The sequence below is a fragment of the Kitasatospora sp. HPM-01-4 genome, assembly GCF_051374625.1.
GTDB lineage: Bacteria > Actinomycetota > Actinomycetes > Streptomycetales > Streptomycetaceae > Kitasatospora.
On the sequence record NZ_JBPQGP010000005.1, the window covers coordinates 2,581,372 to 2,637,583 of the forward strand.

The window sequence follows — 56,212 nt, forward strand, 5'->3', positions numbered from 1 at the left end:
GCTGCTGATGGACGCCTACCAGCGCCGCGACAAGATCGGCATGATCACCTTCCGGGGTGCGGCCGCCGAACTGGCACTGCCGCCCACCTCCTCGGTGGAGGTCGGCGCGGCCCGGCTGGAGCAGCTGCCGACCGGCGGCCGCACCCCGCTCGCGGCCGGACTGCTGCGCGCCCACGAGGTGCTGCGGGTGGAGCGGATGCGCGATCCGCACCGCCGGCCGCTGCTGGTGGTGGTCACCGACGGCCGGGCCACCGGCGGACGGGACGCGCTGGCCCAGGCCGGACGGGCGGCCGGGCTGCTGGCCGGCCAGGGCGTGGCGAGCGTGGTGCTGGACTGCGAGTCCGGTCCGGTACGGCTGGGGCTCGCCCGTACGCTGGCCGCTCAACTGGGCGGCCCCGCAGTGACCCTGGACGAACTGCGGGCCGAGGGCGTCACCGCACTGGTCCACGCACACCGCAACGCCACCCACCACCGAAAGGCGGCCTGAGCCATGCCGAAGGGCATCCCCGAGTCCGTTCCCGACGACGGCCTGACGACCCGTCAGCGCCGCACCCTGCCGATCACCGCCGTGCACACCGGCCCCGGAAAGGGCAAGTCCACCGCCGCCTTCGGGATGGCGCTGCGGGCCTGGAACCAGGGCTGGTCGATCGGGGTGTTCCAGTTCGTGAAGTCCGCCAAGTGGAAGGTGGGCGAGGAGAACGCGCTGCGCGTGCTCGGCGCCTCCGGTGAGGGCGGCACGGTGGACTGGCACAAGATGGGCGAGGGCTGGTCCTGGCTGCAGCGGTCCTCCGAGATGGCCATGTCCAGCGAGGAGGCGGCCAAGGAGGGCTGGGAGCAGGTCAAGCGCGACCTGGCCGCCGAGCGCTACCGCTTCTACGTGCTGGACGAGTTCACCTACCCCATGCACTGGGGCTGGATCGACGTGGACGAGGTGGTCTCGGTGCTGAAGGACCGCCCCGGCAGCCAGCATGTGGTGATCACCGGCCGCTACGCGTCCGAGGCGCTGATGGAGGCCGCCGACCTGGTCACCGAGATGACCAAGGTGAAGCACCCCATGGACGCGGGCCGCAAGGGCCAGCGCGGGATCGAGTGGTAGTCGTACGCACGTGAACATCCCCCGTCTCGTCATCGCCGCGCCGTCCTCGGGCGCGGGCAAGACCACCGTCGCCACCGGGCTGATGGCCGCGCTCCGTGCCCGGGGCCTCGCGGTCTCCCCGCACAAGGTCGGCCCGGACTACATCGACCCCGGCTACCACTCGCTGGCCGCCGGGCGGCCCGGGCGCAACCTGGACGCCTTCCTGTGCGGCCCCGAGCGGATCGCGCCGCTGTTCCTGCACGGCGCGGCCGGGGCGGACATCGCGGTGGTCGAGGGCGTGATGGGGCTGTTCGACGGGGCGGCCGGGCGCGGGGAGCTGGCGTCCACCGCGCATGTGGCGAAGCTGCTGCGGGCGCCGGTGGTGCTGGTGGTGGACGCCTCCTCGCAGTCACGGTCGGTGGCCGCGCTGGTGCACGGCTTCGCCTCCTGGGATCCCGAGGTCCGGCTCGCCGGGGTGATCCTCAACCGGGTCGCCTCCGACCGGCACGAGCAGTTGCTGCGCGAGGCCCTGGAGGAGGGGTCGGGCGTCCCGGTGCTCGGTGCGGTGCGGCGGACGGCCGGCGTGGCGACACCTTCACGGCACCTGGGCCTGGTCCCGGCGGTCGAGCGCTCCGCACAGGCCGTGCAGGCCGTCCGCGACATGGGTGAACTGGTCGCCGCCTCGGTCGACCTGGACGCGCTGGTGGCGCTCGCCCGCACCGCGCCGCCGCTGGACGCCGAGCCGTGGTCGGCCTCCGAGGAGGTCTCCCAGGTCGCCGGGCGGCCGAGGATCGCGCTGGCCTCGGGGGCGGCGTTCTCCTTCTCGTACGCGGAGAACGCGGAGCTGCTGACGGCCGCCGGAGCCGAGGTCGTCCCGTTCGACCCGCTGCACGACGCCGGGCTCCCCGACGGCACGGCCGGACTGGTGATCGGCGGCGGCTTCCCGGAGATGTACGTCGCCGAGCTGAGCGAGAACGCCTCACTGCGCGGCTCGATCTCCGCGCTGGCCGCCTCCGGCGCCCCGGTGGCCGCCGAGTGCGCCGGACTGCTGTACCTGGGGCGGGAGTTGGACGGCAGGCCGATGTGCGGCGTACTCGACACCGACGCCCGGATGACCGAGCGGCTCACCCTCGGCTACCGCGAGGCGGTGGCCATCGGCGAGAGCGCGCTCGCCCCGGCCGGTGCCCGGGTCCGCGGCCACGAGTTCCACCGCACCGTCTGCGAACCCGGTTCGGGCCCGCAGCCCGCCTGGGGCTGGCGCGCGCCGGACGGACCGCGGACGGAGGGCTTCGTACAGGGCTCGGTGCACGCCTCGTACCTGCATCTGCACTGGGCCGGCGCACCGGAGCTGGCCGAACGGCTGGTCCGCGCGGCGGCCGGGCACGGCTGGGCCTGACCAGGCCTAACCGGCGCCCTCGCGCCACGGCGGCCCACCGCCGTGGCGCGGCGTCGGCTTCAGTCCTCGGCCCCGTCCGCCACCGCGCCGCCGTGGATGTTGCGCTCGATCGCCTCGGCGGGCAGCGCGGTGTGCAGCGCCCAGTAGTAGACGGCCAGCGAGAGGAGGACCACCGCCAGGATGTCCCACCACAGCGGCAGGTTGCCCTCGGCGCCCCTGCCGAAGGTGCCCTGCCAGGAGATCAGGCCCAGCCCGACCAGGTAGACCGGCAGCCAGCAGCCCGCCGCGAAGTCCATCCGCGGGGCGTCCGGCAGGCCCCTGGCGTTGGCGTACCAGGCGTACGAGCCCATCAGCAGGTAGCCGATCAGGATCGCCACACCGAGCCGCCACAGGGTGTCCCAGCCGGACCAGTAGATCACCAGACCGGCGATCGCGAAGGAGAGCGGTGAGACCAGGGCGCCGCCCGGCAGCCGGTACGGGCGCTCGAGTCCCGGCAGCCGCCTGCGCAGTACGCCGAAGGCCAGCGGTGCGCCCGCGTACATCAGCACGACCGCCGAGGTGATGAAGGTGACCAGCCGCTGCCAGCTCGGGAAGGGCAGGAGGCAGAGCACGCCCGCCACGAAGGCGACGATCAGGCCGACCCAGGGCACCGACCGCCGGTCCGTCCACTGGAACGCCCTCGGGGCGTAGCCGTTGCGGCTCAGCCCGTACGAGACCCGGGAGCAGGAGGTGATGTAGATCAGGCCGGTCCCGCCCGGGGAGATGATCGCGTCGGTGTAGAGCAGGACGGCCAGCCAGCCGAGGCCGATCAGGGCGGCCAGCCCCGCGAACGGACCGGCGATACCGGGGTAGTCGAGCCTGGCCCAGCCGCCGGCGAAGGTCCCGGGCGGCAGCGAGGTGATGAAGACCGTCTGGAGCAGGATGTAGATCAGGGTCCCGAGGGTGACCGAGCCGATCACGGCGCGCGGGATGTCGCGCCGGGGGTTCAGGCTCTCCCCCGCCCACTGGATCGCCTGCTCGAAGCCGAGCAGGGCGAAGATCACCCCACTGGTACTGATCGCCGCGAGTACGCCCTTGGCCCCGTACGGGGCGAAACCGTGCGCGGTGAAGTTGCCGCCGTGGAACTCCGCCAGCGCGAGCACCACGATGCTGAACAGCGGGATCGCCACCTTCCACCAGGTGGCCACGCTGTTGGTGTGGGCGAGGATCCTGACGCCGAGGAAGTTGACCACCACGAAGACGGCCAGCAGGCCCGCCGCGACCGCGATGCCCGAACCGGTGAGGGTGTGGTCGGGGTGCAGCAGGCCGCGGGCCCAGGACCAGTGCCCGGCATAGTTGATCACGGCCTGCACCTCGATCGGCGCGATCGTCGCGGCCTGCAGCCAGGAGAACCAGCCGAAGGACATCCCGGCGAACCCGCCGAAGGCGTAGTGCGGGTAGCGGGCGGTGCCGCCCGCCACCGGGAACATCGCGCCGAGTTCGGCGTGGACCAGGGCGAGCAGCACGATGGCCACCGCGCCGATGCCCCAGGAGAGCAGCGCGGCCGGCCCGGCGATCACCACGGCGTTCTTCGCCCCGAACAGCCAGCCCGAGCCGATGATCGCGCCGGCCGAGGCCCACAGCAGCCCGATCAGGCCCACCTCGCGGCGGAGCCTGCCGTTCCCCTGCGCGCCGGACGGGGCGGTCTCGTCGGTCGATGCCATGCGTTCGGCCTCCCGGAATCGTGCGGGCGGGGCGCGGGTGCGCTGACGCCGACGGTGCCGCAGATCCGGTACGGAGGCCTTCCGGCAACGCGGACACGCACGGGTACAGCCGCCCCTCGGCCGAGTTGTCGGATGGTATGCGCCGCTCGGTGCGGTGTCCCGGGCCGCTTCCCCGTGTCCGGCGGGCCGTTCCGGTGTCCGGCGGGCGCGCTCCCCGGGTGGCCACGGAACTCTGCTTCCCGTTACGAGCGCGGCTCCCCGTTACGAGCGCGGCTCCCCGAGCAGCACGGCGAGATAGCGGGCGGCCTCGGCGCGCAGCTCGGCCGGGGTGGGGATGTGCCCGTGGCCCGCACCGGCCGCCGAGTCGAAGATGACGCCCTCGCACCAGCGGACGAAGCCGCGGGCGTCGCGCTCCGGCTCGGCGGAACCCGCCCGGGCCAGCAGCCGGGCGGCGAGCGCGCGGAAGCCCGCGCCCAACCGGTCGTAGACGGTGCGGAGTTCGGGCCTGCGAGTGGCTTCCAGGGCGAGTTCGAGGCGGGCCAGGGTCAGCGGCAGGCCGTCGGTCAGCGCCTGGTGGACGCCGGTCGCGGTGACCTCCAGCAGCAGTTCCAGCGGAGGGTTCTCCTCCTGGAGGGGCCGGAAGTCCGCGTGTTCGCGTTCCGCGATCCGGGTGAGCGCCGCCGCCAGCAGGGCGGCCCGGGTGCGGGCGTGGTTGGAGGTCGAGCCGGTCGGCAGCCCGGCGGCCTCGTCGACGGCCCGGTGGGTCAGCCCGCGCAGACCGCGTTCGGCGATCAGCGCGATCGCGGTGTCGGCGATCAGGGCGGCCCGGGGGCTGGCCGGCGCGGCGAGGGCGGGCGGGACGGGCGGTGCGGGCGGCGTGCTCATGGGGTCGATCATCGCGCCTCGGACGCCGCCGGCCCCAACCACCGGCCCCGTACGCGGCCCGGCGGTGTCGTACCCGGTCGTTAGCGTCGGCGATATGACGGTCATCCGCGTGCCGCACGCCCGCCGAACCGCCGCCCGCCGAACCGCCGCGCGCCGTGCCGACCGTCGCGGCGGAGGTTCCGGCCGGCTCCGCCTTCCCGCCCCGCCCGGGTCGTCCGGTGCCGTCGGCCGCTCACCGGGCCTACGGCCGCCGGTCCGCTCAGCCGTCGGTCAGCGACTTGAAGAAGTGCACGTCCTCGTGCCCGCCGGGGATGCCCAGGGTCCGGCCGGTCTCGGTGTAGCCGTGGCGCCGGTAGAAGCCGGGGGCCTGGAAGGTGAAGGAGGACACGGCCACCCGGTCGCAGCCGCGCCGCCGGGCCTCCTCCTCGGCGGCCCGCAGGATCCTGCCGCCCCAGCCGTCCTTGCGGGCGTCCTCGCGCACCCACAGCATCCCGATCCCGCACAGGCCGCCCCAGGTCCACGCGGCCAGCCCGCCGATCAGCTCGCCCGCCTCGTCGGTGACCTTGACCGACAGCGTGCCCTGCTCGGCCACGCCGGTGGCCGCCGCGTTGAAGGCGGTGAGCCCCTCGTCCAGGCGCCGGTTGAGCTCGGCGTCGCGTTCGCCGACGGTCAGGACCGGGCCGGTTGCATGATCACTCGTCATGGCGCGGAGTATGCCAGCCGCCGCATCCGCCCGACGCGCGGTTTTCGGCTCCGGTCCGACCGCGAATCGGGGCACCGCCGGGCCCGTGGATGAGGGCTCTCCTCGATATCCCGGGGTCACTCCAGGTCGGATAGCCTTTTGACCGACTGTCAGCCTGTACGAAGACTTCATGGGGGAACGGCTGTGGGACTGTGGGACGACGTCAAGGATCTGGGCAGCTCGGCGGTGCATGTCGCCGAGGACGTCTTCTGGGCTCCGACCAAGATCGCTCATTGGGTACTCACCAAGATGTTCGGCGGCGACCCCGACGCCGAGCTGAAGAAGTACGCCGCCGAGCTCGAGGAGATGAGCAAGGAGGCGGAGGCGCTCGGCAAGGAGATCGGCACCGCGCTGGGCCAGCTCACCTGGCACGGAGGGGCGGCCGACGCCTTCGTCGCACACGCCCAGGGCCGGGTGAAGGAGCTGAACACCGTCGCCGACCAGCTCGGTGACCTCGGCAAGGACATCAAGGGCCTCGCCGACGCGTTCTGATCCCGCCTCGCGTCCACAATCCACACCGCACTAAGGAGTACCGCCCCGTGGGCGACCAGTTCGGATACCAGCTGCAGGAGCTGGCCAAGATCCAGAGCGACTTCCAGAAGATCACCCAGCGCATGGGCGAGATGAGCCAGAAGGTCGGAGCCATCAAGGCGGCCGTCGAGTCCGCGGCCTCGATGGACGTCATGGCCGGCGCACCGTTGGGCATCGGGAACTTCCTCGCGGTCGCGGCCGACGTCGCCCACCGCGTCAAGGCCATCAGCGAGAAGGCCCAGCAGGTGGAGGCGACCAAGCAGCAGCTCACCGCGGATCTCGCCGAGGACGAGCAGAAGATCAAGCAGGTGATCAGCCAGTACCAGGAAGCCGAACGCAAGATCGCGGAAGACCTGAAGAAGAAGCAGGAGGAGCACGAGAAGCCGAAGTCCCCGAGCACCGGGATCGACGGAGTCGGTGGTGGCGGGGGCGGTGGCGGCCACACCGGCGGGAGCGGTGGTGGCGGTGGCACCGGCGGCGGCGGTCACACCGGCGGCGGCGGTCACACCGGCGGGGGCGGTGGCGGCGGGGGCGGTCACACCGGCGGCGGCGGTGGCGGCGGCTACACCGGCGGCGGTGGCGGTGGCGGTGGCACCGGCGACGCGGGCGGTCCCGGCGGCCTGCACGACGGCGGTCCGATCAAGGACCACAGCCGCGGCGACTGGAGCACCCACTTCATCAACGGCTCCAGCAGCTGGGAGGACTGGCCCGCGAACAGCCACTCGCACCTGCACCCGAAGAACGGCGAGGGCGCCGGCATCATCGACCGGCCCAACCTCAACGGTCTCTCCGACGTCCGCCAGGGCATCGTGGAGCGCGCTCTGGAGCGCGCCGACCACAAGCTCGGCTACAGCCAGGGCGCCGAGACCAACGGCTACCGGGTGGACTGCTCCGGCCTGGTCTCCTGCGCCTGGGGCCTGCCCGGGCCCGGCCTGGACACCTACGGCCTGATGTCGCCCGACGTGTCGCACCGCATCAGCAAGGACGACCTGCAGCCGGGCGACGCGATGATCATGGGCGACCACACCGTCATCTTCGGCGGCTGGGCCGACGCGTCCCACACCCAGTACATCGCGATCGAGGACAGCGGCAGCCAGGGCTGCGTCTCGCACGTGATCCCGTACCCCTACTACCACAACGACCAGCGGTACCTGCCCTACCGCCGCAACGGCGTCTCCTAGCGGAGCACAGGGCCCCTCGCGGTACGCCGCGAGGGGCCCTCCCCCATCACGGGAGCAGCGGTCCCGGCGGGCCGACCCTCGCGCATATTCGCTGGCAGGAGGCCACTCCGGCCGCATACCGTGTGCCGGTCGGCGGCTGACCTGGCGTCAGCACACCGGCGTGAACGGACGAGATGCGCACCCAGGGGGAACAGGACAGTGGAGCACGGCGGTTGGGCTGACGAGCGATTCGGGGCGGTCGCGGACGCATTCGCCCGGAACTTCACCGAGCACGGCGAACTCGGCGCGGCCGTAACGGTGTTCGTCGACGGACGCAAGGTCGTGGACCTGTGGGGCGGGACCGCGGACGAGCGCAGCGGCCGGCCCTGGGAGCAGGACACGGTCGTCCCGGTCTTCTCCTGCGCCAAGGGCATCGTCACCGTCTGTGCCCATCTGCTCGCACAGCAGGGGCGGTTGGACCTCGACGCGCCGGTTGCCCGCTACTGGCCGGAGTTCGCACGGAACGGCAAGCAGGCGATCACGCCGCGCATGGTGCTCGGACACCGCGCCGGAGTCCCCGTCCTGGACCGCGTGCTGAGCTTCGAGGAGATCACCGAGTGGACTCCGGTGGTGCGCGCGATCGAGGAGCAGGCGCCGCTGTGGGTGCCGGGCGAGGCCCACGAGTACCACGGACACGTCTTCGGCTTCCTGATCGGTGAGCTGATCCGGCGGATCACCGGGCTCACCCCGGGCGCCTACTTCCGCGAGGCCGTCGGCGACGAACTGGGCCTGCGCACCTGGATCGGCCTGCCGCAGGAGGAGGTCGGACGGCTGGCCCGGCTCGTCGAGGCCGAGGGCCGGCCCAAGATGCCCGACCCGGAGTGGCTGCCGGTACGCATCGTGACGATGAACGGCGCACTCGTCTTCCCCGGTCTCGACCAGCCCCACGGCTGGAACGACCCCGCGCTGCTCACCGCCGAGTTTCCCGGGGCGGGCGCGGTCTCCTCGGCGGCCGGCCTGGCCGCGCTGTACGCCGCGGCGGCGACCGGGATCGACGGCTCGGCCCGGCTGCTCGCACCGGAGACCGTCACGGACGCGCTGCGGGAGCTGACGGCCGGAGCCTCCTGGTCGGGCTTCCCCGACCTGGGTGCCCGCTGGGGCTCGGGCTTCCTGCTCGACGCTCCCCGGTTCCGCCCCATGCTCGGCCCGCGCAGCTTCGGCAACGACGGAGCGGGCGGCCAGTTCGCCTTCGGCGACGACGAGTTCGGGGTGGGCTTCGGCTACGTCGCCAACCGGATGATCGGCCACGGCGACCCCCGGGCGGGCCGGCTCATCACCGCGCTGAAGGAGTGCCTGGCCTGATCCGTACGCGGCGCCCGCGAGGTGCTCGGCAGGCGCGGACCGCGGATCGCGCCTGCCCACGCCGCTATCCCGGTCGCTCCGCCGTGACGAGGTAGTAGTCGAGGATTCCCCGCTCGTAGGCCCGCAGGAAGTTCCGCGGCCAGGTTTCCGGGGCCCACGACCGGCCGAGCCAGCGGTCCCACCCGGGCCAGACATGGGGTCCGATCGACTCTACGCGCACCCTCGTGAGTCCGGCCGCCGTGATCGCACCCGTGAGCGCCGTCACCGGCCGGGCGATGTCCAGGCCGGTGGTGAACGTGTCCAGCAGCCCTGCGAGCTCCTCGGGCCGGCCGGGGGCGTCGTCGACGGTGAAGAAGCTGGCGACAGCCACCCGGCCGCCCGGCCGCAGCACCCTCGACGTCTCCGCCGCGAAGGCGTCGAGATCCGGGAAGTGCTGGGCGGCCTCCACGCTGATGACGGCATCGAACTCGCCGCCCTCCGAAGGCATGCGCTCCGCGGCCCCCTGGACGAACCGCAGCCGTGGCGGCTCCTCCCGGAGCAGGCCGGCGTGCCTGCCACGCGCCCGCCGGAGCTGGTCAGGGTGGATGTCCATGCCGGTGACCGCGGCGTGACCGTACTCCCGCAGGGCCAGCGCACATCCCATCCCGAGCCCGCAGCCGACTTCCAGGACCTTCGGCCCCGCAGGCAGCCCGACGGCGTCCAGGACATGCCGGTAGAGATCCTCCTGGCTGCGGATCCGGTCCGCCTCGTCGAGCGGACGGCCCAGATCGACGGCCCGCCAGTAGCCGAAGTTGATGAACCCTCCGGCGAAGATCGGATTTCCGCTCAGATCAGCCGGACCGTATGCCTCCCGCACCACGGGACGCATGGCGAAACCTGCCTGCCGACCACCGTCTGCCACTGTGCCACCCCTGCCGAAAGAGCAACCGTCGTGTCGTACGCGGCTCTTCGTGCTCCTGCCGCCCGCGGGAGCCGCACCACCTGACAACGCCGCGCACGGCGGTCGGGTGACGGGATGAGCGGTGGCACCGGACCGCCGCGGCCGGATCCGCTCATCCGAGTGCCGGCGGCAGCGGCGCACGGCGGCAGTACCGGCGACCCGCCCCGCCGGCCGGGAGCCGTGAGACCTGCCTCCAGCCGGCGAGTTCCGCATGCGCCACGCCCGCGTTCCACCAGCCCGGGCTCGCATCCGGTCTCCCACGGCTCCCGGGGTGCGGCCTCCGGTTAGGCTCGCTCCATGACCTCCACCTGGGACCCCGCCGCCACGGGCGTCATGCGACTTCCCTCGGGGCGGCTGGTCCGCGGCCGAGGGCTCAGCCGGCCGCTCCCGGCGGGGCCGGTGCCCTCCTTCGGGCTGTACCTGCAGGACGAGGAACCGCCTCCCTTCGCCTGGGAGGCCCGCTGGCTGCACTGGCCGGACTTCTGGCTGCCGACCGACCACACCGCCACCGCCGGGGCGTTCCGAGTGGCCTGGACCCGCGCCGGGTCCGAACGGGTCGAGATCGCCTGCACCGGCGGACTCGGACGGACCGGCACCGCACTGGCCTGTCTCGCCGTACTGGACGGGGTCCCCAACGACGAGGCGGTCGTCTACGTCCGGGAGCACTACTCGCCGCACGCCGTGGAGACACCCGAACAGAGCCGGTTCGTTGCCGAGTTCGAGTAGCGACCGAAGGCGTTACTTCCGGTCGGACACCCTGCGCAGATAGGCAGTGGCCAGTTCGCGGAGCCGGGCCCGGTCGAAGCCGCGCCCGTGGCCGGGGTGGACGACGGACACGTCCAACTGCGCGAGGAATTCCATGCTCTGCCGGTACGAGGCCGCGTCCGAGTCGGGAAGATCGTCGATGAGGTAGCCGTCGTAGACCACGTCTCCCGAGTACAACACCCCGGCGTGCTCCTCCAACAACGCGATGCATCCGGGTGTGTGGCCGGGCAGGTGGAGAACGGTCAGCGTCCGGTCGCCCAGGTCGATCCGGTCCCCGTCCTGGAGCCGACGGGTCAGAGTCACGGCTTCGAGGCGGTACGTCCTGGGGTCGTACCCGGGGTACGGCAGTGTGTCGATCAGCAGGCCGGGAACGGGCTCCCCCGCAGCGTCGATGCCGAGCTTCTCGTAGAGCTCGGCGCCGTACAGACTCGCCGGGACACCCTCCGCCAGCACCTCGGCCGCCGCCGCGTGGGCGGCCCGTTCGCGGAACTCGTGGGCTCCGCCGACGTGGTCCGGATGCGCGTGGGTGAGGATCACCAGCGGGTCCCGCTCGAAGAGTTGCGGGATCTCCCGGCGCAGGGGGACCACGCCGAGACCCGCGTCCACGACGATGTCCCGGTCGGTGCCGCGCAGCCACCACACATTGGCCTTCAGAAGCTGGTCGACGTGCGGCTCGGTGATCCGGACGACGCCGCCGTCCATTTCGCGCTGCTCATACCAGTCGGTCATGTCACCTGGGGTCTCTTGTGAAAGTACCGGTCACGGCCGTTCGTTGAGTCGTGACGGCTCGGTGTCTCCCAAGGCGGTTGATCCTCGATCTCCGGAACGGGCCGCATCAGAATCACACGGGGATGATGCCGGACCCGCTGCCGCACCGCCACGGGCTCCGGCTGCGGCATCGAACTCCCGTTGATGTTTTGCTCATCGTGCGTCGATCACCGCCGACCACCCTCTTCCCGAGCGGCCAGGGAGCCGCGGAACCAGCATGGAAGAGGAAACCTCGTGATCAAGCCCAACCGTCTTCGCCTCGCCGTAGCCGCCGTCCTGACCTCCGGGCTGGCGCTCTTCTCCGGCCCCGCGATCGCCGCGACGCCGGCCCTCGGGAACCCGCCCATCCACTGCGACTTCGACTGCGTGCAGCGGGGCTGCGGCCCCGCGGCGCCGGAGGCCGTCGCCAGAATCTCCGAGCACGCCATGGACCGGATGAACGGACGCCAGGTCAGCCAGGACGAACTCAACAAGGCCATCGCGATCGGCGCCAAGTCCGCCTGGTGCCAGACAGACAACGGCAGGTGGCACTACACGGTGGGCATGTCCGGCGGCGAGCTGCATGTCATCGTCGCCGGGAGCGACCCGGACTGGGTGGTCGTCACCGTCTACTGGGGATAACCAGGGCCTGCTGCGAAAGTGGATCAAGGTCGTGAATGATCGCACGTCGTGGGGCATGGTGATCTGACGAAGCGCCGGTGACGCATCTTGCGGTCGAGCAGGGACAGGAACCTCTGTCCCTGCTCGTCTTTTTTGCCCGGCCGCGTCCACCATGCCCGCCGCACAGCCCGTGTGATCTGCGTCTCACCATGTAAACCCGGCCGGTGCCGCCGATCGTAGGGAGTTCGAGTAACCGATCTTTCAAGGAGCCGACCGTTGACCGAGGAGGAGTTCACCGAGTTCTACACGCACTCGGTCCGCCGGCTCACCGGCCAGCTGTATCTGATGACCGGCGACCTGCACGAGGCACAGGACGTCGTGCAGGAAGCGTTCGTACGGGCGTGGAGCCGGCGCAGGCGGCTGGACCGCGAGGCGGCGCCGGAGGCCTGGGTCCGCACGGTGGCCTGGCGGCTGGCGGTCAGCCGCTGGCGGCGCGCGCGGACCGCGGCCCAGGCCTGGCTGCGCCACGGCGAGGCCCCGCAGGTCGCCGGCCCCGTCCCGGACACCGTCGACCTGACCGCCGCGCTGCAGCGGCTCCCGCCGAAACAACGCCTGTGCGCCGCCCTGTTCTACGTCTGTGACCTGCCGCTGGCGCAGATCGCCGCGGAGACCGGAATGGCCGCAGGCACCGTCAAGGCCCACCTGTCCCGAGCACGGGCCGCCCTGGCCCATCACCTGGGCGAACCCTCCCGCACCGAGGAGAACCCCGATGACTCCAAGTGACGAGCGCCTCGCCGACCTGCTGCGCGCCGCCGCGACAGAGGCCGCCGCGCGGACCGAGACCGTTCCCGCAGCGTGGATCACCGCCTCCGGCAGAAGGCGTCACCGGCGGCGAGTGGGCGCCGCCATGGCCGGCGCCGCCTGCCTGTGCACCGCCGCGGCGGTCCTGGCGATCTCCCTCACCCCCGGCGCCAGCCCCACCAACCGCATCGCACCTGCCGGAACCCCCGCCACCACGGGGACCACCGCCCCCACGCCGGCCCCGACGGCACAGACCAGCGCGCGCCCTGGCCTTCCCACCTCGTCCCCCTCCGCCACACCGACACCCCCAGGCGGACCAACGCCCCACGGTGAGCCCTCGATCTCCCTCCCGCCCCCGACTATCAGCCCCACCTCCGGCGTCCCTTCGCCCTGACCGCCCCGGCGGCCGCGGGCCGCTCCGACGAACCAGGACATTCATGCCCAGTCCGTCCCTGCACGACCGCGCCCACCTGACCGGCCACCTCCCGGCACCGGCCGTGGTCGCACCTCCGGCCGCTCCCCCGGCCCCGCCACGGGCGGCCGCCACGGCCTCCGCCCGACCCGGGCCCGCCGCACTGCAGTGGGCCTGGCACGCGGCCTGGCCCGCGCTCGCCGTGTACGCGGGGGCGCTCGTACTGCACCTGGTACTGCTGGCCGCCATGATCCCCCCGGGCGGGCCCACGGTCGGCGACCGGCTGCAGGCATGGGACGGACGGCTCTACACCCAGATAGCCGCCGAGGGCTACCCGCACGGTTTCACCTACACCCCCGACGGCCGGCTCACCGGCAACAACCTGGCCTTCTTCCCCCTCTACCCGCTGCTGATCCGCGCCGTTCACACCGCGACCGGCCTCGACTGGGGCGCAGCCGCGATCCTCGCCGCCCAACTGGCCACGATCGCCGCACTGTTGATCGTGCACCGACTGCTGACCCGGCTGTACACCCGGCGCACCGCCACCGTGGGCATCGTCCTGCTCGCCGCCGTCCAGCCCATGTCGGTCACGTTCTTCATGGCCTACAGCGAGTCCCTCTTCCTCGCCCTCGCCGCGGCCACCCTCCTCGCCACCCACCGCCGGGCCTGGCTCACCGCCGGCTTCTGCGGCCTCCTGGCCGGCCTGACCCGCCCCGTCGGCGTGGCAGTCATCGCCGCCCTCGCCCTGGCCGCCCTCATCCACCTGTGCCGCGAACGGCGGCTGTCCTGGCGGCCACCGGCCGCCACCCTGCTGGCCTGCACCAGTGTCCCGGGCTACCTGTGGTGGGTCGCGGAGCGGGTCGGCCCCACCGACGCCTGGTTCACCATCCAGGAGGCCGGCTGGGGAACCCACTGGGACGGGGGCAGTTCCCTGTGGCGGTTCCTCACCGAGACCCTCCGCACCGGCGACGGCTGGGTGCCGGTCAGCGTCGCCGTGCTCGTGCTCGCCCATCTCGTCGCCGCACTGCTCACCTGCCGACGCACCACCTGGCCGCCGCTGCTCGTCTACGGCGCGATGATCATCGTGCTCACCCTCGGGCAGAGCAACTACTACCACTGCAAGCTCCGCCTGCTCACTCCCGCCCTGATCTTCCTCATCCCCACCGCGACCGCACTCGCCAAGTCCCGGCCCGGCACCCGAGCGCTCGTCCTGGCCGCTTCGGCACTGTTCGGCTGCTGGTACGGCGCTTACATGCTCACCGCTTGGCACTACGCGATCTGAACGGGCGGGGCCTCAGGCAGCGACGTGCCGCTCGCCGAACACGAACTCGCCCGCGACGACGGCCTTACGGAAAGCGGCGAAGGCTTCCCGGGAGAACAGGAGGTTCGGGCCGTTCGGGTCCTTGCTGTCGCGAATGGGGACCTGTCCGGCGGAGAGGAGATCTGCGCTGATCTCGATGCAATTGCCGTTCTCATCAGCGGAGTAGCTGGCCTTGTACCACGAGACGGACGATGGGTTCACGGACTGTCGAAGTGGATTCATATTGATCAATTCTCCCATGACGCGACGAATCAACAAACGAGACTGTTTGACCGACAGTGCACTGGCGCGAGCCCGATCGTATCGAGCCTCACGCTCTCTGACCTCCAGCTGACTGTTAGTGCCATATCCCCGATTAAGATTTTCCGTATAGAACCACCGGAGCTGGCCCGGGAGATCGAGAAAGGTCATCAGTTCACCAGGGCCGATCACCCCCGCCTCGCGTGGCACCAGATGAAGGCGCACGTTCGGGAGACTGGAGACCGCGAGCAAGTGCTTCAACTGGTCAACAGCGACAGTCAGGCCACCGACCTGACGCCAGAGGACACTCTCGTCCATCACGACCGTCAGCTCCAGCGGATTCTCCCGATACAGGATCCCCTGGCGACCAAGTCGCGCCTCTGTCAGCTCGTCCACCTTTGCAGGACTATGGCCCGCCGATGCAAAAAGAGCACGCGCATACGCCTCGGTCTGGAACAAGCCAGAGAGGTAGTACGGCTGCCATTCCCACATGGCCACCGCCTTACGCTCCAGCTCAACGTAGCCCTGATACCAGCTCGGATGATAGTCACTGACATCGACCCGAAGATACGCAAGCTGACGCGTCAGTGCGCCATCCGTCGCCAATTCCTTGTCCAGCTGCCCGACGAACTGCGCCTTGGGTACACGCCTGCCATTCTCCAACTGGCTCAGGAACGACGGGTCGCAGTGCATACGCGCAGCCAACTCGGCCTGCTTGAGCCCTCGAACCTCCGAACGCCAGTACTGGAGCTCCCGCCCCCAGAGCTCCGCTGGCTTCGAAGCGCCATCCGGCTGCTCCTGCTGCTTGCGCACCACCATCACGCACCCCCACTTGACAGCTGCGAACTGTAAGGCAGCAACCTTTGGTGATCGACCGAGCACAGAGTGACACTAGGTGAGCGGCAAAAACAAGCCGCTCCCCCGTTCTCGCGGCGCTTCCGCGCGCCTGGAGGTCCCCCGTGCCGCGCCTCACCGGCTCCCTGTTCACCGCCCGCCCAGACCAGCGCCAGTCATCCCTGATTGAACGTCACACTGCGCTACCACGAAGAGAGTCGGCGTTGGCACTTGCGGACTTGGCGGGCGCACTGACCATGGCCGGGATCGTGCTGCCGTCACTGGGGGTGGACTGGCGAGCCGCTCGGCTGTCCGGTGTCGCCCTGATCGAGCTCGGGGCGGCCCGGCCGGATGTGGTGACGCGGCTCGCGACGGTGATCCGGCGGGGTGCCCGGAGCGAGGCACTGACCTCCTGCCCCGACCGATCCTGCGCCGTGCAGGTCGAGTTGAGCACCGACCTCCACACCGGCACACAGGAGTGGCGCTGCCCCGCCTGCCGGTCGTACGGCTGGGTACTCCCGCCCGAGTACGCGGCGGCACACCCGGAGGAGGCCGTCCTGCAGTGGATCGGCGGCCCGAGAAGAACCAACTGAACGGATCCACACAGCAGTTGATCCCAGGTCCAGCAAACCTCGCCCATGGAGCCCCCCCGCATGCCCTACCGCCCCACCGCGTTCATGAACACCGACTACGGCGCATGGTCGGATCCCCTGCAGCCCTCCGGCACTTCCGCACAGCCGACGACGGACCACGGAGACGCACCGCACGCCGTAGGCATGTTGGGAGGAGCACCGGCCGATCCCCCGCCCTCGGAGGAGTGCCTGGAGCTGGCCCGGACGGTCGGCCGGCTCCTGGAGCGAAAGGTGTGGATCGCCCGACGGGAGTCCGGCTGGCGGATCTACTGCCGCTACCGGGGCGCACCGATCCCCCGGGAGACCTCGGCGGCCCTGTTCCGCTCCGCTCGCGGCTACCTCTGGGAGACCCGCAGCCTGATCGACTGGACGACCGTACGCCTGACGTTCTGGGTCGACGTGCCCGCCGGACCAACGGGCTGACCCGGCCCCCGGACACCCCGCCCGCGCGCCACCCCCACGGCGCACGGGCGGGGTGCTCGCGACTTCGGCGCCCAAGCCCTCCCCGGCCGCGCAACGCTCACTACATCCGTAGTACCTTGGTCTCACTACACCTGTAGTGAAGGAGGCTGCCATGGAACGGCGGGCAATGGTCATCGGCGCGGGAATCGGCGGTCTGACGGCCGCACTGGCCCTGCACCGGCGCGGCTGGCGGGTCGACCTGTACGAACGGGCCGCCTCGCTGGACCCGGTCGGGTCGGGCATCAGCATCGCGCCCAACGCGCTGCGCGCTCTGGACGTCCTCGGTGTGGGCGACCCGGTCCGGGCACGGGCGAGCATCCAGGGCGAGGCCACGCTGCGCCGTCCGTCCGGGCGCCGACTGGCCGCCGCCGGCAGCGAGGGGATCCACCGTGCGTACGGGGATCCGCTGGTGGTGCTGCCACGTGCCGAGCTGGTCGACACCCTGCGGGCCGCGCTGTCCCCGGAGGCGGTCCACACCTCCGCCCCCGCCCGGCTGCTCGACCCGGGGGACGGCGACCGGCTCGCGCGGGTGGAGACCCCGGCGGGCGAGGACGAGGCCGAACTGGTCGTCGCCGCCGACGGCATCCGTTCGGCGAGCCGTGCCGTGCTGCTGCCCGGGCATCCCGGGCCCGGGTACTCCGGTTTCACCACCTGGCGCACCATCGTCCCGGCGCCGCCGGGCAGGCTGCCGATCGGTGAGACCTGGGGGCGCGGTGCGCTCACCGGGGTCATCCCGCTCGCCGACGGGCGGGTGTACCTGTACGCCGCCGCGCTCGTACCGCCGGGCGGGCGGGCTGCGGACTGGGACGAACGGGCCGAACTGCTACGGCGGTTCGGCGACTGGTACCGGCCGATCCCGGAACTGTTCGGCGCGGCGGACCCTGGACGCGTACTGCGCAACGACGTCTGGGAGCTCACCACCCCGCTGCCCGCCTTCCACCGGGGCCGGACCGCGCTGCTCGGGGACGCCGCCCATGCCATGACACCGTTCCAGGGCCAGGGCGCCTGCCAGGCGATCGAGGACGCGGTGGTACTGGCCCATGCGCTGGACGCTCACCCGGTGGCGCGGGCTCTGGCCGCGTACTCGGCCGCACGGATCCCGCGCACCACGGCGGTGGCGGCCCGCTCCCGGCAGGTGGCCCGGCTGGTGGCACACACCTCGGTACCGGCGGTGGCCGTACGGGACGGGCTCCTGCGCGCGGCGGGACTGCTGCCCGAGCGGACGGTGGTGCGGGCGGCCGCACCGATGATCGACTGGCACCCGCCGAGGTAGCACCCACCGCACTGGGCCCCGTACGGCTGCTGGGGTTTCGGCCACCGTGCCCGGTCCGTCCGGCGAGCCGAGTATCCGCCGGACGGGCTGACCGCCTCCGTCGATCCCAGCCGCCGATCACGCGATTGACCTGCTCAGCGGGGCCGTGGTGGGATTCCCGGGCCGGTGGAGCGGACGGGATCGAAGGAGGTGTCCGAGTGCGGGACCTCGTTGTGGGGGTGGGGGCCGGCCGTGGGGTGGCGCCCGGTGAGGTGCTCGGGCTGATCGACGCCGCCCTGGCCGAGGCCGGGCTCGGGCGTGACCGGATCGCGCGGCTGGCCACCGTGCAGGGCAAGGCCGAGGAGCCCGGTCTGCTGGCGGCGGCACGGGAGTTGGGCGTACCGCTGGTCGGCCACGACGCCGAGGCGCTGGCCGCCGTGCCCGTTCCGCATCCGTCCTCCTCGGTCCTGGCCGTGGTCGGTACGCCGAGCGTCGCGGAGGCGGCGGCCCTGCTCTCCGCGCCCGGCGGCGAACTGCTGCTGCCCAAGCGCAGGTCCGCCAGGGCCACCACGGCGATAGCCCGGCGGCCCGCACCGCAGGCCGCCCCACTCCCCCTTTCCGCAAGGAGTCGCGACGTGACCACCGAGCCCGCCGTCCGCACGAGCGCCGAGCCCGATCTCCGCCACCACGGCGACGCCGAGGTGCGCGGCGCCGGCCTGGTCGACCTCGCCGTGAACGTCCGCACCGGCACGCCGCCGACCTGGCTCCGCGAGCGCCTGGCCGCCACCCTCGGCGACCTCGCGGCCTACCCCGAGCAGGGATCCGCCCGTGGTGCCGTCGCCGCCCGGCACCGGCGGCCGGTGGAGGAGGTGCTGCTGACCTCCGGCGCCGCCGAGGCCTTCGTCCTGCTCGCCCGTACCCTCGCGCCGCGCCATGCGGTGGTGGTGCACCCTCAGTTCACCGAGCCCGAGGCGGCCCTGCGGGATGCCGGGATCACCGTCCACCGGGTGGTGCTCTCCCCGGCCGAGGGGTTCCGGCTCACTCCGGACGCGGTGCCCGAGGAGGCCGACCTGGTCGTGCTGGGCAATCCGACCAACCCGACGTCCGTGCTCCACCCGGCCGCCCAGGTCGCCGCGCTCGCCCGGCCCGGGCGGACGCTGGTGATCGACGAGGCGTTCATGGACACCGTGCCGGGCGAGACCGAGTCGCTGGCCGGGCCCGGGTTCGGTGAACTGCCCGGCCGGGTGGTGGTGTTGCGCAGCCTCACCAAGACCTGGGGGCTGGCCGGACTGCGGATCGGCTATGTGCTCGGCCCGGCGCCCCTGATCGCGGAACTCGCCGCCGCCCAGCCGCTCTGGCCGGTCTCCACCCCCGCCCTGGTCGCCGCCGAGCTGTGCAGCGCCCCCGCCGCGCTCGCCGAGGCCGAGCAGGCCGCGCACACCACCGCCGGGCACCGCGCCCATCTGCTCAAGGGGCTCGCCTCCCTCCCCGGTGTCCGGGTGCACGGCGAGCCGGCGGCCTCCTTCGTCCTGATCGAACTGCCGGGTGCGGCGGCGGTCCGCGAACGGCTGCGCGCGGCCGGGTTCGCGGTACGGCGCGGGGACACCTTCCCCGGTCTCGGCCCGGACTGGCTGCGGATCGCCGTCCGGGACGAGACCACCACCGACCGCTTCCTCACCGCGCTCGCCGCCGCGATCGACGCCTGAGATCCCGGAGCCCACCGCTCACTGACGTCGACTTCCCCGGGCCGCTTCAGCGGGTGGCCGGGTCGCGCCGGGTCACGCGGGCGAGGGCCGCCAGGCCCGGGCGGCGGCGATCCGCCGGGTGGCGCTCGGGTGGGTGGCGAAGAGGAGTTCCAGCAGCCGGGGCGGATCGACGTCGGAGATGTTGACGACCGCGAGACGGCGCTGCATGGCGATGAACTGCTCGGGATCCGCGGTGAGTTCGAGGGCGTGCAGGTCGGCCCGGGTCTCGATCCGGCGGCTCACCGCGCACTGCAGCGGCCCGGTGGCCGCGCCGATCAGCGCGGCGCAGGCGGCGAGCAGCGGCAGCGAGCGCGGGTCGGCGGCGTCGGCTGCGCCAGCGGCCGAGAGCAGCGGGGACCAGTCGGCGAGCAGTCCGACCAGGGCGAGGGCGACCGCCGCGCCGAGTGCGCCGAGGACCGTCCCGGTGAGTACGTCGCGGTGCTTGACGTGCCCCAGCTCATGGGCCACCACCAGCTCGACCTCACGCGGCTCGGCGGCGGCGAGCAGGGTGTCGTACGCGACGATCCGCCGGGTGCCGCCGAAGCCGGAGACGTACGCGTTGAGGGCGGTGGTGCGGCGCGAGGCGTCGGCGACCAGCACCTCCTTGACCCGGATGCCGTCGCGGGCGGCCAGGTCGAGCAGGGCGCCGCGGAGCGGGCCGTCCGGCATCGGGGTGAAGCGGTTGAAGACCGGTTCGATCAGCAGCGGGTGGAGGAAGGACAGGGCGACGGTGAGCAGTGCGGCGAATCCGGCGGCGGGCAGCCACCAGCCGTGCGGGGAGCGCCCGGTGAGCGCGTACAGCCCGTACACCACCGGCAGCCCGAGCACCAGGGTGAGCCCCAGCCCGCGCAGCTGGTCCACGGCCCAGCCGCCCCAGCCCTGGGTGACCAGGCCGTAGCGGCTCCGGACCACCCGGACCCCGGCGCCGAACGGGAGTTGCAGCGCCTGCCCGATCAGTACCAGGACGGCCGCACCGGCCAGCACCTTCGCCGTGCGCGAGCCGCCCAGGACCGTGCCCGCCGCCGTGACCAGTGCGGCTCCGGCCGGGGTGAGGCCGAGGGCGAGGGTGCAGAGCAGCCCGGCGATCCGGCCGCCGAGGGCCCACGGCAGCTGGGCGCGGCGCAGTGCCCGGCCTCTGGCCACCTGTTCCGGGGTGAAGTCGTCCATGGCCGTCAAGCCTAAGCGCGGAGGTTCCTCGGCACCCGGCGGGCCGGGGCGGGCCGCATCTCGGCGGGCCGGGGCGGGAGTTCGCGCCCGCCGTGGCGGACGGCGGTGCCCGGCCTTCGGAGCCGCCCGGCGGGGGTGGGTCCCCGGCGCGGTGGCAGGGCGGTGACGAGAAGGGAGGTGACGAGAAGGGCCCGCCAAGCGGCTCCCCAGAAGGGGAGGCACCCGGCGGGCCCGGTCGGCTCGGGGCCGGATCAGATCTGGCCGGCCTTCTCCAGGGCGGAGCAGCAGGTGTTGACCAGCAGGCGGGTCACCACGTACGGGTCGACGTTGGCGTTCGGGCGGCGGTCCTCGATGTAGCCCTTCTTCTCGACCTCGACCTGCCACGGGATGCGGACCGAGGCACCGCGGTCGGAGACGCCGTAGCTGTAGACGTTCCACGGGGCGGTCTCGTGCTTGCCGGTGAGGCGGGACTCGATGTCGGCACCGTACTGGGTGACGTGCTCGAGGACCTTCTCCTGGCTCTCGCCGAGCGCCTCGCAGGCGGTGATGATCGCGTCGTAGCCCTCGCGCATCGCCTTGGTGGAGAAGTTGGTGTGGGCACCCGCACCGTTCCAGTCACCGCGGACCGGCTTCGCGTCCAGGGTGGCGTCGATGCCGAACTCCTCGGCGGTGCGGTACAGCAGGTAGCGGCCGATCCACAGGTCGTCGGAGACGGTCAGCGCGTCGACCGGGCCGATCTGGAACTCCCACTGGCCGGGCATGACCTCGGCGTTGATGCCGCAGATGGCCAGGCCGGCCTCCATGCAGCGGTCCAGGTGCAGCTCGACGATCTCGCGGCCGAAGACCTCCTCGGCGCCGATGCCGCAGTAGTAGCCGCCCTGCGGGGCCGGGAAGCCGCCCTCGGGGAAGCCCAGCGGACGCGAGCCCTTGAAGAAGGTGTACTCCTGCTCGATGCCGAAGATCGCCTCCTGTTCGGCGAACTTCTCGGCGACCTCGCGGAGCAGCGCACGGGTGTTGGACACGTGCGGGGTGCCGTCGGTCTCGAAGACCTCGCACAGGACCAGGATGTTCTCACCACCGCGGATCGGGTCCTTCACGACCTTGACCGGCTCCAGCACGCGGTCCGAGGCGTGGCCCTCGGCCTGGTTGGTGGAGGAACCGTCGAAGCCCCAGGTGGGGATCTTGTCAGCGTTGGGCAGGACACGAGTCTTGGAACGGAGCTTGGCCGTCGGCTTGGTGCCGTCGATCCAGATGTACTCGGCCTTGATCGCCATCGCGGAGTGCCTCACTGCTTGGGTGGTGGGTGCCCGTGTAGCTTGGCAAGCCGCCGTTTCCCGGTTGTTTTTCCTATGTAACGCCTATGTGAACCAACCGTCCGCGATTGCGTGCTCACGCACCAGCCGTGCCGGGCCGAAATCGCCGGGCCGAAATCGCCGGGCCGAAATCGCCGGGCCGAAATCGCCGGGCCGAAATCGCCGGGCCGAAATCGCCTGGCCCGTACCGCCGGACCCTGCGCCGGTCCACCGTCAGCAGCGCACCGCAGGCAGGGTCGACTCTTCGGGCACCGCCCGCCCGGGACCCGATCCGACCTGGGTCGGGTCCACGGGCGGGCCGCCGATCGTCGTCCCGGTGTCCGCGTCGCACCAGTGGAGCGGCCGCACCGAGGGCAACCGGAGGGCGGTGTCAGCCGCAGTGGAAGGCCGCGGGGCCGAACCGCCCGCTCCAGTACCAGGCGTGGTTGCGGTTGGGGGTGTCGTTGTCGTAGGTCTCCGCCCACAGGCTGATGCAGTGGCCCTGGCCGTTGACACGGACCGGCCCAGCGTACTGGCTGTACCGCGCGTTGAAGTCCTTCGGGTCGTCGTCAGCCTGGGTGGCGGTGCAATTGCCCGGAGACGTCTCCGCGCACGTTTCCAGGTGGACATAGGTCCAGCTCGGAGTCCCGGAGAGAGCGGACACCTTCACATTGACGGCACAGTTCTGGCCACTCGACGAGTCGAAATACAGGTGAGCCCAGCTGAACACGTTGCCGTTGTCGTCCTTCACCGCGTATGGCGAGCCGCTCACCTCACTGCCGGAGCAGCCCCAACCACCGGCCGCGGCCGGGCCGGCGGTGGCGAACGTCAGTCCGCCGCCGAGAGTGAGCACGGTCATCACCATGACGGCGAGCCGACGGACCGTTCCACGTATGCCACGCATCTTCTGACGTCCCTTCACGGGTTTGTCTGCGGCGCCGCGCCCTCGTGGCGCGCCCGATCACCAGGCCAGCGTGGCGGACCGGCGTAACAGCGCCGTCTCACCACGGTCCTGCGAGTGAAGGCCGGACGAGGCCGGCCCGGAGGAAGGCACGGAGCCGGCCGCGAGCACGGCGGCCGCGGATCGCCGACATCACATTGACGACTCGTCAACTCATGGCCTCGGATGCCTGGTTACCGACGGGTGACCGGTCTGATACGCGGCACTCGGAGGATTCCGCTGGCTGCACGACCAGCTGGCAGCCGATCGTCGGGCTGCCCCGGACCGTCCGTGAGTCCGGTTCCGGCACCCCGCACCGCACCGCACCCAGCCTATGGAGACCATGGCATGCACACCCTCATACGCACGAGACTCGTCCGCACTCTGACACCGCTCATCGCGGTGGCCGCCGCGGCGCTGGGGACACCCGTCCTCGCCGCTTCCCCCGCGGCCGCCTCCACGGCTTTCACTGCCAAGGCGGACCTCGACGGCCGTGACGGGCCGTCGCTCAACGCCAACACCATCCACGTGAACATGTACCTCCAGGGCGCGGCCGTGCCGGTCGACTGCCAGGCCAAGGGTGAGATGGCCTACGGCTCCGCGATCTGGGACAAGACCGCGGACGGCGCGTGGGTGCCGGACTTCTACGTGAAGACCGGTGCCGACGGATTCGCCCCGAACGTTCCCCGTTGCAACGACGCCTCATTGGACCCTTCCGGGTTCCCGGCCACCGCCGACCTTGACGGTCGGCAGAGCCCGGATCTGTCGGCGGCCGTCGTGTCCGTCAACGCCTACCGCGCCGGCCAGTCGGTGCCCATCGTGTGCCAGGCCACCGGCGGGTCGGCCTACGGGAGCACCATCTGGGACCAGACCGGCGACGGCCTGTGGGTCACCGACGTGTACATCAAGACCGGCTACTCCGGTTTCGACCCGAACCTCCCCAAGTGCTCCTCGACCGCCCCGCCGAGTTCGGCGGGCTACCTCGCCAAGACCGATCTGGACGGCCGCGCGACCAACCAGGTCTCCGCCCCCGCGGTCAAGACCTACCCGGCCGGCAGCACCATCCGGATCACCTGCCAGGCCATCGGCGAGAACGCCTACGGCAGCAACATCTGGGACAAGACCAGCGACGGGCTCTGGGTCACGGACCACTACGTCAAGACCGGCTTCGACGGCTTCGACCCCGGCCTGCCGCGCTGCACCGACAACACCTCCAACAGCGGCTCCGGCTACCCCGCCAAGACCGACCTCGACGGCCGCGCGACCAAGTCGACATCGGCCGCGGCGGTCAAGACGTACCCGGCCGGGTCGAGCATCACCATCACCTGCCAGGCCTACGGCGAATACGCCTACGGCAGCTACATCTGGGACAAGACCAGCGACGGGCTCTGGGTCACGGACTACTACGTCAAGACCGGAGTGGACGGCTTCCTGTCCGACATGCCGCGCTGCGACAACGACCAGCCGACCGGGGGCGCACCGGGCGGCGGCACGGGCCCCACCACCGGCAACGGCAGCTGTGACACCGCAGGGCACGGACGGATCGACGGCCCGCAGGGAAGCACGTCCGGCACGGCCGGCGACAAGATCAACCGCATCATCGCGCTCGCCCAGCAGGAGACCGCCCAGAACCTCAGCTACGCCTGGGGCGGTGGCGGGAAGGGCGGTCCGAGCTGCGGCATCGCCTCGCTCTCGCCGGGCGGCTACAACGACTACAACCGTTTCGGGTTCGACTGCTCCGGGTTCACCGAGTACCTCTTCTGGGCGGGCGCCGGAGTGGACATCGGTGAGGACACCGACGCCCAGTCCGTGCAGGCCACCCGGGTGTCCTACAGCGACATCCGGGCCGGCGACCTCATCTTCTGGGGGAGCCCGGGCAACACCACCCACGTCGCCCTCTATATCGGCAACGGCCAGATCATCGAGGCCGCCCCGCCTCGCGGCACCAGCAGCGTGCACGTCACCAACGTGTACGGGAACCACAGCTACGCCGTCCGCATCCTCAGCTGAGTGGTCATCGGTCGACTCCTCGTCACCGCCGCCGGACACGGGCCGTTCCCGTGGCCGGCGGCGGTCGGGTCGGCGGTGCTGACGGTCGGCCCGGCCGCCCGCCGTGCCGCCGGCACCTGCGGCACCCGGGCCCGCGAATGGCCCTGCTCACGGGCGAAGGCACGCAGCAGGGTGGGGCAGGAGTAGCTGCCGGGTCTGTCGGTGACCAGCAGGTGGGCGTCCACGAGCCGTTCGAGCAGCTCCTCGGCGGCCGACAGCGGCAGGTCCATGGCCCGGGCGGCCTGCGCACTCGAGAACCGGCGGTCGGCGGCCGTGGCCAGCAGGCGGAAGGCCCAGGCGGCGGCCGGATCCAGTGCCCGGTAGCCGGCCGCCACCCGGGCCCTGAGGTCCAGGCTTCCGACCCGTAGTTCGTCGAGCAGCAGTTCGCCGGTCAGCCGGTCGGCGAGGTAGCCGATGCTCCACGCGGGCCGCGCGCCGAGCCGGGCGGCGCAGATCCGCAATGCCAGTGGGAGCCGGCCGCACGCGTCGACGACCCGGGCCACGGCCTGCGGTTCGGCCGCGCCCCTTGGCGACCCGACCAGCCGGTGAAGGAGCAGCTCGGCCTCCGGTACGGTCAGCACGTCCAGTTCGAGCGGCAGCGCCTCCAGCAAGTCGGGCAGCCGATGACGACTGGTGGCCAGGGCCGCGCAACTGGGCTCGCTCGGCAGCAGCGGGCGCAGCTGCGCGCTGTCGCGGGCGTCGTCCAGCACCACCAGCACCCGACGGCCGGCCAGCAGCGAGCGGTAGAGCGAGACGCGCTCGTCCAGGCCGGTCGGCACCCGCTCGGCGGGAACTCCCAGGGCGAGCAGGAAGGTGCCGAGCACGGCGGCGGGTTCGGCGGGCCGGTCGGCCGTGGCCCGCAGGTCGGCGTGGAGAACGCCGTCCGGGAACTCGGACCGGACGGCGTGCGCGACATGGCCGGCCAGCGCCCGCTTGCCGACTCCGGGCTGGCCCGAGATCACCGCGACGAACGGTGCCGGGCGGTTCGCGGCGGTCAGCCGGTCGACGAGCAGGGACGCCTGCTCGACGCGGCCGGTGAAGTCGGCTGGCGGCGGCGGAAGCTGGCAGGGCGTCACGGCCGCCGTTCCCGGGCCGGCGTTCGGCTGCGCGGGCTCGGGCTGTCCGGTTGTGGAGCGCCGGGACGTGGGCTGGGCGGTCGTGGGCTGGGCGGTCGTGGGCTGGGCGGTCGCGGACCCGCCGGCCGGTTCGGTCGCAGGCCCGGATCCCGCGCTGATCGGCTCGGGGCGCGCCCGAGCCGGCCGGTACGGATCGGGCTCCCCGCGCAGAACGCGCTGGTGGATCTCGCGCAGTTCGCGGCCCGGCTCGACACCGATCTCCTCGACCAGCGTCTGCCGCATCTGCTGGTAGACGGTCAACGCCTCGGACTGCCGCCCGCCCCGGTACAGCGCCGTCATGAGCTGGCCCCAGAGCCGCTCCCGTTCCGGGTGCTCGGAGGTCCACGCGCGCAGTTCGGCGATGAGGGCACGGGCGTCGCCGCCCAGGCGCAGTCGCGCCTCGCTCAGCGCCTCCATGGCGTCCAGTCGGGCCTCGGCCAGCCAGCAGGCCTCGTTGTGGCGCAGGACGTCCGAGGGGATGTCCTCGAGTGCCGATCCCCGCCACAACCCGAGGGCCTCGTCCAGCAGGGTGGCCGCGCGTTCGAGGTTCTGCCGTCGCAGTGCCGAGAGGCCCTGGTCCCGGAGGAGGGTGAACTGCTGGACGTCGAGCTCCCGCTCGTCGAGGTCGATCAGGTAGCCGCCGCGGGTGCTTCGGATCCGCTCGCCCGCCCCGCCCAGGGCGTTGCGCAGCCGCATCACGTAGTTGCGCAGGGCGGCGGCGGAGCTCCTGGGCGGCTGTCCGTCCCAGATCGCCTCGGCCAGGAACTGCGCGGACGTCGGCTGACCGTGCCGGACCAGGAGTGCCGCGAGCAGCGCACGTTGCCTGCTGCCGGGGACGACACGGTCCTGCCCGCCCTCGCGGACCAGCAGGGGCCCCAGGATCCCGAACTCCACTCGCCTGTTCTCCTCTGCCGTGGATGGTGGAAGGCGTTGACGCGCTTCGCGATCGCACTGATGACGCTCAGCCCCCTTTCTAAGGTGCCGAGAGGCCGTCAGTCCCGCAGAGTTCGGTGATGGTCGGTCAACTCCGGACAGCGGTCGGCGCGGACACGCGGGCCGCTGGACCCTCTACCGGCTTTCCCGGACGCCGTCCGGTTGTCCGGCGATATCCGGTTGTCCGGACGGTGCCGGACAACCGGACGGACGGGCGTTCCCGGGCAGGACGGGAGAGCGGCGCGGCCGCTCCCGGCCACGCCGTGCGGCGCTGTTACTTGGTGGGGTAGCGGCAGGCGGTCCGCGCGGCCACGCTCCGCTCGCCCTCGCCCAGCGACACCGGTTGCGGCCGCGCGGGGGCCGCGGGTGGCAGTACCAGCGCGTCCACTACATCGGTCGGACCGTCACCGCCGAGACAGGCGACCGCGACCAGCCGGATCGGCCCCTGATCGACCGTCGGCTTAGCGAGTCGCCAGGGCACCGTGAAGCCGCTGGGGCCGACGTCGGTCAGGCCGAGCTGGTGCCAGCGCGGTGCAGGCACTGCCTGACCGGCATCGGAGAAGTACGCGGCGAACCCCACGATGCCGAGGTAGGACCCGGTGGCGTGCAGGTCCATGGCTTCCGGATCGCCCGATTGCTGAGCGACCGTCAGGGCGATCGACGAGGGGACAGGGAGCCCACCGGGACAGAGGTCCGGCTTGAACTCCGCGGGCGGATTGCCGTGCACCGTGGCCGACGCGACCAGCCCGCCACCGCTCAGTTCGAACCAGCGCGCGTCGGGTGTTCCGCCCGTGTCGTCCATCACCACGTCACCGACGCAGAAGCCGACGAAGTGGAGTCTGCAGCCGGGCGAGATCTCGCCGATCACCGCCGCGCTGCGGCTGGCGCCGCTGCGGACCCGGGTGGACCCTATGTAAGTCGTGCCCTGGAACGTCGTCCCGCCGGCCGGGCTGGCCGGACAGCCCGATTCGGCAACCTCGTTCGTTTCGCCCGCCGCGCGCTGCCAGACCACGAGCAGGCTGGTCAACACCAGCACTAAGGCGACGCCCGCGGCGGGCAGCCCCGCCCGTGACCACCACCAGCGCCGGCGGGGTGCGCCCGACTCGTCGTCGCCAACCGGTTCGGATCCGAAGCCCTGCTTCCGCGACATCTCCGCCACCGGGCAGCACTCCTCGGCGTCTGCCTCGGTCGGCTCGATCACCGCCGGGACGATCCGAGAGGCCTGGGGCTGCGACGGCTGGACCCGCGCATCCGGCTCGGCGGTCGTAGCGGGCTGGACCGGCATACCGGGCTGGACCCGCGCATCGACTCCGGTGCTGCCGGCGAGCTGGCGATCGAGCGCGTACCAGCGCTTCTCCCAGAGCTTGACGTCGCCGCGGCACGCGCCGACGTACGCCAGTGTCACCTCGAGCGTGGGCCTGCGCACGCCACCGGCAGCGTCGTTGAGCGTCGTGGCACTGAAGCCCGCCATGGCCGCGAGTGCCCGGTAGCTCGGATTCCCAGCCCCCTGCCGCAGACACCTCAGCTCGTACGCGAACGCTTGCAGTGGGCCATCGTTGGGGTCGAGAGGTCGTGGCCTACGGGACAAGGGCCACCTCGCCGCCGCCGACCATGTGCGATCCGAACATCTCCGGCCCCCCTGTGCTCCGCCGCCCCGGTAACGCCGGCTGCCCGAAGCCGCCGCAACCCCCTCGACCGACGGCAGCGTGTGTCGAGCATGTGATGATGGTCAGTCAGATTGTTACATGAGTTACCAGGAAGCGCCTCATAACTTTCCGCCTCTCCCCCGGAACGCAACGGCGCGACTGCCCGTCCTCGGCGGGGAGGACGGGCAGTCGCGCCGTACGGAGTCGGTTTCACCGGTGTGGTGCCGACCGCGGTCGTGTCGGCTCAGGCCCCGAAGAACCTGCCCGACGCGTTGTTGTTCTTCATCGACGGGATCAGGTCCGCGGCCTGGTAAGGGCCAAAGGTCTGGCAGGAGACGCTGCAGTCGTATCCGCTGTTGAAGTAGATGACGAACTCGCCGCCCCAGTGGCTGTCCACCGACGCGGCGTGGTTCTTCACCGCGATCCCGGCGCCGTTGCCGCCGTTGTGGCCCGCGCTGAAGGCGAGGCCGTTGTCCCCGTAGTTGTCGATGTCCGAGTTCTGCGCGTAGTAGGCGCCGTAGCCGTACGCCTCCGAGTTGTAGTACAGGCAGACCTGCCCCGTGGTGCAGTCGAAAGTGAGCGCCGACGCGCTCGTGGCCGTCGCCAGTCCCGTGGTCGCGATCGCACCGGCGACGGCGGCAGCCGCGATGAGCTTCCTGATACGCATGATGTGCGCTCCCTTCTCCCGGGGCGCCGGTCCTCCGGCGTCCCTAGTACTTCCGGCGACCGCGACGGGTCAGTCGGCCATGGCCTGGGTCGCGGCCTTCGTCAGGGCTTCCAGGTCGGTCTTGGCCTTGGCCATGGCCTCGGCGTGGCCGGCGATCGCCCCCTGCTGGTAGGCCACGTCGACCGCGTACCAGACGCCCACCACGTTGAACTTGTGCCGGCAGGCCGCGTCGGCGGTCGCGACCCGTAGCTCGGAGGGCGTGGCCGTGGGAGTCTTGCGCCACTGCGGGTCACCCACCGCCGCCAGCGGATCCGGGTAGTCGAAGCCGGCATCCTTCATGCAGTGCGACCACTGGGCGAAGACCGCCTGGGTCCGCTCGTCGTGCTGGGAGTCCTTGAGTGTCTCGAACTTGAGGTCGGTGGCCACTTGCGCGTCGCCCACCAGGCCGTCCACCGCGCCGGTCAGCTGCTTGTCCGCGGCTCCGATGCAGCCGTGGTCCGGCACCTGCCGGCCGTTGAAGACCTGACCGCCGGAACCGAACCTCTCGTTGGGGTCGGACGTCCCCTCCATGGCGGTCGTCATCTGCTGGGACATCGGCTGGCTGCTCGGCTTCACGCCCGTACCGGCCGGGTTCCCGCCCTCCGGGTGGTAGCCCCACTTCGCCATCAACTCGGCGTTCTGATGCCCGTATCGGGAATCCATCCGAGTGGTGGGAGCGTCGCTGTCACGTGGCGGTCTGGGTCCCGCCGGGGGCACGTAGGTGAACCCGAGGCGCGCCATGCAGCTGACGATCAACTTCTGCTGCGCCACCTCGACCGTGGTCTGCTGGTCCCGGTTGAGCAGGTAGCCGTCGAGCGGCAGTGGCCGGTCGTTCGCCGAGTCGAGGACCGGCGGAGTGGACACCAGGGGTGGCGGTGTCGCGGTCGTCCGGGCGCCGGCCTGGCCACTCGACCGTGCGTCACCGTCCGGGTGGGAGCCGGTGGCGCCGCTCGCGCAACCGGCCAGGAGCAGCGGCAGGGCGAGCAGGAGCACGGCGGTACGGGGCAAGCGGCTGGACACTGGCGGGATCTCTTTCGGGAGGACGAGCGCGGCTGGTTGATCGAACGGGTGCGCCGCATCTCCGGCCAGGGCGGGGGCACGGCCGGAGACCGCTGCGGACCGCGGGCGGCCTGACGGCAGACGCGGCCACGGGGGTGGCCCGGAACATCTGCCATCGAGGCCGGGGCCAATCGGGTCACACCCCGATGAACTCGCCCGCCGCGTTGTTGTTCTTCAGGTCGCCGTTCAGGTCCACGAGGCTGTGCATCGGGATGGTCTGGCAGGCGACGCTGCAGTCGTTTCCGCTGTTGTAGTAGACGATGAACGACCCGCCCCAGCGGTTGTCCACTGCGGCCGCATGGTTCTTCACCGACACACCGGCGCCGCTGCTGCCGTTGTTACCGCCGGAGAACTTGACGTCGGGGCTCCCGTAGTTGCCGATGCTCTCGGTCTGCACGAAGACGGCACCGTAACCGTAGGAGCTGGAGTTGTAGTACAGGCAGACCTGGCCGTCCCAACAGTCGCGGGTGAACGCCGAGGCGCTGCCGGCCGTCGCCAGTGCCGTCGTCGCGACCGTACCGGCCACGGTGGCCGCTGCGAGGAGCTTCCTGATGCGCACGTTGTCTCTCCCATCCGGGACACCGGCACCTCCGGCGTCCGTGACAGGGACCATGCTGGCGAGGAGCCGTAACAGCGCCGTATCTCGGGCGTCACGTCTGCCGGGTGACGCGGGCGGGCGGGGCTCCTGCAGCCCCCGCAGTCGCTCCGGCCGCACCCACTGGGAGGGGTGCGCGGTTCTCGGCCTGCCGACACAGGCGGAGAACCGCACGCGCCCCCGGTCCTGAGCCCTGCCGCGACCAGTTCCTCGGATACACGCGCCGGCGGATACCACCGGCCCGGCCCCGGAGGCGTCGCCACGCTCTGGCGCCTCGGTGCTTCCCGCAGGAGACACCGAGGCCTGCAACCAGGCTGGGGAGGCGGAGACGGTGTCGGCCGGCGCGAGGCGCAGCGGGGTGACGGTGGCGCCGGTCCCCCGGGCTGACCAGCCATCCCCGGATCGAGCTCATGCGCGCACGCGTATGGCAGGATCGGCGTGGCGCCCAGAACCCGGACTGCCTGCTCCGGGTCGGTGCGGACGTGTCGTTACGGCAGTCGCCAGTCCACCGGCTGCGCGCCCTGACGGGTCAGCAGTTCGTTGGCCCGGCTGAACGGACGGGAGCCGAAGAAGCCCCGGTCCGCCGACATCGGACTCGGATGCGCCGACTCGACTGCAGGCACCTACCCCAGCAGAGGGCGCAGGCTGCGCGCCGGAGGGCCCCACAGGATCGCCACCAGCGGGCCCCGGCAACACCGTCGCCGAGGTCGCGAAGACCACGCTGGCCAGTTGGGGCTAGAACACGCGGCGGCTACACAGCGTGTGCGGCTTCAAGAGCCGATCGACTACGAACGCAACCACGGAGCCAGCCTCACCGAGGGGCTGGTTGCATAGGAAGGTCTCCGCATTTCGGAGGGGATTGACCGTGGCGGAGTTTCGGCTGATTGATCGGGAACTGTATGTGCCCGAGTGCTGGACTGGTGGTCGAGCCCGCTGTGAGGTTGCGCATGTCCCGGCCGGGCGAAGGCCAGGCCAGTCCGCCGGTCATGCGGCGGTGGAGCCCAGCAGGAGGTCGAAGGCGTCATTCGCCTCGCGGAGCACCGCCGTCGCATCGTGGCTGCCGAGACGCCACGCCGCCTGGTAGCAGGCGACGGTCAACTGGGCGGCGAGGACGGCGGTGGCCAGCGGGGTGCCGTGGTCGATCAGATGCTTTTCGAGGAGGTCGGCGTAGTGCCGGGTCTTGCGGGTGTGGCGGTCTTCGAGCTCGGGGTGCTGCTTGACCAGACGGTGGTAAACCGCGTAGTGGCTGGGGTTGCGGGCGGCCTCGGTGCAGACCACGAGCAGCAGCCGCCGAGATGCGGTCAGTGCCTGCGCGAGATCCTGGAGCGGCTCGGTGGGCGCATCGTGCATGGCCGTGGTGAGCGCGCGCAGGAAGTCGTCCTCGGTGGAGAAGACGACTTCCTGCTTGTCGCCGAAGTATCGGAAGAAGGTGGTGCGGCCGACCTCGGCCCGCTGGGCGATCTCGTCCACGGTGACGACATCGAACCCACGCTCCATGAAGAGCGCGAAGGCCGTCTCGATGATCCGTTCCCGGGTCTGGCGGCGTTTGCGGTCCCGCAATGAGTCCACCGGAACCTTGTTCGTGCTCATTCGGCCAGGATATCCGCCCGTCCCGCCCTGCGGTCAGCGTCGACAAGGCGGGCGGCCTCGCGCCACAGCTCCTCCTCGCGGGCCTCGTCGTGCGACTCTGGCGACGACGGGACGTTGCGGCCGCGATCGAGGTAGGACCCGGTCCGGGCGGTCAGCCCGGTCAGGATCGTCTCAGTAAGCCGCGCCCCCGCCTGCTGCGGCGTCATGCCCCGGCCGAGGAATCGCTGAAGCTGGAAGAATCCGTTGAGCACGCCCCGCACGGGCCCCGGGGCGTGGCGGAAGAAGTCGGTGCCCGCGACGAGCGCCGGGTTGTAGGAGTAGACGCCAACGCTCTCGGGCAGGCGGCGGGCCAGCGCGTGGGTCAGGTAGATGACGCCGAGTTTGCTGGTCGCGTACGCCCGCCCGGCTTCCCGCGCGCCACCGGCACGAGGCGTGGCCATCCGTTCCGGCGTCTCCCAGCGCGGCGGCGGCGTGGCGCCGAGCGTGTAGCGGAACTGCCCGAAGTGGCAGTCGCTCGAGGTGAGCACGACCCAACCAGGACCGGTAAACCGGGGCAGGAGCTCCCTGACGAGCAGGTAGTGGGACAGCACATTGACCCCGAAGGTCATCTCGTACCCGTCCGTGGTGCGTTTCTCGGTCGTCGTGACCGTCAGGCCTGCGTTGCCGAGATAGCCACCGAGCGGCGGCAGGTACCCGGTGTCGAGCCCACGCACAATCTCCTCCACCGCCCGCCTGATCTCGGCGAGCGAAGCGAGGTCACAGTCCACGCCTGTGACCTCGGAAGCGCCGGTGGCCTGGGCGAGTTCCGCAGCGAGGCGTTCGCCGCCGCGGCGAGCCAGCACGACGTAGTGGTCCTGCGGCCGTTCCCGGATCAGCAACTCGACGGACTCGCGGCCGAAACCACGGGTCACGCCGGTCAACACGATGGTCCGGCTATCCACGGCAGGCTCCTCGGCATCCAGTCCCAAGTGGTACTCAGTACCGTAACATGCCATGGTTCGCTTTCACGTCGAGCGACGAAACCGCATCTGACACGCGGGCCCGCAGACCGTGAACGACCCGGCGGCAGGGGCCCAACTCACCTACTTGGCAATGCCACCCGGAGTGGCATCCCGCCGAGGGAACCGATGACGATCAGCGGTGCCGATCCTTCGGCACCGACGAAGTTCGACACGTCGTCGAGGTGGAGGTAGCCGTCGTCCTCGAGCTCGGCCATCTCCTGGAGACGCTCGACGAGGATGCCGCGGGCGAGCGCCCCACCGATGATCACCAGCAATCCGCGCCTGGCGTCGACATCGATCCGGAGCTCGTCGCCGGGCGCGCCCTCAGGTGAGGGCGGTGAGGACCTGCCTCACCGCCCTCACCAACTACTTGAAGGTGGCCATTACGCTGGCCACCGTGGCGAGGGCCGTGACGGCGCTCCTCATCTGACAGGTGGCGAAGCAGGACGCGGACGACCGGGCGGAGCCTCCGGAAACCGGTCGCTGAGACTGCTCATGAGACTGGGAACGCCCAAGGGGCTGCACCGTCGAACGGTGCAGCCCCTTTGAGCTGGCGGAGGATACGAGCTTCGAACTCGTGAGGGGTTGCCCCCAACACGCTTTCCAAGAGCGTGGCGGAGAGTAGTGACACAACGTCAGGTCCAAGCTCGATTCCTTCGGGCACGGGAGCCTGAAAGCGTTACGGCAGGCGCCAGTCCACGGGCTGCGCGCCCTGGCGGGCCAGCAGCTCGTTCGCCCGGCTGAAGGGGCGGGAGCCGAAGAAGCCGCGGTCCGCCGACATCGGGCTCGGGTGGGCCGACTCGACTGCGGGCACCTGCCCCAGCAGAGGACGCAGATTACGGGCGTCGCGCCCCCACAGGATCGCCACCAGCGGACCGCCGTGGGCCACCAGCGCCCGGATCGCCTGCTCGGTGACCTCCTCCCAGCCCTTGCCCCGGTGCGCGGCCGGCTTGCCCGGGGCGGTGGTCAGGGCGCGGTTGAGCAGCAGGACGCCCTGCTGCGTCCACGGTGTGAGGTCGCCGTTGGAGGGCGGCGGGAAACCCAGGTCGCGGCCGTACTCCTGGTAGATGTTGACCAGGCTGGCCGGGATCGGGCGGACGTGCGGCGCCACCGAGAAGCTCAGCCCGACGGCGTGCCCGGGCGTCGGGTACGGGTCCTGGCCGACGATCAGCACCCTTACCGAGTCGAAGGGTTGCTGGAAGGCCCGCAGCACGTCCGGCCCGGCCGGCAGATACGTACGGCCTGCGGCCAGCTCGCCGCGCAGGAAGTCACCCATGGCGGCGACCCGCCCGGCCACCGGCTCCAGGGCCTCGGCCCAGCCGGGTTCGACGATCTCGTTCAGTGGACGCGGTGCCATACCGCCACCCTATCGGCCCAACGGGCCCCCTCCGCCCAGGATCACGGGCGGCCGGACCGGGCCGGCCGCCCGGGCATCCGGGTGCGCTTCCGGGGCTTCCGGGGCGGGGGGTGCGCGGTACAGGGCGCCGGAAGGCGCGCCGCAGAGGGCGGAGGGCGGAGGGCGGAGAGCGAAGAGCAGAGCGCGGAGAGCGGCCTCAGCCGATCGCGCGGCCCCTGAGGACGATCAGCTGCGGGTCGGCCAGCACCCGGACGTCCGCTCGCGGGTCCTCCGCGTACACCACGAGGTCGGCCGACGCGCCCTCGGTGAGCCCGTCCCGCCCCAGCCACTCGCGGGCTCCCCAACTCGCCGCCGACAGCGCCGCGGTGGCCGGCAGCCCGGCCTTCACCAGCTCCGCGACCTCGTCCGCGACCAGCCCGTGGGCCAGCGACCCGCCCGCGTCCGTGCCGACGAAGACCGGGATCCCCGCGTCGTAGGCCGCGCCGACCGTGTCGTAGCGGCGCTCGTGCAGCCGCCGCATGTGCGCGGACCAGGCCGGGAACTTGGCCTCACCGCCGTCGGCGAGCTTGGGGAAGGTCGCGATGTTCACCAGCGTCGGGACGATCGCCACCTGCCGCTGCGCGAAGAGCGGGATCAGCTCCTCGGTCAGACCGGTGGCGTGCTCGATGCAGTCGATCCCGGCGGCCACCAGATCGGGCAGCGACTCCGCGGCGAAGCAGTGCGCGGTCACCCGGGCACCCTCGGCGTGTGCGGCGGCGATCGCCTCACGCAGTGCGTCCCCGGGCCAGCAGGCGGCCAGATCACCGCGCTCGCGGTCGATCCAGTCGCCGACCAGCTTCACCCAGCCGTCGCCGCGCCGGGCCTCGGCCACGACGTAGGCGGTCAGGTCACCGGGCTCGATCTCGTGCGCGTAGTTGCGGATGTAGCGGCGGGTGCGGGCGATGTGGCGGCCGGCCCGGATGATCCGGGGCAGGTCCTCGCGGTCGTCGATCCAGCGGGTGTCGGCGGCGGAGCCGGCGTCGCGGATCAGCAGCGTGCCCGCGTCGCGGTCGGTAACCGCCTGCTTCTCGCTGGTGGCCTCGTCCACCGCGCCGTGCGCGTCCAGGCCGACATGGCAGTGCGCGTCCACCAGACCGGGCATCGCCCAGCCGGAGACGGTACGGACGTCACTCGCCCGCGCCGGGCGGTCGAAGCTCACCCGGCCGTCCACGACCCACAGTTCGTCCCGGACGTCCTCGGGCCCGACCAGCACCCGTCCCCTGATGTGCAGCACCGCGCCATCGCTCATGCGAGAAACTCTAGCGACGCGCCCACCGCCGGCGGGAGGGCCGCCCGGAATCTCCCGGGCGGCCCGTGGTCACGCCCGTCAGCCGGTGAAGTTGGCCAGGCAGTCGGCCTCCGCCACGTGCGCGGGGTCGAGGGCGTGCCGGACCTCGTGCAGCACGACCGGGTCCGCGATCATCAGCAGATGGCCGGGGATGTTGGTCGGGCACAGGTTCTGGACCGTGACGTCGTGCACGCCCGAGCCGCTCAGGAACTGCGACTGGTAGGGCGTGACCACCTCGTCGTACCGGGTCGCGATCACCCAGTACGTGACCCCGGGCAGGGTGTCGCCGCCCGCGTTGAGCCGGTTCAGCGCGTCCGAGCCGACGGCCTGGTCCGCGCAGGCCGGGCAGCCGGCGCCGATCAGGTCGAGCGCGCCGGGGAAGGACTTCGCCAGGGTGAACAGCCCGTCCAGGGTGGTGCCGTGGTTGCTCGGGGCCAGCCCGACCAGGGTGTGCACCTTGGCCGCGCCGCCGTCGAACTTCAGGTAGTAGCGCGGCATCATCCCGCCCTGGCTGTGGCCGACGATGTCGACCTGGCCCGCGCCGGTCGCCGCGAGCACGCCGTCGACGAACACCGAGAGCTGCTGTGCGGAGTCCGCCACCGGCGCGACCGCCCGCAGCAGGGGGACGCCGGGCACCGCGCCGTAGGTGAGCGCGAAGACGCAGTAGCCGTCCCCGGCCAGCGCGGGCGCGATGGTGTTCCAGCTCACCGTGCCGTTGGCGAAGGTCCCGTGGACCAGCACCACCGGCCTCGGATGGGCCGGACTCGGCTTGCACGACCAGTCGTTGGCGCCGGGTACGCCCGGTGCGGCCAGCGCCTGGGCGGCGGCCACCGGATCGGTGCGCGGTGATGTCGCCGGGGCGTTCGCGGACGTCGCCGGGGCGTTCGCCGGCGTCGCCGCCCCGGCCGGGCCGGTGGCGCCGACCAGCGCCGCGGCCAGCAGGGCGAAGCCGGTCGCCAGCGAGGCGAGCCGACGGTTTCTAGGCAGGGTGGAGCGTGTGGGGGTTGCGGGCACGACTTCCTCCGGGGTGGGGGTGGAGGCACTGGACCCGGCCCGGCCGGTCCCGCCGACCGAACCCGTCCCGAGCCGACGCGAGTTGGGGCTCACGCCGTGAACTGCCTGACTGACCGGCAAGTTACTGCGGAGTCAACGCCTTGCCCAGGCATCTCACACGAAGTGGCACCCGCACGGATCGGCGGTGCCGCGGACGTCCGGCCCACCGGACAGCCCGCCGAACAACCTTCACCCCCGGTGACATCCCGTGATCCGGAAATTCGCCAGCGTTACTCCTCTACAGAGATGTAGAGGTTGAGGCTGCCGAAAAATCACAATCAGAGCACGCCCTGAAAGAGCGAATTCACCCGATTAAGCCCGACTGTGTCGACCCTTCAGCACATCCCCCGACAGCCGGGATGACACTCAACCCGCCCTCTACAGAGACAAGTTCGCCGTCGAAGCCCGAGGGTGAAGACTCCCCCACCCCCCTCGGGAACTCTTCGATATTTCTTTCACCCCCAGCACAACCAACCCCTATGGTCGGCTGTCATACGACACGCCCGTGAAGAGATCACGGGCCAGCGGATCAGCTCATCCCGAGCACCGCCCTCTTTGCGTAATAAGGGGAGAGTTACGTGACCGGTATTACCGGACGAGTGAGCAAGCGCGTCCTGAGCGGACTCGCGACCGCCGTGCTCGCCACCACCATGGCGGGCGCGGCAGGCGGAACGGCCTCGGCGGCCGCCCCCTCGCCCTTCCAGAGCGCGAGCCAGAAGCTGTCCCAGCTGCATGCCAAGGTCCACCAGAAGAAGGCCGCCTCCGGTCCGGCTCAGCTGGCCGCACCGCGGGCCGCGACGAACCCCCAGAACACGCCGATCTTCGGGCTCATCGGCATCGACTACCAGGGCAGCATCTACCGCTACTGGCCCGACGGCACCGGCAACTTCAACGACCGCCGGCTGGAGTTCGACGGCTCCCAGGACGACGTCTTCAAGCACCTCGTGACGACCGCGGACGTCGACAACAACAAGGACCGCCTGTGGGACGGGACTTACTACCTGTGGGACGACGGCAGCCTGTACTTCACCCCCCAGGGCGCCACCGAAGCCACCAGGGTCGGCCCCGGCTGGAACATCTACGACACCGTACTGTCCCCCGGTGACCTCGGCGGTGAGAAGCAGGCCGACATCATCGGCCGCGACCGGGACGGCAACCTGTGGGAGTACTTCGCCTACTCCGACGGAACGCTCACCGACCGCCACAAGGTCGGCGGCGGCTGGAACATCTACGACCAGATCACCGGCGTGGGCGACCTCACCGGTGACGGCAGGCCGGACATCGTCGCGCGGGACAAGTCGGGTGTGCTGTGGCTCTACAAGAGCAACGGCAACACGACGGACCCGTTCGACTCCCGCACCAGGATCGGCGGCGGCTGGGACCGGTACGACAAGCTGGTCTCGACCGGTGACATGGACGGCGACGGCCTGGCCGATCTGCTCGCCCGCGACAGGAGCGGCAACCTCTACTTCTACAAGGGCAACGGCAACTCGGACGACCCGTTCAACAACCCCGTCCGGATAGGCGGCGGCTGGAACACCTACCGCCTGCTGGCCGACTAGTCGGCCGCCGCTGCGGGGTCGGCCTCCCATGCCGACCCCGCAGCGGTACGTGGCGCAGCCCGGCCCGGACCTCATGCCGCAACGGATGCGGCAGAGGCCCTGGCCGGGCCCCGTCCCGCCCGTGCCGCCGCCTCCGGATCCGGCCGGCGGTCACGGTCACCGGTCACAGCCGGCGGACGATGCGGCAGACTGGGCGGGACCCAGCCGTACGCACACCTTTCCGAAAGGCCGGCCCCGTGAGCCCCTTCCTCGACCTTCCGCCGCTGAGTGCGGCGCAGTTCGCCGCGATCGAGGACAAGGTCGCCGCGCTACTGCACACCACGGCCGACGTGATCGTCACCCAGGGCGAGGCGCTGCTCCCGCTGGAGGCGGCGATCCGCGGTGCCGCGCACCCGGGCAGCAGCGCGCTCAACATCGTCACCGGCCCGTACGGCCAGACCTTCGGCAACTGGCTGCGCAGCTGCGGCGCGAAGGTGGTGGACCTGGCCGTGCCGTTCGACAGCGCGGTCGGCGCCGAGCAGGTCGCCGAGGCGCTCGCCGCCAACCCGGAGATCGACTTCGTCTCGCTGGTGCACGCCGAGGCCGCCACCGGCAACACCAACCCGGTCGCCGAGATCGCCGCCGTGGTGCGGGCGCACGGCGCGCTGCTGATGCTGGACGCCGTCGCCTCGGTCGCCGCCGAGCCGCTGCTCACCGACGAGTGGGGCGTGGACCTGTGCGTGATCGGCGGGCAGAAGGCGATGGGCGGCCCGGCCGGGGTGTCCGCCGTCTCGGTCAGTGACCGTGCCTGGGAGCGGATCGCCGCCAACCCGGCCGCACCGCGCCGCTCCTACCTCTCGCTGCTGGACTGGAAGGAGCGCTGGACGGACGCCGGGCGCGCCGTACTCCCGCACGCCCCGGCCCAGTTGGAGATGCTCGCGCTCGACGCCTGCCTGGACCGGATCGCGGCCGACACCCTCGACGCGGCCATCGCCCGGCACCGCGCGGCCGCCGCCGCGACCCGGGCGGGCGTCCGCGCCCTGGGCACCCTCACCCCGTACGTCCACCGGGACGAGCACGCCGCCCCGGTCGCCACCACCCTGCGCACCCCGCCGGGTCTGCACGCCGCCGAACTCGCCGCCAGCCTGGACGCGGCCCTGCCCGTCCAGCCCGGCGGCGGCCCGCTCGCCGCCGAGATGCTCCGGGTCAACCACTACGGCACCGCCGCCACGCTGGACACCGTCCACTTCGTCCTCGCCGCGCTCGCCGCCGCCCTGCCCGGCACCGAGGCCGGCCCGGCCGCCGAGGCCGCGACCGAGGCCTGGGAGGCGGCCGTCGCCACCGACTGAGGGGTACGACGGGGCCTGGCGGCGGACCGGCAGGACTTCTCCCCGTGGCCGTTCCCCCGTCTCTCCGGCCACCCGTCGGCCACCCGCCGCCTGGCGCGCGGAGTTGAGGCCACCGCCGGACCAAGGGGCGACTGAAGCAACTCCGGCGGGCGCGCGCCCAGGCGCGCCCGCCGACCGCGCCCGGGCCCTTCGCGGCGCCGGTGAACCGGTACGCCCGAGCTCCCGAAGGCCACGACCGCCCGGCCTCAACTCCCGCCCCCGAAGGCCACGACCGCCCGGCCTCAACTCCCGTGCAGGCGCAGGAAGTCCCGCACGCCGGCGGCAACCATCGCCTGGACCTCGGGCTCGGGGAGCGGGAAGAGGCCCCACATGGTCCGGTTGGTGATCTCGGTGGCCACCAGCAGGATGAAGTGGCGGGCGGCGCGGTCCGGATCCCCCGCGACGAGCAGTCCCTGGTCGGCCAACCGGCCGAGGTGGCGGGCGAGTTCGGCCTGGACCGCCTCCGGCCCGGCCTGCCGCCAGTCCGCCAGCACGGCGGGCGGAAGATGCCCGGCCTCGGCGATCACCTGGCGGACCAGGGCGAAGTGGCCGGAGAACTCCGTCAGTGGCCGCACCCAGGCGAGGCCCAGCGCGGCCAGGTCCGCCTCCAGGTCCACCACCCGGCCGAGGTGGCGCTCCATGACCTCGCACTGCGCCGCGGCCACCCGGCTCGCACTCTCGTGGATCACCGTGGCGAACAGCTGCTCCTTGCCGCCCGGGAAGTGGTTGTAGATGGTGCGGGTGGAGACGTCGGCCTCCTTGGCGATGGCGTCGATGCCGGCGCGGGTGTAGCCGTCGCGCCCGAAGACCGCGCAGGCGGCCGAGGCGATGGCGGCCCGCTTCTCCGCCAGCCCGCGACGCGGGCGGGGAGCAGGGCTGGGCTGAGCGGTCATCGCGGACTCCTCCGAAAAATTGCAATGGTCGTTGTAATAGTTGCAATGATCGTTGTACTTTACTTCACGTGCCCCGCCGGAAGGTCGGCGTGCCACACCCGATTCCCGTTCACACCTCCTGGGGGAGAGTCATGTCCACCACCACTCCGCTGCGCCTCGCCGTGATCCTGGGCAGCACCCGCGAGGGCCGCTTCGGCCCGACCGTGGCCGACTGGTTCGTCCGTCAGGCGCAGCGGCGCTCCGAGCTCGACGTCGACTTCATCGACCTGGCCGAGCACCCGCTGCCCGCCGTCATGAGCCGCACCCCCTCCGCCGAGGACAAGGAGCTGCTCGCGGCCGTCTCCCCCCGGCTGGCCGAGGCGGACGCCTTCGTGGTGATCACGCCGGAGTACAACCACAGCTTCCCCGCGCCGCTCAAGCACGCCATCGACTGGCACTACACCCAGTGGCAGGCCAAGCCGGTCGGCTTCGTCTCGTACGGCGGCCTCGGCGGCGGGCTGCGCGCGGTCGAGCAGCTGCGGCTGGTCTTCGCCGAGCTGCACGCCACCACCGTCCGGGACAGCGTCAGCTTCCACTCCGTCTGGTCCTGCTTCGACGAGCAGGGTGAATTGGTGGACGGTACCGTGGCCGAGGGCGCCGCAAAGGGCATGCTGGACCAACTGATCTGGTGGGGTCTGGCGTTGCGGCAGGCCCGCGCCGACCGGCCCTACGGAAACTGAGCGGGGAAGCGCCCATGACCACCAGTGCCACCCCGCACGCCCGCCTGGATCCGCCGGCGGCCGGCACCGGCGCCGGCCTGCGGGCCACCGCGCTGGTGGTCGTCCTCGGCTCGTTCATGAGCGTGCTGGACACCACCGCCGTCAACACGGCGATGCGCACCCTCGGACGGAGCTTCGCCGCACCGCTCACCACCATCCAGTGGGTGGCCACCGGCTACACCCTGGCCCTGGCCACCGTCATCCCGGTCACCGCCTGGGCGATCGGCCGGATCGGCGCCAAACGGCTGTACCTGACCGCGCTCGTCCTGTTCGGCGCCGGCTCGGCACTGGCCGGGCTGGCCTGGAACGCCCAGAGCCTGGTCGCCTTCCGGGCGCTCCAGGGGCTGGGCGGCGGAATGCTGACACCCGTCGGCATGACCCTGCTGATCCGGTCCGCCGGACCCCAGCGGACCGGACGGGCGATGGCCGTACTCGGCCTGCCCGTCCTGCTCGGCCCGCTGGCCGGCCCGATCCTGGGCGGCGCGCTGGTGGACGCCGCCTCCTGGCGGTGGATCTTCTTCATCAACCCGCCCGTCGCGGCCGTGGCCATACTGCTCGCGGTCCGGACCCTGCCCCAGGAGATGCCGCGGCCGGGCCGACGCCTCGACCTGGTCGGTCTGCTGCTGCTCTCCCCCGGGCTGTCCCTGCTGATCTACGGGCTCACCAGCGGCATGGACCCGGTCCTCATGCTGGCCGGTGGCGCCATGGTGCTCGGGTTCGTCGCCCGCGCCCTGACCACCGATCACCCGCTGCTCGACCTGCGGCTGCTGGCCCGGCGGCCGTTCGCCGCCGCGGCCGGGTCCCAGGTGCTCTTCGTCTGCGCGTACTTCGGCTCGCTGATCCTGCTGCCGCTGTACTACCAGGAGCTGCGCGGGCAGAGCGCCGCGCAGTCCGGGCTGCTGGGCGTCCCGCAGGCGCTGGCCACCGGGGTGACCATGCAGTTCGCCGGGCGGCTGATCGACCGCTACCCGCCGGGCCGGATCGTGCTCACCGGTGTCTCCGTCGCCACCACCGGCTTCCTCTGCTTCACCGTCCAGGTCACCGGGGACGTCCCCTTCTGGCACCTGCAGGCCGCCCTCTCGGTGCTGGGCGTCGGCGTCGGGCTGACCATGATGCCCACCATCGCGGCCGCCACCCGCAGCGTCGCCCCCGAGGAGGTGCCACTGGCCACCACGGCGGTCACCATCCTCCAGCAGATCGCCGCCTCCACCGGCACCGCGCTGCTCTCCGTCCTGCTCACCGGCGCCCAGCGGACCGCGACCCACCCGGCCGACGCCTTCCGTCACACCTACGGCTGGGCGGTCGCGCTGATGGGGCTGGCCCTCCTCCCGGCGCTCCTGCTGCCTCGCCGACGCCCCGAGGCGGGACTCCCCGACTAGGGCGACCCGACTAGGGCGACCCGAGCAGTGGCACCCGGGCAGCGCGTGGAACGGCGGCCGGGAGCAGCGGAGCCGCTCGGCCGGCCGCGTGGCGTCCCCCGGTCGCCGTAGCGACCTCGTACCACCCGGATGGCGGGTCCCAGCGGGGCTCCCCCGCCCCGGGCGCCGCCCGGTCCGCGTACGGGATCAGGACCCGGCCGTGTCCGGTGAGCGGAGCCAGCCGTTGGCGTGGGCCGTGTCGGAGGCGGTCCGGAGCAGACGGGTGACGGCGGGACGGGTGGGCCGGCCCCGGGTGAGCAGATGGATCTCGATGGTGGCGACCGGGGAGAGCGGCCGCCACAGCAGGCCGGCCGGCAGGCTGCGGACCGCGGAGCGGCCGACGATCGAGACGGCCTCACGGCGGGTCACCGGGGTGTGGGCGGCGTCGAACGAGAGCTGCCTCAGCAGCAGCCTCGGTGCCCGCCCGAGCCCTTCGAAGAGTCCGAGGACCGCGTCGTAGTGGCCGGGGTTGGCCTCCCGGGGGTGGACCAGCAGGGTCTCGTCGGCCAGCGCGGCGATGTCCACCCTCGGGGCGGAGGCGAGTGGGTGCCCCTCGGCCATCAGGACGCCCTGCTGCTCCAGGCGGAGCAGGGTGCGGACCAGCTCCGGTGCGGGCGGCGGGCAGCGCACCAGGCCCGCGTCGAGCGTGCCGTCGGCGACGCCCGCCACGATCTCGGCGGTCGGCAGCAGCCGGGTGGCCACGGTGATGCCGGGGTGTCGCTCGGCCAGTGCCGCCAGCAGCTCGGGCGCCGTCTCGTACCCGGTGCTGGTGCTGTAGCCGACCGACAGCGTGCCCTGCTCGCCCCCGGCCAGGCCCTTCAGGTCGCGCCAGAGCCGGTCCGCCTCCTCGCAGAGGGCGGCCCCGCGCTCCATCAGCAGCAGCCCGGCCTCGGTGGGTTCGACGGAGTGGGTGCTGCGGTCCAGCAGCCGCACCCCCAGCTCCTCCTCCAGCTGCCGGACCTGACGGCTCAGCGCCGGCTGGGCGATGTGCAGCCGCTCGGCGGCCCTGGTGAAGTTCCGCTCCTCGGCTACGGCCAGGAAGTAGCGCAGGCGGCGAAGTTCGGACATGCCGGGCAGTCTACGACCCGCACTGAGCTGCTGTGATGCCGTTCCGTTCTGATCCGATCGGAAACAGGTCTTTCCCTGCCACGCCGTGCTCTTCCTAGGGTTCAACTACCGGAAAGAGAACGCCAGAAGGGCTGGGAACGACATGACCACCGCAGAGCTCACCGCCGCCAGCAAGGCCGTCATCCTCGACTACATGGACACCCTGGTCACCGGGGACTTCGACGCGCTGCGCCGCTTCTTCGCGCCGGACGCGACCTGGACGCTGGCGGGCGACCTGCCGCTGTCGCGGACCTGGACCGGGCCGGAGGAGATCCTCGACGAGTTCATCCCCTCGATGCTCGCCCGGCTGGTGCCCGAGTCGCTGGAGCTGGAGTTCGGCGGTGTGATCGCCGAGGGCGACCAGGTGCTGGCCGAGTGGACCAGCCGGGGCCTGGCCAGGGCGGGCGGCCGGTACGAGCAGCACTGCCTGGCGGTCTTCACCGTCCGCGAGGGCCGGATCGCCTCGGTCCGCGAGTACTTCGGGGACACCCTGCACGCCAAGACCGTCGTCTTCGCCGGGGAGTGACGGCCATGAGGGCCGTACTGCCCGGCGCTGGGAGCGGGAGGCCGGTGGTGCTCGGCGAGGCTTCCGAACCGGCGCCCGCCGCGGACGAGTTGGTGATCGCCGTGGAGGCGTACTCGGTCAACCGGGGCGAGACCCTGCAGCTGGACGGGGTGCTCCCGCTCCCCCGGCCCGACTGGCGGCCGGGCAAGGACGTGGCCGGCCGGGTGGTGCGGGCCGCCGCCGACGGCAGCGGCCCGGCGGTCGGGGCCCGGGTGGTGGCCCATCCGCCCGGGTACGGGTGGGCCGAGCGGGTCGCCGTCCCAACCCGGAGCACGGCCGAACTGCCGGACAGCGTCGACTCGGTGACCGCCGCCGCGCTGCCGCTCGCCGGGATCGCCGCCCTGCGGCTGCTGCGGGCGGCCGGCCCGGTGGCCGGGCGGCGGGTGCTGCTCACCGGGGCGAGCGGCGGCGTCGGACACTACGTCACCGAGCTGGCGGCCGCCTCCGGGGCGGCGGTCACGGCGGTCAGCGCGAGCCGGGAGCGCGGCGCCCGGCTGCTCGAACTCGGCGCGGTGGAGGTGCTGACCTCGGTGGAGCGGGCGGACGGACCGTTCGACCTGGTGCTGGAGTCGGTCGGCGGACCGTCGCTGCGTGCGGCGCTGGCCAAGGCCGCGCCGGGCGGCCTGCTGGTCTGGTTCGGCCAGGCCGGCGGCGTGCCCGTGACCCTGGACTTCTTCGAGTTCTTCCGGGGCCCGGCCCAGGCCAGGATCGCGCACTTCGACTACACCGTCTCCGACCGGGAGTACGGCGACGATCTCGCCGCCCTGGTCCGGCTGGTGGCCGGCGGACGGCTGCACCCGGAGATCGGTTCGGTCCGGGACTGGTCCAGGACCGCCGACGTCATCGCCGATCTGCGCGGCCGCCGCGTGCGCGGCAACGCGGTGCTGACCGTGGGCTGACGCCGATGGGCCAGCAGCTGTTCGCGTCGTGGCCATCCACCCGTCGTCTGTGTCTCACCCCGGCCGGGCAGGGTCGGGCGCGACCTCAAGTTGGCTATACAACTTGGCGCGATCCGAGGAGGAGATCCCGATGCCGCTTTCCGTGTACTGGCTGCGCGACAACTGCCCGTGTCCCGAGTGCCGTGACCCCCGCAACGGGCAGAAGCTGTTCCAGATCACCGATCTGCCGGGCGACTTGGCGATCGCGGAGCAGGCGGAGGAGGCCGGGGTGCTGGCGGTGCGCTGGTCGGACGGGCACCGCTCGCGGTACCCGGTGGAGTGGCTCACCGAGTCCGGTACGGGCGACGGCCGCACCGAGCAGGGCAAGCGGCTGTGGGAGGCGGCGGACTTCGCGGCCGGCCTGCCCGGGGCGGACTGGGAGGCCTACCTGGCGGAGGCGGCGCAGCGGGCGGCCGTGCTGGCGGCGGTGCGCGAGTGCGGGTTCGCGGTGCTGCACGGGGTGCCGGCGGTGGAGCGGCAGGTCCTTCAGGTGGCGCGCAGCTTCGGGTACGTCCGGGAGACCAACTACGGCGACCTGTTCGACGTCCGTGTCGAGCCCGACCCCAACAACCTGGCCTTCACCAGCGTGGCCATCGCACCGCACACCGACAACCCGTACCGCGACCCGGTGCCCACCCTCCAACTGCTGCACTGCCTGCGCAACGACTCGGCGGGCGGCGACTCCGGTCTGGTGGACGGCTTCCGCGCGGCGGCGATCCTGCGGGCCGAGGCCCCCGAGGACTTCGCCGTACTGACCCGCACGCCGGTACCCTTCGCGTTCCGCGACCGCAGTGCCGAACTGCGGGCCGAGCGGCCGCTGATCGAGGTGGACGCCCTGGGGCGGATCCGCGAGGTGCGGTTCAACAACCGCTCGATCGCCACGCTGCGCCTGCCGGCCGCCGAGCTGGACGCCTTCTACGCCGCGTACCGGCGCTTCGCCGGGATCACGCTGCGGCCGGAACTGCAGCTGACGTTCCGGCTGGAGCCCGGAGACTGCCTGATCTTCGACAACACCCGTCTGCTGCACGCCCGTACGGCCTTCGAGCAGGACGGGCACCGCCACCTCCAGGGCTGCTACGCCGACCTGGACTCGCTGGCCTCCACGCTCGCGGTGCTGGAGCGGCGGGCCGCCGGGCTGGACGCGCTGGAGGGGCTTTTCGCGGGAGAGGGCCTGGCCGAGTACCTGGGCGAGGAGGTGACGATGGCCGAACACATGCTGCAGGCCGGGGCGCTGGCCGAGGCGGCGGGGGCGCCCGCGCACCTGGTCGCGGCGGCGCTGCTGCACGACGTGGGCCACTTCGGGGGCTCCGGCCTGGAGCTGATGCAGGGGCAGGACAACCGCCACAGCCACACCGGCGCCGACTGGCTGGCGCAGTGGTTCGGCCCCGAGGTGACCGAGCCGGTCCGGCTGCACGTCGCCGCGAAGCGGTACCTGTGCGCGGTGGAACCGGACTACCGGGCCCGGCTGTCGGAGGCCTCCGAGTACACCCTGCGGGTGCAGGGCGGGCCGATGGACGCCTCGGAGGCGGCCGCCTTCGCCGCGCTCCCGGGCGCCGAGGACGCGGTGGCCGTCCGCCGCTGGGACGAGCAGGCCAAGGTCGCGAACGCGCCGACCCCACCGTTCGCCCACTTCCGGCCGCTGCTCCAGCGCCTGATGGCCTGACGGTCCGGGAGCAGGGACGCGGGGAGCCGCGCGAGACGGAAGCCGGCCGTCTTCGGCCCGGTCGCGCCCGACTGGACCCACCGGGGCCGGTGCACCACGGCCACCGGCGGGAGCGCTTCGGGGCCGCAGCTTCCGTCTGGCACGGTTCCCCGCCCCCGGGCACACGCCCGCTCGGCGCTCAGTCGACCTCGCGGGCGTGGCGCGAAAGCGCCGAGGCGGCCAGGGAGTTGTGGATGCTGAAGGCGACCGTACCGGGGAGGTAGCGGTCCTGGGACCACTCGACGGGGGTGCCGGTGGGGTCGGTGGTGCGGCGGCGTTCGCGGAGCAGCGGGCTGCCCCGGCGGCAGCCGAGCAGCCGGGCGTCCTCCGCGTTGGCGGCGACCACGTCGATGGTGTGGTCGGCGTCGGTGAACAGGATGCCGTGCTCGCGCAGGAACTCGGTGTGCGAGACCGCGTCGGGCGGCAGCTGGGCGACCAACTCGCCCACCCGGGGCGGATACACGATGCGTTCCACCATGACGGGCGTGCCGGAGAGGGTGCGCAGCCGGAGCGCGACGTACACCTCGGAGCCGGGCGCCAGCCGCAGCTGCTCGCACTCGGCGGCGTCGGCCGGCCGCCGGACCAGCGACTCCATCCGCCCGCCGGGCTCCTCGCCCATCGAGCGGGCCCAGTGGGTGAAGCTGAGCAGTTCGGAGAAGCTCTGGACCCTGGCACCCCCGAGCACCACCCGGCGGGTGCCGCGCCGCGAGGTGACCAGTCCGTCGGCGCGCAGCAGGGCGAGCGCCTGCCGGACGGTGCCCCGGGAGACCCCGTACTGCTCGGCCAGCGCGCCCTCGGCGGGCAGGCGTCCGGACTCGCCGAACGACCCCGAGGTGATGGCCTCGCGCAGGTCGGAGGCCACCTGGCGGTAGAGCGCACCGGACGGCCGGTCGACGGCCGTGGTGTGCTCAAGGTCCTGTGCCACGTCCGTCTCCGGTGCCACGTCCGTCTCCTGTGTCAGGGGGGTCCGTGCCGCGTGTGTCAATGTCCCTCCTCGGGCAGGGCCCGCACACGGTGCGGTGCGGACGCCACCGACTGTAGCCGCTGCTGATCACTGTGCGGCGACGCGGATTCCACCGTTCCCGCACCCGCCCCCTGAGCTGGGCCGTCTGTTCACCTTCCCGTCATCGGGCTCCGGCGTACTTACCGACGTCGGCGACGAGTTGCCTAGCCAACTTGACCTTGAGTCCTCCGACACCTCCCCGCATGAGCGATACCCCCGGCTTGCCGCTCCCTCCCTGTCAGGAGAACCTTCCCGTGACGTTGCACCGTGCCCGTGCCGCCGCCTTCGCGGCTGTGCTGACCGCCGCCGCGCTCTCCCTCACCGCATGTGGGTCGGCCGGTTCGACCGCCGCCGGCTCCGGTGACGCCCCCGCGAAGGCGGGTGGCAAGGCCGCCAAGGACGCCACCTCCGCCGCCGACTTCGGCGGGATGGACGCCCTGGTCGCCGCCGCCAAGAAGGAGGGCAAGCTGCACGTCATCACGCTGCCCAAGGACTGGGCGAACTACGGCAAGCTGATGGACGGCTTCAAGGCCAAGTACGGGATCGACATCGAGGACGAGAACCCGGACGGCACCAGCCAGGACGAGATCAACGCGGTCACCTCCCGCAAGGGCCAGGACCGCGCCCCCGACGTGCTGGACCTCGGCACCGCCTTCGCGCAGAGCGCCGGCGCCCAGGGCCTGCTCGCCCCGTACAAGGTCGCCGACTTCGACAAGATCCCGGCGAGCATGAAGAACGCGGACGGCCTGTCCTACAACGACTACGGCGGCTACGTCTCGATCGGCTGCGACGCCAAGAAGGTCTCGGCCTGCCCGCAGAGCTTCGCCGACCTGCTGAAGCCCGACTACAAGGGCATGGTCGCGCTCAACGGCAACCCGACCAAGGCCGCCGCCGCGCTCAGCGCCGTCTGGGCCGCCTCGCTGGCCAACGGCGGTTCGCTGGACGACATCCAGCCGGGCATCGACTTCTTCGGCAAGCTGAAGCAGGCCGGCAACTTCAACCCGGTCGAGGTGACCCCGGCGACGATCGAGAAGGGCGAGACCCCGATCACCGTCGACTGGTCGTACCTGAACACCGGTTACACCGACAAGTTCAAGGACAAGGGCATCGACTGGAAGGTCGCCATCCCCTCGGACGGCTCCTACGCCCAGTACTACAACCAGGCGATCAACAAGTGGGCCCCGCACCCGGCCGCCGCCCGCCTGTGGGAGGAGTACCTCTACAGCGCCGAGGGCCAGAACGGCTTCCTGGGCGGCTACGCCACCCCGGCCCTGTTCGACGCCATGAAGAGCGCCGGCACCCTGGACGCCGCGGCCGCCGCCAAGCTGCCGGCGGTCACCAAGCCGTTCACCACCTTCCCGACCCAGGCTCAGACGGACGCGGCCAAGAAGACCGTGACCGAGAACTGGGCGAAGGCGATCGCGGGCTGATCCGGACCATGACTACGGCTCCCACCCCGGTGCCGACCCCCGCCGCCGCCGATCTCGGCGGCGGCGCGGGGACCCCCGGCACCGTCACCCCCGAGGCGCTGACCACCCGCGCCACCCCGCGGCGCGGCCGCGGCGGCAGCCGCGCCTGGCTGGCCGCGCTCCCACTGCTGCTGTTCTTCCTGGTCGGCTTCGGCCTGCCGACGGTGGCGATCGCGATCGGCGCGTTCACCACCTCGTCCGACTCCCCCGACGGCGGCGGCACCTTCACCACCGCGAACATCACCGACTCGCTCCAGGGCGCGTACTGGACGGCGCTGTACGGCAGCATCAAGCTCTCGCTGCTGACCGCGCTGATCGGCACCGCGGTCGGCCTGCCGCTGGCGCAGGCGGTGGTCACCTCCAGGTTCCGGCTGTTCCGCGAGGCGGTGCTCTCCGGCTCCGGCGTGCTGGCCAACTTCGGCGGTGTCCCGCTGGCCTTCATGTTCGTCGCCACCCTCGGCAACGCGGGTGAGGTGACCAGGAAGCTCGGCCTCACCAAGTACGGCTGGAACCTCTACACCTTCAGCGGCCTCTCCGTGGTGTACCTGTACTTCCTGGTGCCGCTGATGATCCTCACCATCACCCCGGCCCTGGAGGGTCTGCGGGTGCAGTGGCGCGAGGCCGCGTACAACAACGGCGCGACCGTCGTCCAGTACTGGCGCCATGTCGCACTGCCGGTGCTGCTGCCCTCGCTGCTCGGCGGGTTCGTGCTGCTGTTCGGCGCCTCCTTCGCCGCGTACGCCACCGCCGAGGCCATGGTGGGCAGTTCGGTACCGCTGATCTCGATGCAGATCGGCGACGCGCTCTCCGGCAACGTGCTGGTCGGCCAGGGCAACCTGGCGCTCGCCCTCGGCCTCGACATGATCGTGGTCGCCTGCCTGGTGATGGCGATCTACCTGCCCCTTCAGCGCCGGAGTGCCAAGTGGCTAGCCTGATTTCAAAGATCCGCTTCGGTCGTGGACTGGTCCTGCTGATCTGCGGCGTCTACTTCGCCGTACCGATGGCCGCCTCGGTCTACTTCAGCGTCGACGACACCAAGGGCGGCTTCTCCTTCCGCGCCTACACCGAGCTGCTGAACGCCCCCGGCTTCCTGGACAGCCTCACCCTGAGCCTGGAACTCGCCGCCGTCACCGTCGTGCTCCTGCTGGTCCTGCTGCTGCCGGCGCTGCTCGCGGCCAGGCTCGGCGCGCCCAGGCTGCGCCCGGTGATCGAGGTGATCTGCTCGCTGCCGCTGGTGGTCCCGGTGGTCGCGCTCACCACCGGCATCGTCGGTGTGCTGCGCTGGGGTCCGGACTACCTCTCCGACACCCCGTTCTTCCAGACCATCGTGGCCATCCAGGACCCGAAGTTCCCGATCGTCCTGGTGATCGCGTACGTGCTGATGGCGCTGCCCTTCGCGTACCGGGCGCTGGACGCCGGACTCCGCGGCGTGGACGTGGTCACCCTGGTCGAGGCCGCCCGCAACTGCGGTGCCGGCTGGATGCGCGCGGTGTTCACCGTGGTGCTGCCGAACCTGCGCAGCGCGCTGCTGAACGCCGCCGTGCTCACCGTCGCCCTGGTGCTCGGTGAGTTCACCACCGCCTCGATCCTCGGCTTCGCCCCCTTCTCGGTGTGGATCAACTCCAACGGCAAGAGCGACGGCCAGATGTCGGTCGCGGTCTCGATGCTGAGCCTGCTGATCGTCTGGGTCGTGCTGCTGCTGATGTCCGCCGTCGGCCGCGGCCGCAAGTCCGCGCGTTCCTGACCCCCTTGCAACTCCAGGAGTCCCCCGCATGACCACGGCTACCGCCCTCAGCTCCGGTGCACCGCTCGCCACCGGCGGCGCGACCGTCGAATTCCGTTCGCTGCGCCGCACCTTCGGTGCCACCACCGCCCTGGACGGCCTCGACCTGACCGTCGAGCCCGGCGAACTGCTCGCCCTGCTCGGCCCCTCCGGCTGCGGCAAGACCACCGCACTGCGGATCCTGGCCGGCTTCGAGACCCACGACTTTGGCGAGGTCCTGGTCGACGGCGAGGACATCACCAGGATCCCCGCGCACAGGCGCGACGCGGGCATGGTGTTCCAGTCCTACAGCCTCTTCCCGCACCTGACCGCGCTCGACAACGTCGCCTTCGGGATGCGGATGCGCGGCACCGGCAAGGCCGAACGCCGCCAGCGCGCCCAGGAGTTGCTGGAGCTGGTCGGCCTGCCGCAGCGCGCCGGGCACTACCCGCACCAGATGTCCGGCGGCCAGCAACAGCGCGTGGCGCTCGCCCGCGCGCTCGCCCTCCAGCCCCGCGTCCTGCTGCTGGACGAGCCGCTCTCGGCGCTGGACGCCAAGGTCCGGCTCAGCCTGCGCGAGGAGATCCGCCGGCTGCAGCAGGAGCTGGGGATCACCACCCTGTTCGTCACCCACGACCAGGAGGAGGCGCTGTCGATGGCCGACCGCGTCGCCGTACTGCGCGCGGGCCGCCTGGAGCAGTGCTCCACCCCGTCCCAGCTCTACGCCCGCCCGGCCACCGCCTTCGTCGCCGAGTTCGTCGGCACCATGAGCCGGATCCCGTGCGAGCGCTCCGGCGACGGCGTCGAGGTGCTCGGCCGCCGGCACGAGGTGGACGGCAGCGTCCCCGCCGACGGCGCGCTGGACGTGCTGGTCCGCCCGGAGAACGTGGGCCTGGTGCCCGCCGCCGACGGCCGGGCGCTGGTGGTGTCCGCGTCCTTCCTCGGCAGCGTCACCCGCCTCACCGTACGGCTCGCCGACGGCACCGAGGTCAAGTCCGACCTGCCGACCGAGGCGGCCGCCGGCCTGCCGGTCGGCAGCACCGCCGACATCACGCTGCCCGAGCGCCCGGTCCTGGTCGACCGGCGGGTTGCGGGCGCCTGACATCTCCTCAACCGTTGCTCTTCATGAACACCGAAGGTACCGCCATGCCTGACTCCCCCATCCGCTCCGGCCCGGCCGCCGTCCTGTTCGACATGGACGGCACCCTGGTCGACACCGAGCACCTCTGGTGGCAGGCCGCCGCCGAACTCGCCGCCGAGCTGGACCTCACCCTCACCGACGAGGACGTGCCCGAGGTGCTCGGCCGCCCGGTCGAGCACACCGCCGCCCATCTGCACCGCGCCAGCGGCACCGACCGGGCCGAGGCCGAACTCGCCGCGCAGCTCGACGAGCTGTTCACCGGCAAGGTCGCCGCCGAGATAGTCCCGAGGCCCGGCGCGCTGGCCCTGCTGGCCGAGCTGCGGGACGCGGCCGTGCCCACCGCACTGGTCTCCGCCTCGCCGCGCCGGGTGGTCGACCTGGTGCTCTCCTCGCTCGGCCGCCAGTGGTTCACCACCACCCTGGCCGCCGAGGACACCGAGCGCACCAAGCCCGACCCGGCCCCCTACCTCGCCGCCGCCGAGCGGCTCGGCCTGGACCCGGCCGCCTGTGTGGCCGTCGAGGACACCCCGACCGGCGTCGCCTCCGCCCACGCGGCGGGCTGCAACGTCCTGGCCGTACCGTCCACCGTGCCGATCGCCGCCGCCGAGCGGATCACCCTGCTGGAGAGCCTGGAGCAGGCCGACCTCGCACTGCTGGGCCGGCTCGCCGCCGGGCCCGCGTGATGCCCTACCTGCTGCTCGCCCTCGCCATCACCAGCGAGGTCTGCGCCACCAGCTGCCTCAAACTCACCGAGGGCTTCACCCGGCTCTGGCCCAGCATCGGCGTGGGCATCGGCTACGCGCTCTCCTTCCTGCTGCTGGGCCGGGCCCTGAAGCACATCCCGGTCTCGGTCGCGTACGCGGTCTGGTCCGGTGCGGGCACTGCCGCCGTCGCCGCCATCGGCGTCGCCGCCTTCGGCGAACAGCTCGGCCGCGCCCAGTGGTTGGGCATCGCACTGATCATCGTCGGTGTGGTGGTCCTCAATCTGCGCGGCAGCCACTGAGCGGTACGGCCCGAAAGGGGCTGACGGAACGCCGTCCACCGGCTTCCGTCAGCCCCTTCCCGTTTGCGGGCACCGGCGCCTCCCGGTGCCGGGTACGTCCGGGCGACTGCCTCGCTCAGGGAGCGAGCGTGACCGCGACCAGCTCGTACCAGTCGATCCGCGTCCCCTCCCGGGTCTCCTCGGCGAACTCCGCGTCGCCGAGGCGGCTCCGCGCGGCCTGCTCGATCCGGGCCACGTCCGGGTGGGAGCGGTCCTGCAGGCCGCGCACTCCGGCGCTCGCCGCGAGCAGCCGCGCGGCCTGCCCGTGCTCGTCACGGCGCAGTGCCAGGTCCGCGACCCCGACGAGGACCTGCGCGATCGCCGGCGCGTGCCCCGCCTCGGTCGCCGCCTCGCAGGCCGCCGCGCGGTGCGCCCGGGCCTCGCCGAGGTCGTCGGCGAGGTAGCCGAGCAGGTCGTGTCTCATCGCGCGGATGCTCGCCGACTCCGATTCGTCGCCCAACTTGGCGGTCGCGGCGTCGAGTTGCCTGCGCGCCTCCTCGGCGTCGCCGCCCCACCGGGCGAGTTCCGCCTTCGCGAGGGCCAGCTCGGCCAGCGCGTCCGGCCAGGTGACCCGCTCCGCGCACCGCTGCGCCTCGGCGATGGCGGCCGCGCCGGCGTCCTCGTCGCCCAGCAGCCAGTACAGCTGCGCCTGCCGCGACCGCATCCGGATGACATCCTCGGTGGCGCCGACCTCGGTGACGACCGCGATCGCCTGCTCGTAGTGCTCGCACGCGTCGGCGAACCGGCCGCGCACGGCGATCCGGTCCGCCAGCTCGGTCAGGGCGAACGAGATCCCGAACCGTTCGCCGAGTGCCCGGAACTCACCGAGCGCCGTCTCGAGATACCGGTCCGCGTCCCACCCGTCGTGGCCGAGCATGATCCGCATCTTGCCCAGGTGCAGCCGGGCCAGCGCGCGTACCCAGGGGTCCTCGTCGTCGAGCAGCGGCTCGAACGCGGACAGGACCGCGTCGGGCCCGTGCAGCAGGCGCTCCAGCGCGTCGACGAGCCCCAGCAGCGGGTAGCGGCGCCGGCTCCGCCGGCTGAACCGGTGCGCCTCGCGGATCCACACCGCCGCCTGGTGCTCGTCGCTCCGCCCGGAGCTCACGAACAGCACGACCAGCGCGTACACCATGGCGCGCACCTCGTCGGCGACCTCGCCCGGCGTCCTGGTCGCCGCGGTGATCAGCTCCATGCCCTCGGTCCGGTGCCCGCCGAGCCACCAGTACCAGCCCGCGGCCGCCGCGAGCCGCATCGCCGCCTGCGCCTCGCCCGCCGCCAGCGCGCCGCGCGCCGCCGCGGCGATGTTGTCGTGCTCGGCCTCCAGCGTGGCCAGCCAGTCCAGCTGCTCGGCGCGGCGCAGGTGCGGCTCCGCGGTCTCGGCGAGCTCGGTGAAGTAGGCGAGATGCGCCTGGCGCGCCAGGTCCGACTCCCCCGCCTCCGCGAGCCGGTGCCCGGCGTACTCCTTGATCGTGCCGGTCATCCGGTAGCGCGGAGCGCTGTCGCCCTCGGCGAGCAGCAGTGACTTCTCGGTCAGCGCGGTGAGCAGCTCGAGCACCTGCTCCTGCTCGACCGCGTCGCCCGCGCAGACCCGCTCGGCCGCTTCCAGGCCCGCCCCGCCCGAGAACACCGAGAGCCTGCGCAGCACCGTCCGCTCGGCGTCGGTGAGCAGCTCCCAGCTCCAGTCGACCACCGCGCGCAGCGTCTTGTGCCGCGGCAGCGCGGTCCGGCTGCCGCTGTTCAGCAGGCGGAACCGGTCGTCGAGCCGGTTGGCGAGCTGGTCGACGGACATCGTGCGCAGCCTGGCCGCGGCCAGTTCGATCGCCAGCGGCATCCCGTCCAGCGCCCGGCAGACGCGCACCATCGTCGTCAGCGTGTGGGGGTCGACCCCGAGGTCCCGGCGCACCGCCCCGGCCCGGTCCCGCAGCAGCTGGACGGCGGGTGAGGACTCGATCCCGCCCGGGTCCGCGTCCCCCTCCGGCAGGGCCAGCGGCTCGACCGGCCACAGCGCCTCCCCGGTGATGCCGAGCGG

At 72.1% G+C, this 56,212-nt stretch carries 53 protein-coding genes and 1 pseudogene (2 of these 54 running past the window's edge); 29 read left to right on the forward strand and 25 right to left on the reverse strand.

The window, feature by feature from the left end:
* The 3 genes in view from ACSMTC_RS10885 to ACSMTC_RS10895 are tightly spaced (at most 10 nt apart) and all read left to right on the forward strand, a layout consistent with a single transcriptional unit that may run on beyond the window.
* Nucleotides 1-487 carry the 3' portion of a putative cobaltochelatase gene (locus ACSMTC_RS10885; RefSeq protein WP_436559455.1) on the forward strand. Its footprint begins 1,577 nt before the window's first position, so the window shows 487 of its 2,064 coding nt (coding positions 1,578-2,064); its start codon lies off the left edge, out of view; its stop codon occupies nt 485-487.
* 3 nt (nt 488-490) lie between these two features.
* Nucleotides 491-1,096 carry a cob(I)yrinic acid a,c-diamide adenosyltransferase gene (gene cobO / locus ACSMTC_RS10890; protein ID WP_436559456.1) on the forward strand — a complete coding sequence of 202 codons (606 nt, stop codon included), beginning with the start codon at nt 491-493 and terminating at the stop codon, nt 1,094-1,096.
* A 10-nt stretch (nt 1,097-1,106) separates the two neighbouring features.
* A complete protein-coding gene (locus ACSMTC_RS10895) occupies nt 1,107-2,471 on the forward strand; it encodes a cobyrinic acid a,c-diamide synthase CobB (protein WP_436559457.1) in 1,365 nt (454 codons plus the stop codon).
* A 59-nt stretch (nt 2,472-2,530) separates the two neighbouring features.
* Here ACSMTC_RS10895 and ACSMTC_RS10900 read toward each other — a convergent pair whose 3' ends face one another.
* The 3 genes from ACSMTC_RS10900 to ACSMTC_RS10910 all read right to left on the reverse strand — a co-directional run bounded on the left by ACSMTC_RS10900 (nt 2,531) and on the right by ACSMTC_RS10910 (nt 5,762).
* Nucleotides 2,531-4,174 (reverse strand): APC family permease, encoded by a 1,644-nt coding sequence (locus tag ACSMTC_RS10900; protein WP_436559458.1) that lies wholly within the window; start codon nt 4,172-4,174, stop codon nt 2,531-2,533.
* A 261-nt stretch (nt 4,175-4,435) separates the two neighbouring features.
* Nucleotides 4,436-5,059, reverse strand: coding sequence for a TetR/AcrR family transcriptional regulator (locus ACSMTC_RS10905; protein WP_436559459.1), 624 nt, complete (start codon nt 5,057-5,059; stop codon nt 4,436-4,438).
* A gap of 259 nt (nt 5,060-5,318) precedes the next feature.
* Nucleotides 5,319-5,762, reverse strand: coding sequence for a GNAT family N-acetyltransferase (locus ACSMTC_RS10910; protein ID WP_436559460.1), 444 nt, complete (start codon nt 5,760-5,762; stop codon nt 5,319-5,321).
* Between the two features lie 183 nt (nt 5,763-5,945).
* On the opposite strand from ACSMTC_RS10910, the gene ACSMTC_RS10915 reads away from it, so the two are divergent.
* The 3 genes from ACSMTC_RS10915 to ACSMTC_RS10925 all read left to right on the forward strand — a co-directional run bounded on the left by ACSMTC_RS10915 (nt 5,946) and on the right by ACSMTC_RS10925 (nt 8,854).
* Nucleotides 5,946-6,293 carry a WXG100 family type VII secretion target gene (locus tag ACSMTC_RS10915; protein ID WP_436559461.1) on the forward strand — a complete coding sequence of 116 codons (348 nt, stop codon included), beginning with the start codon at nt 5,946-5,948 and terminating at the stop codon, nt 6,291-6,293.
* A gap of 47 nt (nt 6,294-6,340) precedes the next feature.
* Nucleotides 6,341-7,513: an NlpC/P60 family protein gene (locus ACSMTC_RS10920; RefSeq protein ID WP_436559462.1), complete on the forward strand. Its 1,173-nt coding sequence runs from the start codon at nt 6,341-6,343 to the stop codon at nt 7,511-7,513.
* Nucleotides 7,514-7,711: 198 nt separating this feature from the next.
* Nucleotides 7,712-8,854, forward strand: coding sequence for a serine hydrolase domain-containing protein (locus ACSMTC_RS10925; protein WP_436559463.1), 1,143 nt, complete (start codon nt 7,712-7,714; stop codon nt 8,852-8,854).
* A 64-nt stretch (nt 8,855-8,918) separates the two neighbouring features.
* Here the strand turns inward: ACSMTC_RS10925 and ACSMTC_RS10930 are convergent, their stop codons facing one another.
* Nucleotides 8,919-9,722, reverse strand: coding sequence for a class I SAM-dependent methyltransferase (locus ACSMTC_RS10930; protein ID WP_436559464.1), 804 nt, complete (start codon nt 9,720-9,722; stop codon nt 8,919-8,921).
* 369 nt (nt 9,723-10,091) lie between these two features.
* On the opposite strand from ACSMTC_RS10930, the gene ACSMTC_RS10935 reads away from it, so the two are divergent.
* Entirely contained in the window at nt 10,092-10,520 is a 429-nt protein-coding gene (locus ACSMTC_RS10935; protein ID WP_436559465.1) for a protein-tyrosine phosphatase family protein, read from the forward strand.
* A 12-nt stretch (nt 10,521-10,532) separates the two neighbouring features.
* Here the strand turns inward: ACSMTC_RS10935 and ACSMTC_RS10940 are convergent, their stop codons facing one another.
* The gene (locus tag ACSMTC_RS10940) at nt 10,533-11,288 is read right to left on the reverse strand and encodes an MBL fold metallo-hydrolase (RefSeq protein ID WP_436559466.1); all 756 of its coding nucleotides are present in this window, start codon (nt 11,286-11,288) and stop codon (nt 10,533-10,535) included.
* 273 nt (nt 11,289-11,561) lie between these two features.
* On the opposite strand from ACSMTC_RS10940, the gene ACSMTC_RS10945 reads away from it, so the two are divergent.
* The 4 genes from ACSMTC_RS10945 to ACSMTC_RS10960 all read left to right on the forward strand — a co-directional run bounded on the left by ACSMTC_RS10945 (nt 11,562) and on the right by ACSMTC_RS10960 (nt 14,422).
* Nucleotides 11,562-11,948: a DUF4258 domain-containing protein gene (locus tag ACSMTC_RS10945; protein WP_436559467.1), complete on the forward strand. Its 387-nt coding sequence runs from the start codon at nt 11,562-11,564 to the stop codon at nt 11,946-11,948.
* Nucleotides 11,949-12,203: 255 nt separating this feature from the next.
* Complete coding sequence (locus ACSMTC_RS10950; protein ID WP_436559468.1) at nt 12,204-12,710, forward strand: SigE family RNA polymerase sigma factor; 507 nt, start codon at nt 12,204-12,206, stop codon at nt 12,708-12,710.
* Nucleotides 12,697-13,122: a hypothetical protein gene (locus tag ACSMTC_RS10955; protein WP_436559469.1), complete on the forward strand. Its 426-nt coding sequence runs from the start codon at nt 12,697-12,699 to the stop codon at nt 13,120-13,122. Before ACSMTC_RS10950 ends, ACSMTC_RS10955 begins: the two co-directional genes overlap by 14 nt.
* Before the next feature lie 43 nt (nt 13,123-13,165).
* Nucleotides 13,166-14,422: a hypothetical protein gene (locus ACSMTC_RS10960; RefSeq protein WP_436559470.1), complete on the forward strand. Its 1,257-nt coding sequence runs from the start codon at nt 13,166-13,168 to the stop codon at nt 14,420-14,422.
* Nucleotides 14,423-14,434: 12 nt separating this feature from the next.
* Here ACSMTC_RS10960 and ACSMTC_RS10965 read toward each other — a convergent pair whose 3' ends face one another.
* Nucleotides 14,435-15,514, reverse strand: a complete 1,080-nt coding sequence (locus ACSMTC_RS10965; RefSeq protein ID WP_436559471.1) for a Scr1 family TA system antitoxin-like transcriptional regulator — start codon at nt 15,512-15,514, stop codon at nt 14,435-14,437.
* A gap of 245 nt (nt 15,515-15,759) precedes the next feature.
* Between ACSMTC_RS10965 and ACSMTC_RS10970 the strand changes: the two genes are divergently transcribed.
* The 4 genes from ACSMTC_RS10970 to cobC all read left to right on the forward strand — a co-directional run bounded on the left by ACSMTC_RS10970 (nt 15,760) and on the right by cobC (nt 19,587).
* Nucleotides 15,760-16,128, forward strand: a complete 369-nt coding sequence (locus tag ACSMTC_RS10970) for a hypothetical protein (RefSeq protein ID WP_436559472.1) — start codon at nt 15,760-15,762, stop codon at nt 16,126-16,128.
* A gap of 60 nt (nt 16,129-16,188) precedes the next feature.
* Nucleotides 16,189-16,590 (forward strand): hypothetical protein, encoded by a 402-nt coding sequence (locus ACSMTC_RS10975; RefSeq protein ID WP_436559473.1) that lies wholly within the window; start codon nt 16,189-16,191, stop codon nt 16,588-16,590.
* Between the two features lie 151 nt (nt 16,591-16,741).
* Nucleotides 16,742-17,902, forward strand: coding sequence for an FAD-dependent monooxygenase (locus tag ACSMTC_RS10980; protein WP_436559474.1), 1,161 nt, complete (start codon nt 16,742-16,744; stop codon nt 17,900-17,902).
* A gap of 197 nt (nt 17,903-18,099) precedes the next feature.
* Nucleotides 18,100-19,587, forward strand: coding sequence for an Rv2231c family histidinol phosphate aminotransferase CobC (gene cobC, locus ACSMTC_RS10985; RefSeq protein WP_436559475.1), 1,488 nt, complete (start codon nt 18,100-18,102; stop codon nt 19,585-19,587).
* Nucleotides 19,588-19,659: 72 nt separating this feature from the next.
* Here the strand turns inward: cobC and ACSMTC_RS10990 are convergent, their stop codons facing one another.
* From ACSMTC_RS10990 to ACSMTC_RS11000, 3 genes are all read right to left on the reverse strand, one after another.
* Complete coding sequence (locus ACSMTC_RS10990) at nt 19,660-20,793, reverse strand: M48 family metallopeptidase (RefSeq protein WP_436559476.1); 1,134 nt, start codon at nt 20,791-20,793, stop codon at nt 19,660-19,662.
* Between the two features lie 251 nt (nt 20,794-21,044).
* Complete coding sequence (glnII, locus tag ACSMTC_RS10995) at nt 21,045-22,067, reverse strand: glutamine synthetase (protein WP_436559477.1); 1,023 nt, start codon at nt 22,065-22,067, stop codon at nt 21,045-21,047.
* 409 nt (nt 22,068-22,476) lie between these two features.
* Nucleotides 22,477-22,989: a hypothetical protein gene (locus ACSMTC_RS11000; RefSeq protein ID WP_436559478.1), complete on the reverse strand. Its 513-nt coding sequence runs from the start codon at nt 22,987-22,989 to the stop codon at nt 22,477-22,479.
* A gap of 384 nt (nt 22,990-23,373) precedes the next feature.
* Here ACSMTC_RS11000 and ACSMTC_RS11005 point away from each other — a divergent pair, with 384 nt between their 5' ends.
* A complete protein-coding gene (locus tag ACSMTC_RS11005; RefSeq protein WP_436559479.1) occupies nt 23,374-25,035 on the forward strand; it encodes a C40 family peptidase in 1,662 nt (553 codons plus the stop codon).
* On the opposite strand, the gene ACSMTC_RS11010 is transcribed toward ACSMTC_RS11005, so the two are convergent.
* From ACSMTC_RS11010 to ACSMTC_RS11065, 12 genes and pseudogenes are all read right to left on the reverse strand, one after another.
* Nucleotides 25,011-27,083 (reverse strand): AfsR/SARP family transcriptional regulator, encoded by a 2,073-nt coding sequence (locus ACSMTC_RS11010; protein WP_436559480.1) that lies wholly within the window; start codon nt 27,081-27,083, stop codon nt 25,011-25,013. The two genes, ACSMTC_RS11005 and ACSMTC_RS11010, sit on opposite strands and share 25 nt — an antisense overlap.
* Nucleotides 27,084-27,396: 313 nt before the next feature.
* The gene (locus tag ACSMTC_RS11015) at nt 27,397-28,593 is read right to left on the reverse strand and encodes a hypothetical protein (RefSeq protein ID WP_436559481.1); all 1,197 of its coding nucleotides are present in this window, start codon (nt 28,591-28,593) and stop codon (nt 27,397-27,399) included.
* 419 nt (nt 28,594-29,012) lie between these two features.
* Nucleotides 29,013-29,435, reverse strand: a complete 423-nt coding sequence (locus tag ACSMTC_RS11020; protein WP_436559482.1) for a hypothetical protein — start codon at nt 29,433-29,435, stop codon at nt 29,013-29,015.
* Between the two features lie 69 nt (nt 29,436-29,504).
* Nucleotides 29,505-30,494 carry a hypothetical protein gene (locus ACSMTC_RS11025; RefSeq protein WP_436559483.1) on the reverse strand — a complete coding sequence of 330 codons (990 nt, stop codon included), beginning with the start codon at nt 30,492-30,494 and terminating at the stop codon, nt 29,505-29,507.
* A 175-nt stretch (nt 30,495-30,669) separates the two neighbouring features.
* Nucleotides 30,670-31,092, reverse strand: coding sequence for a hypothetical protein (locus ACSMTC_RS11030; protein WP_436559484.1), 423 nt, complete (start codon nt 31,090-31,092; stop codon nt 30,670-30,672).
* Between the two features lie 524 nt (nt 31,093-31,616).
* Nucleotides 31,617-31,814, reverse strand: a pseudogene (locus ACSMTC_RS11035) (uracil-DNA glycosylase); the annotation flags it as partial.
* Nucleotides 31,815-32,112: 298 nt separating this feature from the next.
* Nucleotides 32,113-32,718, reverse strand: coding sequence for a TetR/AcrR family transcriptional regulator (locus tag ACSMTC_RS11040; protein ID WP_436559485.1), 606 nt, complete (start codon nt 32,716-32,718; stop codon nt 32,113-32,115).
* Complete coding sequence (locus ACSMTC_RS11045; RefSeq protein WP_436559486.1) at nt 32,715-33,659, reverse strand: SDR family NAD(P)-dependent oxidoreductase; 945 nt, start codon at nt 33,657-33,659, stop codon at nt 32,715-32,717. Before ACSMTC_RS11045 ends, ACSMTC_RS11040 begins: the two co-directional genes overlap by 4 nt.
* A gap of 137 nt (nt 33,660-33,796) precedes the next feature.
* On the reverse strand, nt 33,797-33,994 hold the full coding sequence (locus ACSMTC_RS11050) for a hypothetical protein (protein ID WP_436559487.1): 198 nt from the start codon (nt 33,992-33,994) through the stop codon (nt 33,797-33,799).
* 404 nt (nt 33,995-34,398) lie between these two features.
* Nucleotides 34,399-35,076, reverse strand: coding sequence for a uracil-DNA glycosylase (locus ACSMTC_RS11055; protein WP_436559488.1), 678 nt, complete (start codon nt 35,074-35,076; stop codon nt 34,399-34,401).
* Nucleotides 35,077-35,272: 196 nt separating this feature from the next.
* Nucleotides 35,273-36,364, reverse strand: coding sequence for an amidohydrolase family protein (locus ACSMTC_RS11060; protein WP_436559489.1), 1,092 nt, complete (start codon nt 36,362-36,364; stop codon nt 35,273-35,275).
* Nucleotides 36,365-36,442: 78 nt separating this feature from the next.
* Nucleotides 36,443-37,417, reverse strand: coding sequence for an esterase/lipase family protein (locus ACSMTC_RS11065; protein ID WP_436559490.1), 975 nt, complete (start codon nt 37,415-37,417; stop codon nt 36,443-36,445).
* Nucleotides 37,418-38,055: 638 nt separating this feature from the next.
* Between ACSMTC_RS11065 and ACSMTC_RS11070 the strand changes: the two genes are divergently transcribed.
* Both ACSMTC_RS11070 and ACSMTC_RS11075 read left to right on the forward strand, forming a co-directional pair.
* Entirely contained in the window at nt 38,056-39,018 is a 963-nt protein-coding gene (locus ACSMTC_RS11070; protein WP_436559491.1) for an FG-GAP repeat domain-containing protein, read from the forward strand.
* 236 nt (nt 39,019-39,254) lie between these two features.
* Complete coding sequence (locus ACSMTC_RS11075) at nt 39,255-40,346, forward strand: pyridoxal-phosphate-dependent aminotransferase family protein (protein WP_436559492.1); 1,092 nt, start codon at nt 39,255-39,257, stop codon at nt 40,344-40,346.
* Nucleotides 40,347-40,627: 281 nt separating this feature from the next.
* Here ACSMTC_RS11075 and ACSMTC_RS11080 read toward each other — a convergent pair whose 3' ends face one another.
* Nucleotides 40,628-41,278 (reverse strand): TetR/AcrR family transcriptional regulator, encoded by a 651-nt coding sequence (locus ACSMTC_RS11080; protein WP_436559493.1) that lies wholly within the window; start codon nt 41,276-41,278, stop codon nt 40,628-40,630.
* Nucleotides 41,279-41,409: 131 nt separating this feature from the next.
* On the opposite strand from ACSMTC_RS11080, the gene ACSMTC_RS11085 reads away from it, so the two are divergent.
* Both ACSMTC_RS11085 and ACSMTC_RS11090 read left to right on the forward strand, forming a co-directional pair.
* Nucleotides 41,410-41,997: an NADPH-dependent FMN reductase gene (locus tag ACSMTC_RS11085; RefSeq protein ID WP_436559494.1), complete on the forward strand. Its 588-nt coding sequence runs from the start codon at nt 41,410-41,412 to the stop codon at nt 41,995-41,997.
* A 14-nt stretch (nt 41,998-42,011) separates the two neighbouring features.
* Nucleotides 42,012-43,415 carry a DHA2 family efflux MFS transporter permease subunit gene (locus ACSMTC_RS11090; protein WP_436559495.1) on the forward strand — a complete coding sequence of 468 codons (1,404 nt, stop codon included), beginning with the start codon at nt 42,012-42,014 and terminating at the stop codon, nt 43,413-43,415.
* 186 nt (nt 43,416-43,601) lie between these two features.
* Here ACSMTC_RS11090 and ACSMTC_RS11095 read toward each other — a convergent pair whose 3' ends face one another.
* The gene (locus tag ACSMTC_RS11095; protein WP_436559496.1) at nt 43,602-44,522 is read right to left on the reverse strand and encodes a LysR family transcriptional regulator; all 921 of its coding nucleotides are present in this window, start codon (nt 44,520-44,522) and stop codon (nt 43,602-43,604) included.
* Between the two features lie 142 nt (nt 44,523-44,664).
* Here ACSMTC_RS11095 and ACSMTC_RS11100 point away from each other — a divergent pair, with 142 nt between their 5' ends.
* The 3 genes from ACSMTC_RS11100 (at nt 44,665) to tmpA (ending at nt 47,727) form a co-directional block, all read left to right on the forward strand.
* On the forward strand, nt 44,665-45,087 hold the full coding sequence (locus ACSMTC_RS11100) for a nuclear transport factor 2 family protein (protein WP_436559497.1): 423 nt from the start codon (nt 44,665-44,667) through the stop codon (nt 45,085-45,087).
* 5 nt (nt 45,088-45,092) lie between these two features.
* Complete coding sequence (locus ACSMTC_RS11105) at nt 45,093-46,025, forward strand: zinc-binding dehydrogenase (protein WP_436559498.1); 933 nt, start codon at nt 45,093-45,095, stop codon at nt 46,023-46,025.
* Between the two features lie 130 nt (nt 46,026-46,155).
* Complete coding sequence (tmpA, locus tag ACSMTC_RS11110; protein WP_436559499.1) at nt 46,156-47,727, forward strand: 2-trimethylaminoethylphosphonate dioxygenase; 1,572 nt, start codon at nt 46,156-46,158, stop codon at nt 47,725-47,727.
* A 178-nt stretch (nt 47,728-47,905) separates the two neighbouring features.
* On the opposite strand, the gene ACSMTC_RS11115 is transcribed toward tmpA, so the two are convergent.
* On the reverse strand, nt 47,906-48,709 hold the full coding sequence (locus ACSMTC_RS11115; RefSeq protein WP_436559500.1) for a GntR family transcriptional regulator: 804 nt from the start codon (nt 48,707-48,709) through the stop codon (nt 47,906-47,908).
* A 314-nt stretch (nt 48,710-49,023) separates the two neighbouring features.
* Between ACSMTC_RS11115 and ACSMTC_RS11120 the strand changes: the two genes are divergently transcribed.
* From ACSMTC_RS11120 to ACSMTC_RS11145, 6 genes are read left to right on the forward strand one after another with little or no spacing between them, the layout of a single operon-like run.
* On the forward strand, nt 49,024-50,199 hold the full coding sequence (locus tag ACSMTC_RS11120) for an ABC transporter substrate-binding protein (RefSeq protein ID WP_436559501.1): 1,176 nt from the start codon (nt 49,024-49,026) through the stop codon (nt 50,197-50,199).
* Between the two features lie 8 nt (nt 50,200-50,207).
* Entirely contained in the window at nt 50,208-51,173 is a 966-nt protein-coding gene (locus ACSMTC_RS11125; RefSeq protein WP_436559502.1) for an ABC transporter permease, read from the forward strand.
* Nucleotides 51,173-51,982, forward strand: coding sequence for an ABC transporter permease (locus tag ACSMTC_RS11130; protein ID WP_436564650.1), 810 nt, complete (start codon nt 51,173-51,175; stop codon nt 51,980-51,982). Before ACSMTC_RS11125 ends, ACSMTC_RS11130 begins: the two co-directional genes overlap by 1 nt.
* Before the next feature lie 28 nt (nt 51,983-52,010).
* A complete protein-coding gene (locus ACSMTC_RS11135) occupies nt 52,011-53,102 on the forward strand; it encodes an ABC transporter ATP-binding protein (protein WP_436559503.1) in 1,092 nt (363 codons plus the stop codon).
* Between the two features lie 44 nt (nt 53,103-53,146).
* Entirely contained in the window at nt 53,147-53,824 is a 678-nt protein-coding gene (locus tag ACSMTC_RS11140; protein WP_436559504.1) for an HAD family hydrolase, read from the forward strand.
* Nucleotides 53,824-54,144 carry a DMT family transporter gene (locus ACSMTC_RS11145; protein ID WP_436559505.1) on the forward strand — a complete coding sequence of 107 codons (321 nt, stop codon included), beginning with the start codon at nt 53,824-53,826 and terminating at the stop codon, nt 54,142-54,144. The genes ACSMTC_RS11140 and ACSMTC_RS11145 overlap by 1 nt, the downstream gene beginning before the upstream one ends.
* A 115-nt stretch (nt 54,145-54,259) precedes the next feature.
* Here ACSMTC_RS11145 and ACSMTC_RS11150 read toward each other — a convergent pair whose 3' ends face one another.
* On the reverse strand, nt 54,260-56,212 hold the 3' portion of the coding sequence (locus ACSMTC_RS11150; RefSeq protein ID WP_436559506.1) for an ATP-binding protein. It continues 1,191 nt past the right edge of the window; the window shows 1,953 of its 3,144 coding nt (coding positions 1,192-3,144); the start codon falls outside the window, past its right edge; it ends in the stop codon at nt 54,260-54,262.

What these genes read in the sequence shown, in the direction of transcription:
- ACSMTC_RS11145 (WP_436559505.1), top strand. Translation starts at nt 53,824, where the DNA reads ATGCCCTACCTGCTGCTCGCCCTCGCCATCACCAGCGAGGTCTGCGCC.
- glnII (WP_436559477.1), bottom strand. Translation starts at nt 22,067, where the DNA reads ATGGCGATCAAGGCCGAGTACATCTGGATCGACGGCACCAAGCCGACG.
- ACSMTC_RS10960 (WP_436559470.1), top strand. Translation starts at nt 13,166, where the DNA reads ATGCCCAGTCCGTCCCTGCACGACCGCGCCCACCTGACCGGCCACCTC.
- ACSMTC_RS11080 (WP_436559493.1), bottom strand. Translation starts at nt 41,278, where the DNA reads ATGACCGCTCAGCCCAGCCCTGCTCCCCGCCCGCGTCGCGGGCTGGCG.
- ACSMTC_RS11020 (WP_436559482.1), bottom strand. Translation starts at nt 29,435, where the DNA reads ATGCGTATCAGGAAGCTCATCGCGGCTGCCGCCGTCGCCGGTGCGATC.
- tmpA (WP_436559499.1), top strand. Translation starts at nt 46,156, where the DNA reads ATGCCGCTTTCCGTGTACTGGCTGCGCGACAACTGCCCGTGTCCCGAG.
- ACSMTC_RS11005 (WP_436559479.1), top strand. Translation starts at nt 23,374, where the DNA reads ATGCACACCCTCATACGCACGAGACTCGTCCGCACTCTGACACCGCTC.
- ACSMTC_RS11100 (WP_436559497.1), top strand. Translation starts at nt 44,665, where the DNA reads ATGACCACCGCAGAGCTCACCGCCGCCAGCAAGGCCGTCATCCTCGAC.
- ACSMTC_RS11125 (WP_436559502.1), top strand. Translation starts at nt 50,208, where the DNA reads ATGACTACGGCTCCCACCCCGGTGCCGACCCCCGCCGCCGCCGATCTC.
- ACSMTC_RS10955 (WP_436559469.1), top strand. Translation starts at nt 12,697, where the DNA reads ATGACTCCAAGTGACGAGCGCCTCGCCGACCTGCTGCGCGCCGCCGCG.
- ACSMTC_RS11105 (WP_436559498.1), top strand. Translation starts at nt 45,093, where the DNA reads ATGAGGGCCGTACTGCCCGGCGCTGGGAGCGGGAGGCCGGTGGTGCTC.
- ACSMTC_RS10940 (WP_436559466.1), bottom strand. Translation starts at nt 11,288, where the DNA reads ATGACCGACTGGTATGAGCAGCGCGAAATGGACGGCGGCGTCGTCCGG.
- ACSMTC_RS10905 (WP_436559459.1), bottom strand. Translation starts at nt 5,059, where the DNA reads ATGAGCACGCCGCCCGCACCGCCCGTCCCGCCCGCCCTCGCCGCGCCG.
- ACSMTC_RS11015 (WP_436559481.1), bottom strand. Translation starts at nt 28,593, where the DNA reads ATGGCGGGCTTCAGTGCCACGACGCTCAACGACGCTGCCGGTGGCGTG.
- ACSMTC_RS10975 (WP_436559473.1), top strand. Translation starts at nt 16,189, where the DNA reads ATGCCCTACCGCCCCACCGCGTTCATGAACACCGACTACGGCGCATGG.
- ACSMTC_RS10990 (WP_436559476.1), bottom strand. Translation starts at nt 20,793, where the DNA reads ATGGACGACTTCACCCCGGAACAGGTGGCCAGAGGCCGGGCACTGCGC.
- ACSMTC_RS11135 (WP_436559503.1), top strand. Translation starts at nt 52,011, where the DNA reads ATGACCACGGCTACCGCCCTCAGCTCCGGTGCACCGCTCGCCACCGGC.
- ACSMTC_RS10900 (WP_436559458.1), bottom strand. Translation starts at nt 4,174, where the DNA reads ATGGCATCGACCGACGAGACCGCCCCGTCCGGCGCGCAGGGGAACGGC.
- ACSMTC_RS11000 (WP_436559478.1), bottom strand. Translation starts at nt 22,989, where the DNA reads ATGCGTGGCATACGTGGAACGGTCCGTCGGCTCGCCGTCATGGTGATG.
- ACSMTC_RS10930 (WP_436559464.1), bottom strand. Translation starts at nt 9,722, where the DNA reads ATGCGTCCCGTGGTGCGGGAGGCATACGGTCCGGCTGATCTGAGCGGA.
- cobO (WP_436559456.1), top strand. Translation starts at nt 491, where the DNA reads ATGCCGAAGGGCATCCCCGAGTCCGTTCCCGACGACGGCCTGACGACC.
- ACSMTC_RS11085 (WP_436559494.1), top strand. Translation starts at nt 41,410, where the DNA reads ATGTCCACCACCACTCCGCTGCGCCTCGCCGTGATCCTGGGCAGCACC.
- ACSMTC_RS10910 (WP_436559460.1), bottom strand. Translation starts at nt 5,762, where the DNA reads ATGACGAGTGATCATGCAACCGGCCCGGTCCTGACCGTCGGCGAACGC.
- ACSMTC_RS10980 (WP_436559474.1), top strand. Translation starts at nt 16,742, where the DNA reads ATGGAACGGCGGGCAATGGTCATCGGCGCGGGAATCGGCGGTCTGACG.
- ACSMTC_RS10935 (WP_436559465.1), top strand. Translation starts at nt 10,092, where the DNA reads ATGACCTCCACCTGGGACCCCGCCGCCACGGGCGTCATGCGACTTCCC.
- ACSMTC_RS11095 (WP_436559496.1), bottom strand. Translation starts at nt 44,522, where the DNA reads ATGTCCGAACTTCGCCGCCTGCGCTACTTCCTGGCCGTAGCCGAGGAG.
- ACSMTC_RS11090 (WP_436559495.1), top strand. Translation starts at nt 42,012, where the DNA reads ATGACCACCAGTGCCACCCCGCACGCCCGCCTGGATCCGCCGGCGGCC.
- ACSMTC_RS11060 (WP_436559489.1), bottom strand. Translation starts at nt 36,364, where the DNA reads ATGAGCGATGGCGCGGTGCTGCACATCAGGGGACGGGTGCTGGTCGGG.
- ACSMTC_RS11055 (WP_436559488.1), bottom strand. Translation starts at nt 35,076, where the DNA reads ATGGCACCGCGTCCACTGAACGAGATCGTCGAACCCGGCTGGGCCGAG.
- ACSMTC_RS11140 (WP_436559504.1), top strand. Translation starts at nt 53,147, where the DNA reads ATGCCTGACTCCCCCATCCGCTCCGGCCCGGCCGCCGTCCTGTTCGAC.
- ACSMTC_RS11040 (WP_436559485.1), bottom strand. Translation starts at nt 32,718, where the DNA reads ATGAGCACGAACAAGGTTCCGGTGGACTCATTGCGGGACCGCAAACGC.